Origin of the sequence: Labrys neptuniae (assembly GCF_040797145.1) — a bacterium.
Classification (GTDB): domain Bacteria; phylum Pseudomonadota; class Alphaproteobacteria; order Rhizobiales; family Labraceae; genus Labrys; species Labrys neptuniae.
In genome coordinates this window covers 1-56059 of the sequence record NZ_JBFNQD010000010.1, presented here as the reverse complement: position 1 = coordinate 56059, position 56059 = coordinate 1, and the positions used below count along the sequence as shown (strand labels likewise).

The following is a 56059-nucleotide window of genomic DNA, read 5'->3' as shown; positions in this document are numbered from 1 at the left end:
GCCGCCGGAGCAGATGCTTTCAGGTTGGGACGCGCTTCCTGCCCGAAATCATCTGCTTGAATATTGAGAAAATGCAGTACGTGCTGGCTTCGTCCGAGCGATGAAACCGGAGGTTCTGCAAGGGGAGTCATAACGCTCGGCAGAGGCCAAGCCCGGAGTGGCGACCGCAATCGCTTCACCGGGAAGGGTCAGGCGCGCGACTTTGGTCGTGCGGGTGCCGCAAGAGAGGAAGCGAGACGTGCTGGACGCGTTTTTCAAACTGAAGGAACAGGGCACTTCGGTGCGGACGGAGGTGATCGCCGGCATCACCACCTTCCTCACCATGGCCTACATCATCTTCGTCAATCCGGAGATCCTGTCGACCACCGGCATGGACCGCAATGCGGTCTTCGTCGCGACCTGCCTGGCAGCCGCCCTCGGCTCGCTGATCATGGGCCTGGTCGCCCGGTGGCCGATCGGCATGGCGCCGGGCATGGGCCTGAACGCCTTCTTTGCCTTCACCGTCGTCGCCACCATGGGCTTTACCTGGCAACAGGCCCTCGGCGCGGTGTTCATCTCCGGCTGTATCTTCCTGCTCCTGACCGTCACCGGTGTGCGCAGTTGGCTGATCGCCGGCATTCCGCATTCGATGCGATCGGCCATCGCGGCCGGCATCGGCCTGTTCCTCGGCATCATCGCCCTCAAGAGCTCCGGCATCGTAGTCGCCAGCCCCGCCACGCTGGTGACCCTGGGGTCGCTCAAGGAAACCGGCACGCTGCTGGCCATCCTCGGCTTCTTCATCATCGCAGCCCTCGACGTGCTCAAGGTACGCGGCGCCATCCTGATCGGTATTCTCGTCATCACCGCGCTTTCGATCGCGCTCGGCGTCAGCAAGTTCGGTGGCGTCATTTCCATGCCGCCCTCCATCCTGCCGACCTTCCTGCAGCTCGACCTCGTGGGCGCCATGCATGCGGGCCTGGTGCATGTCATCCTGGTGTTCGTGCTGGTCGAGGTGTTCGATGCGACCGGTACGCTGATCGGTGTCGCCAAGCGCGCCGGCCTGATCCAGCCCGACAAGCCCAACCGGCTCGGCCGCGCTTTGCTGGCCGACAGCTCCGCCATCCTCGCCGGCTCGCTGCTCGGCACCTCCTCGACCACCGCCTATGTCGAAAGCGTGTCCGGCGTGCAGGCCGGCGGGCGCACCGGCCTCACCGCCATCGTCATCGCCATCCTGTTCCTGGCCGCCCTGTTCTTCTCACCGCTCGCCGGGTCCGTGCCGGTCTATGCCACCGCGCCGGCGCTGCTTTATGTCGCCTGCTTGATGATGCGCGAACTGCTCGAGGTGGAGTGGGACGACATCACCGAGGCCGCTCCGGCCGCGCTGACCGCGCTGATGATGCCCTTTACCTACTCCATCGCCAACGGCCTTGCCTTCGGCTTCATCAGCTATTGTGCCCTGAAGACCCTCACCGGCCGCCCGCAGCAGGTGCATCTGGCCACCTGGCTGGTCGCCGTCCTGTTCGTGGTCCGCTTCGCCTTCTTCTCGGGTGGTTGAGATTCCGGTCGTCGGAGAACGGCACAAACAAAAGGGCCGGAGCAGCATCGCTGCCCCGGCTTTTTCGTATAAGCGGCAGGATCAGACGTAGGAGAGAATGCGGCTCGCCAATTGCGAATTGCGGTCCTCGTCGCGGCGCGGGCGCGGCAGCTCGACGGCCAGGTCGAGCGCGACGGCGCCTTCACGCAGCACGATGACCCGGTCGGCCAGCGCGACCGCTTCCGACACGTCGTGGGTGATCAGGATGGCGGTGAAGCCATGCTCGCGCCAGATCCGCGAGAGCAATTGATGCATCTCCACCCGCGTCATGGCATCGAGCGCGCCGAAGGGCTCGTCGAGCAGCAGGATGTCGGGCCGGCTGACCAGGGCGCGCGCTAGGGCAACACGCTGCCTCTGCCCGCCTGACAACACGCTCGGCCATTCATTGGCCCGGTCTCCGAGCCCTACTTCATCGAGCGCGGCCTGGGCCAGGCCGCGCCAATTGGGGCCACGCGCAATGCCGACATTGCCGATCACACGCTGCCAGGGCAGCAGCCGCGCATCCTGGAACATCAGCCTTGCGCCGGCATGGGCTCCCTGAAAGGCCGCTCCGCCCACCGAGACCTCGCCGGCGCTGGGTCGATCGAGACCCGCGATGAGGCGCAGAAGCGTGGATTTGCCGCCGCCCGAGCGCCCGACCACGGCGACGAATTCGCCGGGCTCGATGGTGAGGTTGAGCCTGTCGAGCACCACGCGATGATCGAAGGCCTTGGAAGCCCCCTTCAACTCGATCGCCAGCCCCTTGGGCTTCGGCGCCGGCCGGGCGAAATCGGACGGGGCCAGGCTGTTACGCGTCAGTTCGGGGGCGAAATAACCATCCTCTATAGGGAGCAGAGCATTGGTCATGCCAGTGCCTCCCGGCGGGGCCGCGCATAGGTGGGATGCCATTGCAGGGCAGCCTGTTCGAGCAGCTTCACCAAAGTGTCCGAGAGCTTGCCGAGCACGGCATAGATGATCACGCCGAGCAGGATGACGTCCGTCTGCAGGAATTCACGGGCATTCATGGTCATGTAGCCGATGCCGGAGGAGGCCGAGATGGTCTCCGCCACGATCAGCGTCAGCCACATGATGCCGAGGCCGTAGCGCAATCCCACGAAGACCGATGGCAGGGCGCCCGGCAGGATTACACGCCAGAACCGGGCCACCGGCCCCAGGCCGTAGACGCGTGCCATCTCGGTGAGATGCGGATCGATGGTGCGGATGCCGTGATAGGTATTGATGTAGACGGGAAAGAGCACGCCGAGAACGACCAGGAAGATCTTGGCGCTTTCGCCGATGCCGAACCACAGGATCACCAGCGGAATGATGGCCAGATGCGGCACGTTGCGCAGCATCTGCAAAGTGGAGTCGAGCAGCAATTCGGCCGGACGCCAGACGCCGTTGGCGACGCCGAGCGCGAAGCCGATCAGGCCGCCAATGGCCAAGCCCTGCAGGGCGCGTCCGGCACTGACACCGACATTGTGCAGGAGGGTGCCATCCTGGAGGGTCTGCCAGAAGGCGAGCGCCACTGCGCTCGGCGCCGACAACACTCGCGCCTGCAGCCAGCCGAGATCGGCGGCAAGCTCCCAGCCGGCCAGCAGCAGCACCGGCAGCAACCAGGGCACCAGGCGCCGGGCCAGTCCATTCAAGCGTCGCGAAGCCATCGGCCCCTCCCTTGTCAGAGCGTCACGCCGGGGCGGAGCGCGTCGGCGATCTTGATCGCCTTGGGAATGAGGCCGAGCTTATGGAAGGTATCGGCGATCTGCTGCTGGGCGGCCACCGTCTCGGCCGTGATCGGCTGCACGTTCCAGGATTGCCGGCCGAGCGCCAGCTTGAGCACGGGGGCCGGAATGCCGACGGCGGGGGCCAACTCTTTCGCCGCTTCGTCGACATGGTCCTTCGCCCATTGGTCGATCTCGTTGATGGCGGCGAGGACGGCGTCGATCGCGGCCGGATTGGCTTCGGTGAAGGAGCGCTCGCCCAGATAGAACTGCCGGTTGGCGACCAGGCCCTCGCCATTGGCAAGCTGGCGCGCCTCGACGGCGATCTCCGCCGCCGCCTGGAAGGGATCCCAGATCACCCAGGCATCGATGTCGCCATGCTCGAAGGCGGCCCGCGCATCGGAAGGTGTGAGGAACACCGTCTGGGTGTCGCCATAGGCCAGCCCGGCCTTTTCCAGCGCCTTGACCAGGAGATAGTGGACGTTCGATCCCTTGTTGAGCCCGACCTTCTTGCCCTTGAGTTCCGCCACCGATTGCAGCGGACTGTCCTTGCGCACCAGGATCGCCTCGCTGAGGGGAGCCGCCGGTTCGTTGGCGACATAGACCAGCGGTGCGCCGGCCGCCTGGGCGAAGATCGGCGGGGCCTCGCCGGTGATGCCGAAATCCAGCGCGCCGACATTCAGGGCTTCCAGCAATTGCGGACCGCCGGGAAACTCCGTCCAGGTCACGCCGAAACCCAGGGGCTCGAGCTTGCGTTCAAGATTGCCGCGCGCCTTCAGCAACAGGAAAGTGCCGTATTTCTGGTAGCCGACACGGATCGTCTTCGTCGCGGCGCGCGCGGGTCCGAGGGCGGCGGTCACGGCGAAGGCGGGCGCGGCGGCAAGCAGAGAGCGGCGGGTCCAGAGCGCAGTCATCAGGTCATCCTTGAGGGTATCGGCGCCATAATCCCAATAGTTGATAGATTTAGTCAATAATTAATTTCCTGTCTCGACTGCATGAATTTTGCCCACGATTCAGGTCGCGTTTCCCTCACGGACTGTTCGCGACCTGATTCCGATCCAGCATCTAACTCTTTGCTATGAAAGCTTAATTTCGGCAGGTTGCTTTTATAATTCTATATAGTCTATAAAATCAGTTGACTTATAAATACCGCCATGGTCGATTTCACATAGAGATTCAACCGAACGGTCCAATGCCATGACGACTTCAGCCGAAAGCCTGCCTATCCTCGATTTCCGTTGGTTCGAGGCCGGAGCCGCAGAGCGCGCGGCCTTCCTCCAGAACCTGCGCGAGGCAGCTCGCGGTCCCGGCTTCTTCTACCTGACCGGCCATGGCGTCCCCCAGCAGTTGATCGATGACGTGCTGCGCCTGTCGCGCCGCTTCTTCGACCTGCCCGAACAGGACAAGCTGGCGATCGAAATGATCAACTCGCCGCATTTCCGCGGCTACAACCGGGCCGGCTTCGAGCATACGCGCGGCAAGCCGGACTGGCGCGAGCAGGTGGATATCGGCGCCGAAAAGAGGGCCCGCCCCCTCGATCCCACCGCACCGGCTTGGCATCGCCTGCAGGGGCCCAATCAATGGCCTGAAGCCTTGCCCGAACTGCAGCTCATCACGCTGCGCTATCTCCAGGAGGTCACCCAGCTCGGCATTCGCGTGCTCAGCGCCTTCGCGCTCGCCTTGGGCCAGAAGGCCGATGCCTTCCAGCCGATCTACACGCCCGAACCCAACCAGCTCCTCAAGATCGTGCGCTATCCCGGTCGTGAAGCCGGTGAGGATGACCAGGGCGTCGGCGCTCACAAGGATTCGGGCTTCCTCACGCTGCTGCTGCAGGATGTCCAGGGCGGTCTGCAGGTCGAGGGCGAGCATGGCTGGATCGAGGCTCCCCCTATCCCCGGCACTTTCGTCGTCAATATCGGCGAGATCCTGGAACTGGCCTCGAATGGCTATCTGCGCGCCAACGTCCATCGCGTCGTCTCGCCACCGGCCGGTACCGATCGGCTGTCGGTGCCCTTCTTCCTCGGTGCCAATCTTGAGGCCGAAGTACCGCTGCTGACGCTGGCACCGGAGTTTGCCGCCCAAGCACGCGGCCTGACGCAGGACCCGCTCAATCCGCTCTTCCGAGAGGCTGGGCGCAACTACCTCAAGGCCCGCCTGCGTTCCCATCCCGACGTCGCCCGCCGCCACCATCCCGACCTGATCGACACCAGCAAGCCGGTGCAGGTCGCCTCCGCCTACTGATTTTCGGTTCGATCTTCAAAGCCACGCTTCAGGAGCCATTGGCATGACCACCGATTCCCGACATTTCGAGACCCTTGCTCTGCATGGCGGCAGCTATCGCGCTGACCCGGCCACCGGCGCCGTGGCGGTGCCGATCTACCAGACCACCTCCTACCAGTTCCAGGATACCGGACACGCCGCGCGTCTTTTCGCACTCGAGGAACTCGGCAATATCTATACGCGCGTGCAGAACCCGACGACCGACGCGCTGGAGCAGCGCATTGCCGCCCTCGAAGGTGGCGCGGCCGCGCTGGCCGTCTCATCGGGGCAGACGGCCTCGGCCTATTCGATCCTCAATCTGGCCCAGGCCGGCGACAACGTCGTCTCGTCCACCGACCTCTATGGCGGCACCTGGACCCTGTTCGCCTCGACACTCAAGCAATTCGGCGTCGAAGTCCGCTTCGTCGATCCCTCCGATCCGGAGAATTTCCGCCGGGCAAGCGACGACAAAACCCGTGCCTTCTACGCCGAAACGCTGCCCAATCCCAAGCTGCAGGTACTGCCGATCCGCGAGATCGCCGATATCGGCCGCTCGCTCGGCATTCCGCTCATCGTCGACAACACCGCCGCGCCGCTGATCGCCCGCCCGCTCGAACATGGCGCCGCCGTCGTGGTCTATTCGGCGACCAAATATATCGGCGGCCACGGCACCTCCATCGGCGGCCTGATCGTCGATGGCGGCAATTTCCCCTGGGAGGACCATGCCGACCGCTTTCCGCTGCTGACCCAGCCGGACGAGGCCTATCACGGCGCGATCTGGACCGAGGCCGCCAAGCCTCTCGGGCCGATCGCCTATATCCTGCGCGTGCGGGTGAAGCTGCTGCGCGACGTCGGTGCGGCCCTGTCGCCCTTCAACGCCTTCCAGCTGCTGCAGGGGCTTGAAACCCTGCCGCTGCGCCTGCGCCAGCACAATGAGAACGCCGTCAAGGTGGCGGACTTCCTCGCCAAGCAGGCCACCGTCAGCCACGTCATCTTCCCCGGCCTGCAGTCGGACGAGAATCGCCGTCGCGCCGAGGCCTATCTCAAGGGCGGCTATGGTGCCCTGGTCGGCTTCGAGCTCAAGGGCGGTGTGGAGGCCGGCAAACGCTTCATCGACGCACTCAAGCTGCTCTACCACGTCGCCAATATCGGTGATGCCCGCTCGCTCGCCATCCACCCGGCCTCGACCACCCATCAGCAGCTGACGCCGGAAGACCAGCTCGCCACCGGCGTGACGCCCGGCTATGTGCGCTTGTCCATCGGCATCGAGCACCCGGACGACATCATCGCCGACCTGACCCAGGCCCTGGCCGCTGCCGAAGGTGAGCACGACGCGGCGGAGCGCAAGGCGGCTTGAGACATGGTCCGGGAATAATGAACCACCACCTTTGTCATGCCCGGGCTTGACCCGGGCATCCAGGAGCCTCCGTCTTCGACGTGTGGAAGGGAAACTGGATTGCCGGGTCAAGCCCGGCAATGACAAACGTCGAGCCAATTCGTTTCGTTGATCGATGGATCAGCCCCAAGCAGCCGGCCACGGATGGAACCCATGTCCAGACTTCCCGCTTTCTCGCGCCGCAAGGCCCTCAAACTGGCCGGAGCGGCCGGTGCCCTCGCCTCTCTCTCCGCCGTCGGCGGCCGCATCTTCTCGCCAGCGATCGCAGCGCCGGCGCCGAAGATCCGCCTGGCCTGGACGGAGGTGGCGGCCTGCCATTCCCCGCTCGGCTTCGGCGTGGCCAAGGGCATCTACGCCAAGCACAATCTCGACGTCGAGCTGTTCTACCAGGGTGCCAGCGGCCAGACGCTGATCCAGGCGCTTGCCACCGGCAAGGCCGATGCCGGCGCCGGCCTGATCGGCGACTGGCTCAAGCCCCTGGAGCAGGGCTTCGACGTCAAGCTCTTCGTCGGCTCCCATGGCGGCTGCCAGCGCCTGCTCACGCGCAAGGACTCCGGCATCAAGACGCTGGCCGACGCCAAGGGCAAGACCATCGCCACCTATGGCATCGGTGCCCCGCCCCAGGTCGCCTTCCAGGTCAGCTTCGCCAAGGCCGGTCTCGACCCTGAAACCGACGTGACCTGGAAGGCCGTGCCCTTCGAGCTCGTCGGCGAGACGCTCAACCGGGGCGATGTCGAGCTTGCCGCCCATCTCGATCCCTGGGCCTGGGCCATCGAAAAGCAGTTCGATTTCGTCAAGATCGCCGACACCCAAACCGGCTTCTACGAGGGGCACACCTGCTGCGTCCTCGGTGCCAACGGCCCCTTCCTTGAGGCCAACAAGGATGGCCTGCGGCGCCTGGCCGAAGCCAATATCGAAATCCACGAATACACCGCCAACCATCCCGACGAAGTGGCGCAATGGTATTTCGACACGCTCAAGCCCGCCGGCCTGACGGCGGCCCAGCTCACCGAAATCTTGGGAACGCTAGTCTATCACAACCACCCGATCGGCCAGCCCCTGGTCGACCAGATCCGCCTGGCGGCCGAGGACCTCAAACTGGTCAAGGTGCTCGATTCCACCACCGATCCCAAGGAGTTCGCCGAGCGGGTCACCATCAACCTGCTCGCCTGAGGCCTCGCGATGAGCGATACCCTGCGCGCCCCCAATCCCGGACTCCTCAAGGCGGCGCCCCCGTCACAGGCATCCCTGCGTAGCCTGTGGGGCAGCGTGTGGAAGCATGGGCTCCTGGCCTCGGTGACCCTGGCCGCCACGGCGGCCATCACGATCGGCTTGCCGGACGTGGTGCCGTGGGGCAGTGCCGGTCTGTTCGCCGCCATCACCGGCACGGCAGCGCTGATCTTCCTGGTGGTGGCCTTCACCGTCCATCGCCTCGGCGGGTCGGGACGCACGCTCCAGCATTATGGCCCCTGGTTCGTCGCCATCGGCGTCTGGCTGGCCTTGTGGGAGCTATCGACGGCCAAGACCGGCTGGCTGCCCAAGCCTTTCTTCTCGCCGCCGCACGGCCTGCTCCATGTCTATGTCACCGAGAGCCAGCGCCTTCTCATCTGCATCGCCTATTCCTTGCGCCTGTGGTCCGTCGGCTTCTTCTGCGGCATCGCGGTGGGTTATGGGCTCGGCGTGGCGCTCGGCTGGTCGAAGCGGTTCAGCTATTGGGGCATGCCGGTGCTGAAGCTGATCGGCCCGGTTCCGGCCACGGCCTGGATCCCCTGCACCTTCTATTTCTTCCCCAACACCTTCGATGCCAGCGTCTTCATCGTGGCACTGGCCTCCGGCATTCCCGTCGCGATCCTGACGGCCTCCGGCGTCGCCTCGGTCAACCGGGCCTATTACGACGTCAGCCGCATCTTCGGCGCCGGCAGCTGGTACCTGATCCGCAACATCGCCATTCCCGCCTCCCTGCCGCATGTCTTCGTCGGCCTGTTCATGGGCCTCTATTATTCCTTCGCAGTGCTGGTGGTGGCCGAGATGCTCGGCGCGAAATACGGGCTCGGCTGGTACATCCAGTTCCAGACCGCCTATTCGGGCTATGCCAATGTCTACGCGACGCTGCTGATCATGTCGGTGATCTGCGCGGGCATCGTGAAGCTGCTCTTCGTCATACGCGATCACCTCCTCACCTGGCAGAAGGGCTTTATCTGATGGCTGCCTCGAGCCACAGCATCGGCATCGACGTCCACGGCGTCAGCCATCATTTCGACCTCTCGGGTGCGGAGTTGCCGGTGCTGGATAGCGTCGACCTCAAGGTCGAACCGGGTGAATTCGTTGCCCTGCTGGGCCCTTCGGGTTGCGGCAAGTCGACCTTGCTGCGCCTCATCGCCGGATTGGAGCCGCCCGCTGCCGGCGCCATCCTGGCCGACGGCCAGGCGGTCACGGCCCCCGATCCCGCCCGTATCCTGGTGTTCCAGGACCCGACCTTGTTTCCCTGGCTGACGGTCCGCAAGAACGTCGCGGCGGGGCTGGAGGCGCGCGGCGTGCTCGCCCGCCAGCGCCATCGCATCGGCCAGGCCCTGTCGCTGGTCGGGCTCGAGCGCTTCGCCGACGCTTATCCCCACCAGCTTTCGGGCGGCATGGCGCAGCGCGCCTCGCTGGCGCGGGCGCTGGTGCACGATCCCTCCCTGCTGCTGCTCGACGAGCCGCTGGGCAAGCTCGATTCCCTGACGCGCCTCGCTTTGCAGGACGAATTGGTGTCGCTCTGGCAACGTACGGGCTTCACGGCGTTGCTGGTAACCCACGACGTCGAAGAGGCGCTGCTGCTTGCTTCCCGCGTGATCGTGTTTTCCGACAGGCCCGCACGGATCAAGGCGGAGTTTGCCGTCGACAAGCCCTATCCGCGCCATCGCGACGATACGGAATTGGTCCATCTGCGTCGGGAGATCCTGCAGGCGCTCGGATTGCAGCTTTCATGAGTGCCCTGCCCGCCTTCACCCGCCTTCTGCAGATCTTCGGGGCTGGTATCGTCGCGCTGTCCCTCGCCTGGTGGTGGATTACCTATCAGGATGTGATCGGCTACAATTACCTCTCGCTCCCGGATGCCGGGCTCTGCCTTGTCAGCAACAGCGATATTTGCCAGCTTGCGAGATCGCTGTGCCGCAGCACCCATCCCCTGGCCATCATCGCCTATTGGTCGGCGAGCCTGTGGATCGGTGTCGCCGCCCTGTGCGCCAGCCTCGCGACGGGGACGGCAGGAGACGCCTGAACCAAGACTGCCGGCGCGCGTTCCGGAGTCGGATCAACAAGATGCGGGGCTTCGCTCAACTTCAGAATCTGAATCATCGGCCGCCGGCACAGCCCTTCCAGCTTCCGGCGTCGCTCAAAGGACACCAAGAGGATCACAAGATGCCATTCTCGCTTCCCCTCCGCTCCCTCATCGGCAAGAGGGTGCACCGGCTGACAGCCGCAGCGGCCGCCGCCGCCATGATGGCGACCGCTGGCATGGCCCAGGCCGCCGACGTCACCGTCGCCTCCAAGATCGATACCGAAGGCAATCTGCTCGGAAACCTGATCGTACAGGTCCTGGAAGCCAATGGCCTCAAGGTCAACAACCGCGTGGGCCTGGGCACCACACCAATCGTGCGCAAGGCCCTGGTAGCCGGCGACATCGATCTCTATCCCGAATATACCGGCAATGCCGGCTTCTTCTTCAATAAGGCCGATGACGGCCTGTGGAAGGACGCCGCCAAAGGCTATGCCGAGGCCAAGAAGCTCGATTACGACGCCAACAAGCTGGTGTGGCTCGATCCCGCGCCCGCCAACAACACCTGGGCCATCGCCATCCGCAAGGACGTGGCCGATACCAACAAGCTGAAGTCGCTCGACGATTTCGGCAAGTTCGTCACCGGCGGCGGCAAGGTGAAGCTGATCGCCTCGGCCGAGTTCGTCAACAGCGCCGGCGCCCTGCCCGCCTTCCAGACCACCTATAGCTTCAAGCTCTCCTCCGACCAGCTCGTGGTGCTTTCGGGCGGCGACACCGCAGCCACCATCAAGGCAGCCGCCGAGCAGACGGACGGCGTCAACACAGCCATGGTCTACGGCACGGATGGCGGCATCGCAGCCGGCAATCTCGTGGTGCTCGACGACGACAAGTCGGTGCAGCCCGTCTACGCCCCGGCACCGGTCATTCGGGAATCCGTGCTCAAGGCCCATCCTCAGATCGCCGACTGGCTGAAGCCGGTCTTCGCCAGCCTCGACCTCACCACGCTGCAGGAGCTCAACGGCCGCATCCAGGTCGATGGCGAGGCGGCCAAGGATGTCGCGGCCGATTATCTGAAGAAGAAGGGCCTGGTGAAGTGAGTTCAAGCGCCGGGGATGTTCACGCCGACAAGAGCGCTTTCCCGGCGCCCCCCGCCGTCACGGGCACGGGTGCCCTGACCTCGGGCTTCGACAAGCTCGGCGTCGTGATGGCGCTGATCGCCGCCGCGGCGCTGGCGCTGCCCTTTGCCAATTTCCGGCCGAGTCGCATCGGCCAGGCCCAGGGCATCGGCTTCATCCAGGCACTTCCTGCGGGTCTTGCCTGGGTCAGCCTCGCACTGCTCGTCCTGGGGCTGATCGCGCTCCTCCGCCGGGCCGATCCGCGCCTGCGGCTGGTGGTGGCCGCCAGTGCTTTACTAATCCTTGCCGTGCTGATCGGCCTGGTACCCGGGGTCCTGATTCCCCCCGGCAATATCAGGCCACGGGTGGGGCCCGCCGCCGGCTTCTGGCTTCTCGCCTTCTCCTTTGCCATCCTGCTCACGGACGCGCTGGTCAAGCTGTCGCTGCGGCCAGCCCAGCGGGTGCTCGCGCTCGTGCTGACGCTTGCGGTCTTTCTTGCCTTCCTGTTCTCCGGCCACTGGAACGGGCTGTCGATCATGAAGGAATATGCCACCAACGGTTCGGGCTTTGCCGCGAATGCCGCGGTGCATGTCACCCTCGCCTTGGCCTCGCTTTTCGGCGCCCTGGTCGTCGGCCTGCCGCTCGGCATCGTCTGCCAGCGCCATCGGGGGCTGCGCGGCGTGGTGCTGCCGGCCCTCAACATGATCCAGACGATCCCGTCCCTGGCGCTGTTCGGCCTGATGATCGCCCCTCTGACCTACCTGGCCAAGACCTATCCCCTCATCGAAGCCGTCGGCGTGCATGGCACCGGCTCGTCGCCGGCTCTGATCGCCCTTTTCCTCTATGCCCTGCTGCCGGTGGTCTCCAACACGGCGATCGGCCTCGACTCCGTCTCTCCCAACGTCGTCGACGCCGCCCGCGGCATGGGCATGACCCAGTGGCAGCGCCTGTTCCAGGTCGAGCTGCCCCTCGCCTTCCCCGTCATCCTGACAGGCGTGCGCATCGTGCTGGTGCAGAATATCGGCCTCGCGACCATCGCAGCCTGGATCGGCGGCGGCGGATTCGGCGTCTATGTGCAGAACGGCATGGGCGCCACCGCCATCGATCTCGTCCTGCTCGGCGCCATTCCCACCATCGCCCTCGCCTTTTCGGCAGCCATCATCCTCGATGCACTCGTCGACATACTCAAAGGACGGCACGCATGATCGAAGTCAGGCAAGTCAGCCGTCGTTTCGGCTCCCAGCTGGCCGTCGACAACGTCTCGCTTACCATCGAGCGCGGCACGATCACCGTGCTGGTCGGCACCTCCGGCAGCGGCAAGTCCACATTGCTGCGCATCATCAACCGGCTGATCGAGCCGACCTCAGGCACCGTTTTGATCAACGGCCAGGACACTTCCACCCTGTCGGGCGAGGAACTGCGGCGCGGCATCGGCTACGCCATTCAGGGCCACGGCCTATTCCCGCACTGGACGGTGGCACGCAATATCGGCACCGTGCCGAGCCTGCTCGGCTGGGACCAGGCTCGAACAGCCAGGCGGGTCGACGAACTGCTCCGCCTGTTCGATCTCGACCCGGCCCTCTACGCCGAGAAGCTGCCGCACCAATTGTCCGGCGGCCAGCAGCAGCGTGTCGGCGTCGCCCGCGCGCTGGCGGCCGAACCCGCCGTGCTGCTGATGGACGAACCTTTCGGCGCGCTCGATCCGATCATCCGCGCCAAGGCGCAGGACGATTTGCTCGCCTTGCAGCGCCGCCTCGGCATCACCGTGGTCCTGGTCACCCACGACATGGAAGAGGCCATGCTGCTGGGCAACCGCATCGCCGTGATGGATAACGGCAAGCTCCTGCAATATGCCACGCCGACCGAGATCCTCACCAACCCGGCGCCCGGTTTCGTCGAGCGCCTGATCGGTGGCCCCGACCGTTCGCTGCGCCTGCTCTCTTTGCTCAAAGTCGCCGATTCCGTGCAACCCGGCACTGCCGAGGGCAAGCCCGTGCAGGAAAATGCGACATTGCGCGACGCCCTCTCCGAATTGCTGTGGGCTCGGGCCCAGGCCCTGCCCGTCACGGCGGCCGACGGCACCCCGCGTGGGCGCATCACCCTGCCTGCCATCCTCGACCTGGCCGGAGCCGATGCGCATCGCGCCGAGGATACGCCGGCATGAAGTGGCTCGGCTACGGCGCTCGCGCGCTCGCTCTCGTCCTGCTGCTGCTCCTGCTGTTCGACACGGATCTGTTCGTGCCGATCCTGGCACCGCTCAACGACAATGGGGCGCCGCCGGTCTATCGCCAGGGCAGCCTGCTGTTCCTCTCTTTGAGCCATCTCGGCCTGGTCGCCGTCTCCACCCTCATCGGCGGGACATTGGCCTTGCTCGCCGGCATCTTCGTGACCCGACCGGCCGGCGCCGAATTCCTGCCTTTGTCGCGAACCATCGTGAATATCGGCCAGACCTTTCCGCCGATCGCCGTGCTCGCCATCGCGGTGCCCTCGCTCGGCTTCGGGGCGGAGCCTACCCTGCTCGCCCTCACCCTCTACGGGCTGCTGCCGATCTTCGAAAACACCATGGCCGGCCTCAGGAGCGTTCCCCCTACCGCGCTCGATGCGGCCCGCGGCATGGGCATGACCGGCTGGCAGCGCCTGATCAAGGTCGAGCTGCCGCTCGCCCTCCCCGTGATCCTCACCGGCATAAGGCTCTCCTTCGTGGTCAATCTCGGTACGGCCACCATCGGCTCCACCGTGGGCGCCAAAAGCCTCGGCGAGGTGATCATGGCCGGCATCACCACCACCAACACCGCCTATATCCTGCAAGGCGGCGTCCTCGTCGCGCTCCTGGCCGTGCTCATCTACGATGCGCTCGGCAGCCTCGAGCGCTCTCTCGCCAAGCGTACCGGCACGGCCGGCATACGCTGATCGGAGGGGCCATCATGAATGCCTCGCATCGAAGCAAGCTCTCGCGCCGGACCGGAAGGCCGGGCGCCGTATCCGACCTGATCTGGGAGAGGCTGGTGGACGAGGCGCAGGACGCCATTGCCGCCGAGCCGCAGCTTGCCACGCAATTCTATGCCAGCGTGCTCGATCATGCCTCCTTCGAGGACGCCCTGATCCAGCGCCTGGTCCAGCGTATCGAGCATCCGGACATGCCGGCCTCGGTGCTGCACCATGCCTTCCGCACAGCAATCGCGGCCGATCCCGGCATCTGCCTGGCTATCCGTGCCGACATCCAGGCCGTGCTCGAGCGCGACCCGGCCTGCAAGCGCTATCTGGAGCCCCTGCTCTACTTCAAGGGCTTCCACGCCTTGCAACTGCATCGCCTCGCTCATTGGCTCTGGCAGGAGGACCAGCGCAATTTCGCACTCTATCTGCAAAGCCGTGTCTCGGAGGTGCTGCAGGTCGATATCCACCCCGCCGTTCCGATCGGGCGTGGCATCTTCTTCGACCACGCCACCGGCATCGTCATCGGCGAGACGGCGGTGATCGAGGACGACGTCTCGATCCTGCAATCGGTGACGCTGGGCGGCAGCGGCATCCGCTCGGGCCAGCGTCACCCCAGGATCCGCAAGGGCGTCCTCATCGGCTCAGGCGCCAAGCTGATCGGCAATATCGAGATCGGCGAAGGTGCCCGCATCGGCGCCGGCTCGGTGGTGACGGCGCCGGTGCCCCCGCACAAGACCGTGGCGGGCGTGCCGGCCCGGATCATCGGGGATACGCCGGGTGCCGATCCGGGGCGGACGATGGACCAGATCTTCTTCGATGTCGGCCTCTGAGGCAGGGCACAACACCCAATTTCACGCTGTTTATTAGTTTATAAAACCAGTAGACAGTGTGTAATAAATCATTCTACGATCACATTCTGCTGAATGGATGAAACAGCTGACAGGAATTGGGGCGGTCGCCGCCGATCTTGCCATCGCGGTACAATCGCCCGATCATGCCTCGAAGCAACGACATCCTTCCGAAAACCATCGGCCTCTGCGCATGCCGCCAGGCTGGTAAAACAAGAGAGCAACGGGGCGCCTTGCCGTGGATATCGACCGGCAGGGAATGAAAGGGACTTTCATGCTGAACTCAGTCAAACGCGGCTTCACGCGCAGCGCCGGCATCGCCATCGCGGCGCTCGCAGCCGGCTTCATCGCAGCGGCACCGGCCCAGGCAGGCCCCACGCTCGACAAGATCAAGGAGCGTGGCGTCATCAAGGTCGGCGTCGGCAGCCAGGCCGGGTTCTTTGCGCCTGACGCCAATGGCCGCTGGCAGGGCTTCTTCGTCGATTTCGGCCGGGCTCTCGCCATCACCGTGTTCAACGATCCCGACAAGGTCGAGTTCACCAATTCCTCGCCCCAGCAGCGTCTGCCCGCTCTGCAGGCCGGCCAGTTCGACATCCTGCTCTCGGCGGTGACCCAGACCATCACCCGTGCCTTCAAGCTCAATTTCCACTTCGGCCCGGTGGTGTTCTATGACGGCCAGGGCATCCTGGTGAAGAAGTCGCTGGGCGTGACCAAGGCGGCCGAACTCGACGGCGCCACCATCGGCGTGCAGAGCGGGACCACGGGTGAACAGAACATCGCCGATTTCTTCAAGAAGACCGGCAAGACCTACAAATCCGTGGTGATCGAGGATACGGCGACCTTCACCCAGGCCTTGACCTCCGGCCGTGTCGACGCGCTGACGCAGGACGGCACCGATCTCGGCCTGCGCCGCGCCGCCCTGCCCAATCCGGACGAATATGTGCTGCTGCCCGAGCGCCTGTCCAAGGAACCCCTGGCGCCGGCGGTGCTGGGCGGTGACGATCGCTGGCTGGAGATCGTGAACTGGACGGTCTATGCCACCATCCAGGCCGAGGAATTCGGCATCACCAGCCAGAATGTCGACACTTTCCTGACCAGCGACGACCCGGCCATCAAGCGCTTCCTCGGCGTCGATCCCTCGCTCGGCCAGGCCATCGGGCTCGATCCGAAATTCGCCTACAACATCATCAAGAAGGTCGGCAACTACGGTGAGATCTTCGAGCGCAATCTCGGCAAGAGCACCAAGATCGGCTTCGAGCGTGGCCTCAACAATTTGTGGACCCAGGGCGGCCTGATCTATTCGCCGCCCTTCCGATAATAAAGGGGGGTGGGTCTTCAGACCCGCCTCTCCTTGCCGGCAAGCGAGCCGGTTCCAGGCGGGTCCCGCTCCATCATTTGATGGAGCTGAGAAGACCCGCCCCCATGGGATCTCTTCATGGCCGATACGATCAGCATAGTCTCCCCCGACACGCCCGGCCCCGTCGGCAAGATCCGTCTCTGGTGGGGCGCCCATCCCTATGGCCAGCTCCTGCTGATCGCCGCACTGGCGCTGGTCCTCGGCCTCCTTTGCCACAACATCCTGGCCAGCATGCATCGCCTGGGCATGGCGCCAGGGCTCGACTATCTCTGGCAGCCGGCCAATTTCGACATCACCGAAAGCCTGCTCGTCTACCAGGCCGGCGACAGCTATGCGCGTGCCATCGCGGTCGGCCTGCTCAACACGCTCAAGCTCGCCGTGCTCGGCTGCCTGTTCGCCACCACTCTCGGCACGACTCTCGGCATCGCCCGCCTTTCCGGCAATCTGCTTCTCTCCCGCCTCGTGCAGGCCTATGTCGAGCTGATCCGCAACACGCCCCTGCCCCTGCAACTGTTCTTCTGGATCGCCCTGACCCAGGCCCTGCCACCCACCAGGCAAGCCCTGCAGCCCTTCAGCTCAACCTTCCTGTCGGTGCGCGGCATCTTCCTGCCCTGGGTCGAGATCGGCAATGGCCAAAGCCTGTGGCTGCTGGCCGCCGTGCTGGTGCTGCTCGCTTTCGCTGCCAGGGCCTTCATCCGTCGCCTGCAGCATCCCCTGTCGGCTCTCGGCTTCCTCGGCCTGCTTGCACTCTTTCCGGCCATCGCACTCGCCTGGATCTTCGTCGCCGGTATCACCTTCACGCCGGATCTGCCCGTGCTGCAAGGCTTCAACATCCGCGGCGGCATTACTTTGACGCCGGAATTCGCCGCCATGCTCGTCGGACTGACGATCTACTATTCCGCCAGCATCTCCGAAAGCGTGCGCAGCGGCATCGAATCCGTCAATGTCGGCCAATGGGAAGCCGGCCGGGCGATCGGCCTGCCGCGCGGACGCATCATGCGCCTCATCGTGATGCCGCAGGCGATGCGGGTGATCACGCCCCTGATGACTTCGAGCTATCTCGACCTCACCAAGGACACCACGCTCGGCATCCTCATCGGTTTCACCGAGGTGACTGCCATCATCAAGACCAGCGCCAACAACACCGGCAACGCCGTCGAGACCATCATCGTGCTCGTCGCCGTCTTCCTGGCCGTGAGCATGCCGACCTCCTATCTGATCAATCTCTATAATCGCAGCCTGGCCAAGCGCGGGATCATCGCCAAATGAGTTCGATGTCCCTCCCCGATGCAGCACGGATCCGCTCGAGCCGGCGTTGGCAGACCCTCAAGGCGGGCCTGTTCTCCTCGCCTCTCAACACGACGATCACACTCGTCGTCCTGGCCCTGATCGCTTGGGTCGGCTCGCATCTGGTCGACTGGGCCTTCATCCGAGCGACGTGGTCCGGCACCGCGCAGGATTGCCAGGTCAATGGGGGTGCCTGCTGGGCCTTCGTCGGCGTCAATCTCAAGCTGATGCTGTTCTGGACCTACCCGTCCGACCTCCTCTGGCGCCCGATCCTCGGCCTGGTGCTGATGTTCGGCCTGGCCGGCCTCAGCACCATCCCGCGTTTCTGGGGACGCGGCCTGATCCTTGCCTGGATCGCGGTGCCCCTCCTCACCTGCCTGCTACTGCGCGGATATTTCTCCGGTATCACCGTCTCCACCAATGATTGGGGCGGCCTGCCATTGACCATGCTGATCTGGACGATCGCCTATGCCTCGTCCTTCCTGATCGCCATTCCCCTCGCCCTCGGGCGCCGCTCGAGCATGGGCGGCGTGCGGCTGGTCAGCACCGGCTTCATCGAAATCGTGCGCGGCATGCCGATGCTGGTGGTGCTCTATGTTTCCAGCCTGATCGTGCCGATGGCGCTGCCCTATTTCGACGTGAACCTGTTCTTCAGCGTCGAGGTCGCCCTCACCCTCTTCATCGCCTGCTATCTGGCCGAGGTAATCCGGGCCGGCATGCAGGCCCTGCCGGCCGGGCAGAGCGAGGCGGCACGGGCGCTGGGCCTGAGCTACTGGCAAACCACCGGCCTCGTCATCCTGCCGCAGGCCCTGCGCGCCATCATCCCGCCTTTGGTCAATCTGGGCATCGGCGTCCTCCTCAGCACCCCGCTGATCGGATTCATCGGCATGATCGACTTCCTGACCGCCGTCAGGAACACGGCCGCCACCAATGAACAGATCTGGCCGCACTGCTATCCGGAAGCCTATGCCTTCGCGGCCCTCGTCTATTTCCTGATCTGCTTTCCAGCCTCGCGCTACAGCCTGTGGCTCGAACGGCGCCTGAAGGCATCGACCAGCCACCAGGCGAAGGGCAAGTAAACCGCGGGTTGCGATGACGGCCATCGGTGTGCCGGTCTTCAGACCGGCATCTTTGGACCACAATTGCCGGTCTGAAGACCGGCACACCAATCACACAGCGATCTATTCTTGACAAAATAATACGGTCGTACATATTGGCGCAATGGCACGCGCATCGAACCGTGAAAAGCTCCTCGTCGCCGGGCTCGGCCTGATCCACGAGCATGGCTACAACGCTACCAGTGTGCGTGACGTCGTGCGTGCGGCCGGCGTGCCGCAGGGCTGCTTCACCAATCATTTCACCTCCAAGGAAGCCTTCGGCCTGGAGGTGCTGGGTCTCTATCGCGCCGAAAAGCGGGAGGATGCCCACAAGACGCTGCTGGACGACAACCAGCCGCCGCTGCAGCGCATCCGCGCCTATATCGACGCCAGGACAGAGCGCTTCAAGCAGAACGGCATGCGCTGCGGCTGCATGTTCGGCAATTTCGCGGCCGAATCCAGCAGCGAGAGCGAGGCGATCCGCCTTGAACTGCTCGACATCTTCGCCGAGAGCCGGCGTGCCATGCGCTACTGTCTGGAGGCCGCCGTGAGGGTTGGCGACCTGCCGCAGGCGTTCGACTGCGACGATGCCGCCGCCCTTATCCTCTCCTCGCTCCAGGGAGCCTTCCTGACGGCCAAGACGGAGCGCGGCGCGGCACCGGTCGAACGCTTCAAGAAATTTCTGTTCGCTTCCATCCTGCGTTGATGCCCCGGCTTCACGCATCGTATTTCGCACAAAATAATACGTTCGTACGTATTTTATCCTTTTCAGAACGAGGCTCTGCAATGCCAGACTCGGCACTCTCTCCCTCCGATATCGTTCGACAGGCCGGCCCGGCGCCCGACCCGCGCCGTTGGTCGGCCCTGGCCATCCTGCTGACAGGCGCCTTCCTGGCCCCCCTCGACTTCTTCATCGTCAACGTCGCCATGCCGGCCATCACCACCGGCCTCCACAGCACGGCCGCCGACGTGCAGATGGTGATCTCCGGCTATGCCGTGGTCTATGCCGTCTTTCTGATCACCGGCGGAAGGCTTGGCGACATCTTCGGCCGCAAGGCGATCTTCATGACCGGCCTCGCCGGGTTCGCCGCGGCCTCCGCCCTGTGCGGCCTCGCCTGGTCCCCCACCGTCCTGATCGCCGCGCGGATGCTGCAAGGCCTCGCCGCGGCCGCCATGGCGCCCCAGGCCCTGGCCTCTGTCCATGCGCTCTTTCCGGCCCATGAACGCGGGCGGGCCCTCAGCATCTACGGCATCGTGCTCGGCGTGTCCTCCATCATCGGCCAGTTGCTCGGCGGCGCGCTCGTTGGCGCCGATCTCGACGGCTTCGGCTGGCGGCTGATCTTCCTGATCAACCTGCCCATCGCCCTTGTCGCTTTCCTCGCGGCGATCCCGCTGCTGCGCGAGACGCGCGGCGAGACCAGACCTCGTCTCGACCTCGGCGGCGTGGTGCTTTCGAGCCTGGCACTCAGCAGCCTGGTGGTGCCGCTGGTCGAGGGCCGCGAGCGCGGCTGGCCCTGGTGGTCGATCGTCATGCTGGCGACGACCCCCGTCTTCGTGGAACTCTTCCGCCGTTACGAGCAGCGCCTCGCCAGGGCTGGCGGCGATCCCCTTATCGATCTCGGCATCTTCCGCCTGCCGGGCCTGGTCCGCGGCATCAGCGCCATCCTCGCGCTCTATGCCATGGCGACCTTCTTCCTGACCTATTCGCTCTATTTGCAAGGCTCCCTGGGCTATACCGCGTGGGAAGCCGGGCTTGCCATCCTGCCCTTCTCGGCCGGGTTCCTGGCCGGATCCACTTTCAGCCCCACGATCAGCCGTCTGGTCGGTGGCTCCGCCCCCGCTTTCGGCTTCGCCAGCTCGGCCTTCGGCACAGCCGCAACGGCCCTGCTCGTGCTGGGCTTTCCGGCCGGAACCATGCCGCCGCTCCTGCTGATGGCGCCGGCCATCGGCTTCATCGGGCTGGGCATGGGAACATCGATGCCGACCATGATGCGGGCGATTGTCGAGCGGGTCGGGCCGCATCACGCCGGCCTTGTCGGCGGCATCGTCAACTCGACGCTGCAGGTGAGCGCCGCCATCAGCGTGGCGGTGCTGGGCGGGCTGTTCTATACCCTGGTGGGCACGAGAACCGACGCCGCCAGCATCGGCCATGCCTTCGCCTGGACCTTGCTGGCCATCGCGGCCTGCCACTCCGTCGGCGCCTATCTTGCAGCAGGCCTCGGCCGACGCGAGGCCGTGGGCGCGCAGGCGGTTCCCTCCGCCGCGGATTGAAGAAAGGACAGGTCATGACGAACAAAGTGATGAAGACTCCAGGTCCCGACCATCCCATCAGCGTCGAGCCCAGCGGGGAGCGTATCGTCGTCAGCCTCGGCGGCCGGGTAATCGCCGACAGCCGGCAGGCGCTGCGCTTGCAGGAAGCCACCTATCCCGCCGTCTTCTATATTCCGCGCGATGATGTCGACATGGGCGCACTCGTGCGCAGCGAGCATGCCACCTATTGCCCCTACAAGGGCGACTGCTCCTATTTCAGCCTTCCGGCCGGCGGCGACCGCTCGGTCAATGCCGTCTGGAGCTACGAGGCGCCTTATCCCGCGGTATCGGCCATCAAGGATCATCTCGCCTTCTATCCGGACCGGGTCGACGCCATCGAGCGGCTGCCGATCGGGTGAGGACAAGGCAGCCGGCCGCGCCCCTCACGCCTTGCCGTGCCAGGGCACCAGCAGCTTCTCGGCCAGCCGGACGATCCACTCGAAGCCGATCGCCACCAGGGCGATCACGAAGATGCCGAGGACGACGATATCGGTCTGCAGGAAGTCCGACGCCGTCTTGATCATAATGCCGAGCCCCTGGGAAGCAGCAACCAGTTCGGCAGCGATCAAGGTGGACCAGCCGACGCCGAGCCCGATGCGGACACCGGTCAGGATCGACGGCAGGGCATTGGGCAGGACGACATGCCAGAGCACCTGCCAGCGCCGTGCGCCCAGGGCCCGCGCCGCGTCGACCCGGTCCGGCGGCACGGCAGCGACACCGGCCGCCGTGGTGATCGCCACCGGCGCGAAGACCGCAATCAGGATGATCAGCACCTTGGTGGTCTCGCCGATGCCGCACCAGATCACCATCAGCGGCAGATAAGCGAGCGGCGGCACCGGGCGCAGGAATTCGATGATCGGATCGAGAATGCCGCGGGCGATCGGGCTGAGCCCGATCGCGATGCCGGCAGGCACGGCCGTGACCAGAGCGATCAGCAGAGCGGCGAGGATGCGCCAGAGACTGGCATCGAAATGCTGCAACAGGGTCGCATCGGCATAGCCTTCCGTGGCGACCGTGAAGAGTTGCTCCACCACCGCCCGGGGCGACGGCAGATAGAAGGCCGGCAGCCATTCGAAATAGGTGGCGAGCGACCAGGTGAGCAGCAGCCCGAGAATGGTGAGGATGCGCACCGGCGTCGCCCCGAGTGGGGAAGCGGATTTGCGCGAGCCAACCTTGCCGTTCTGCTCCTCGACATCGTCCAGACTGACGGAATTGGCGAGATCGCTCATGCATCCGCTCCCTTCAGGACGGCGGCGAGCACCTGCTCGCGCAGGGCGATGAAGGCCGGGTCCGACTTGATCGACCGGCTGCTCTCTCCGGCCAGGACCCGGCGTGAGAAATCGGTATGGAATTCGCGCGTGATGCGTCCCGGGCGTGGGGAGAGCACCACGATGCGGGTGGCCAGGAAGATCGCCTCCTCGACACTATGCGTGATCAGGAAGACGCTGCGTCGCGTGCGGTCCCACAGATGGATCAGCAATTCCTGCATTTTCTCGCGTGTCAGCGCATCGAGCGCGCCGAGCGGCTCATCCATCAGCAAGATATCCGGTTCGTTGGCGAGAGCCCGGGCCATGCCGACGCGCTGGCGCATGCCGCCCGACAACTCCCAGATCCGATGATCGGCGAATTCACCAAGCCCGACCAACTCGATGATGCGTCCGCAGCGCTGCCTGCGTTCGGCCCTGTCGAGCCCGGCCAGCCTGGGACCAAACTCGATATTGCCGCGCACCGAAAGCCAGGGAAACAGGGCATCGTCCTGGAAGACGACGCCGCGTTCACCGCCAGGCCCCTTCACCGGCTTGTCGCCGAGCGTGATCGCGCCCGAACTCGGCGGCAGAAACCCGGCGAACAGCTTGAGCAGAGTGGTCTTGCCGCAGCCGGAGGCCCCGACCGCCACGACGAACTCGCCGGATTCGATGGTGAGGGAAACATTGCTGAGGGCGGTGACGGAGCGCCCTCCTCTTCCGGAATAGACGACGTTGACGTCACGGGCGGACAGAGCGGACACGGGAACCTCTTTCAGCCCCTGGAACGTCATTGCGAGCGCAGCCAAGCAATCCACGCCCCTGCGCGAGGCAGGACTGCATTGCTTGGCTGCGCTCGCAATGACGATGCGGGGCACCGTTTTCAATTCATTGAATAAGGCCCGCCCCGGGAGGGAGGAGATCCCGGGGCGGGCGAGCCTGCGAAAATCTATTGGGAAGAGAGTTTCGTCAGGGCCTGTGCGGCGAAAGCCTTGTTCACATAGGCGGAATAGTCCGGCAGCACCGCCGGGATCTTTTTCTGCTCGGCCAGGAAGCCCGCCGTGTCGGCGATCGCCTTGACCGTAGCGCCGCCCAGCAGATCGGGCGAGGATTGCTCGGCCAGGAGCGGCCAGACATTGGCCTTCAGCAGGCCCGGCACATCCTCGGGCTTGGAGCCGGTGAGCCTGGCAATCGCCTTGGCCTGGTCCGAGGCGGCGCTCCAGGCATCGGGATTGTCGCGATAGGTCTTGTAGGCCTCGCCGGTGACCTTGACGAAGGAGGTCACCACGTCGGGATGGGCCTTGGAGAAATCCTTCGAAGCGATCCAGGCATCGAAGGTGGGCGCCCCCCATTTGGCGACGTCGGCCGACGATACCAGCACCTTGCCCTTTTCCTTGAGCTTGCCCAGGGCCGGATCCCAGACATAGCCGCCGTCGATATCACCGCGCTCGAAGGCGGCGGCCAGTTCCGGAGGACGCAGATTGAGGATCTGCACGGATTTCGGTGCGATGTCCCAGTGCTTGAGCGCCGCCAGCAGGCTGTAATGCGAGGTGGAGACGAAAGGCACGCCTATCTTCTTGCCGGCGAGATCCTTGGGATCCTTGATGGTGTCGCGCACCACCAGTTCCTCGGAATCGCCCAGGAGGGCGGCGACGAAAATCGTCTCGATCGGCAATTGGCGGCTGGCGGCCGCGGCGAGCGGGCTCGAGCCGACATAGCCGATCTGCACGTCGCCCGAGGCGATGGCCGCGATCACGTCGGCGCCGGAGTCGAATTTGCGCCAGGCGATCTGCCAGCCGGTCGCCTTTTCATAGGCACCTGCGGCCTGCGCGGCCTTGGCCGGATCGACGCCGGTCTGGAAGCCGATGGTGACCTTGTTATCGGCGGCATGGGCCGTACCGCCAAAAGCGGTGCCGAGCGCCAGGCCAGCGGCCAGGAACAGGCGGCGGTTGAGGAACGTCATATGAGATCCTTGAAGACACGATCCGTCATGCGCTGCGCAGAAGCACCATGAGATGCCCGGCAACGTCGATGCGGTGATGAAGGTTATGGGTGATGCAACGCCGGTCCGGCGTCCGAATGCAAAGGACTCAGCAGCGACAACAACTGGTCATGGCGATCCCCTCCACAGGTTCCGCTTGCGGGGAAATCAGGGCTGCCCGCTCGTCGTGGTGGAAGGGTGCGTCAGCAACATGAACGTGTCAATTATTTTCTATAGAATTAGTAGAAAATTAAAATTCAAAAAAGACGGATCCAATGGACCCGCCTTGAAGGGTGTGTGCCCCCCGGGGGGCAAGGCGCACTCAAACCGAGCGCACCTCGTGGTGCCTATCAGGCCGGCAACCTGTCGATCGGCTCAGCCGACGATCTCGTTGCCCGAGAAGAACTGGCCGATCTCGATCTTGGCATTGTCGAGCGAGTCCGAGCCATGCACCGAGTTCTCGCCGACGGAGAGCGCGAAGAGCTTGCGGACGGTGCCTTCGGCGGCATTGGCCGGGTTGGTGGCGCCCATCACTTCGCGATGCTTGGCAACGGCATTCTCGCCTTCCAGCACCTGCACGACGACGGGAGCCGAGATCATGAACTCGACGAGTTCACCGAAGAAGGGACGCTCCTTGTGCACGCCGTAGAAGGTCTCCGCCTGCTCGCGGGTCATGCGGACGCGCTTCTGGGCGACGATACGCAGGCCAGCCTTCTCGAACACGGCATTGATGGCGCCGGTGAGGTTGCGGTTGGTCGCGTCGGGCTTGATGATCGAAAAGGTGCGCTCGAGAGCCATGGTCGTCCTGGTTTCTTTGGGTTGAGGTGAGCGGCTTATAGCCATGCCCCTGCCCGGCTTCAACCCCCGCCGCGAAGCGCATTCGCGGAGAACGCTTGTTTACTCCGGTTCCCGGCAGTGGCCGCGCCGTCGCCCTTCCTGCCGGCGCCGTCAAATCGGTGGGCGCCATGGCAGCACGAACCTCTGATGCTCTCACACAAAAAAGCGGCGACCGGATGAATCGATCGCCGCTTGCCCCCCTATCCGGGCGTGCCTCAGGCCTGCTCGGGCTCCAGCAGCACCTTCCAGATCAGGCCGCCCACGATGGCGCCGACCAGAGGCGCAACCCAGAACAGCCAGAGCTGGTTCACCGCACCGGTCTGCGCGAAGAAGGCGACAGCCGTCGAACGGGCCGGATTGACCGAGGTGTTGGTGACCGGGATCGAGATCAGATGGATCAGCGTCAGGCCAAGGCCGATGGCAATCGGCGCAAAGCCGGCCGGCGCCACCTTCGAGGTCGAGCCCAGGATGATGACGAGGAAGGCTGCCGTCAGTACGATCTCGGCGATCAGGCAGGCGATCATGCTGTATTTGCCGGGCGAGAGGTCGCCATAGCCGTTGGACGCAAAGCCGCCGACCTCGAAGCCAGGCTTGCCGGTGGCGATGGCATAGAGCACCGCCGCGCCGACGAGGCCGCCCACGACCTGTGCGATCCAGTAGGGAATGAGCTCAGCCCAGCTGAACCGGCCACCAACGGCCAGCCCCAGCGAGACGGCTGGATTGAAGTGGCCGCCGGAGATACCGCCGACCGCGAAAGCCATGGTCAGGACGGTCAGGCCGAAGGCCAGGGCGACGCCCGCGAAACCGATGCCCAGTTCCGGGAAAGCCGCCGAAAGCACGGCGGCACCGCAACCGCCGAAAACCAACCAGAACGTTCCGAAGAACTCTGCCGCGAGTTTTTTAATCATGTCTCATCCATTTGGGCTTGTCTAACGAGAGGTTGCTTGGTTCACGCCGTGAATGACTCATCTTCATGGACCAATTTTTTCTGTCGCCCGGCATATAAAACTGACGTTGGGGAATGCACTAATATTCTACCTCCCCACTCGCCACAGACAGATGAAGTATCATGATTCTGGCGCAACACCATGAATCAAATGCTGGATTCGTGAGTGCAATCCCAGCAATTGGTTAAAAATGGCGATGGCGGACTGCCAGATTCAGCAAGACCAAGTCCCTACCTCACGAAGCGGAAGGTCGGGAAAGTTCTCCTTGCGGACTACTAAAAAGCGAAAGCCCCCTCTCCCATGCCCTATGGCTTCCGCGCCGCGTCCTCACGCCGGCGGCAGAAAGGCCGGATTGAAAACGACCTCCCACAGATGCTCGTCCGGATCCTGGAAATAGCCTGCATATCCGCCCCAGAAGGTCTTCTGGGCTGGCTTGACCAGGCGTGCTCCTGCTGCGATCGCCCGCTGCATCACGGTATCGACCTCGGCCTCGCTGCCGACATTGTGACCGAGGGTGAATTCGGTCGGACTGCGCGCCGACTGCGCGATCCCGGCATCGTGGGCGATGTTGGCGCGCGGAAATAATGCGAGCTTCAGGCCGTTCTGCAGATCGAAGAAAGCCACCGAGCCATGCTTGAATTCGCGACCGATGATGCCTTCGGTCGGCAGGCCGAGGCCGTCACGATAGAAATGCAAGGCGGCTTCCAGATCGTCCACGCCGATGCTCAGGACGCTTACATACGGTTTCATGATGAAAACTCCTCCTCCGTACATGGCTTGCGGGGAATCCGCGATATTCGCTTATGCCAACCGTCTGAAACGCCCGACTCGATCGTCATCGCGAACAGAGCGAAGCAATCCAGGGTCGGAAAACGGCGCACTCATGGCTCCTGGATTGCTTCGCTCCGCTCGCGATGACGGAGAAGAATAAGCCGCAAATCAAATTCCGACCGTCATACTGTGCCATCATTCCGATGCCTGCCTTGAAGATTTCGGCCAAATACGCATGCGGCTCGAGGACAGGGCCATTGCATGATTGCCCTGCCGCCCGGCTCATGCCAAAAGCCCGGCCATGTTGCATGTGAACGGCCTTACTTATCGCCTGGGATCGCGCGTCCTGTTCGACAACGCCACCGTGGCGCTGCCGCCGGATGCGCGCGTCGGCTTCCTCGGACGCAACGGCACCGGCAAAACCACCTTGTTCCGGATGATCATGGGCGAGGTTTCGCCCGATCTCGGCAGCGTCTCGGTGCCGCGCGGCATGCGCATCGGCCGCGTCGCCCAGGAAGCGCCGGGCGGGCCGGAAACCCTGATCAAGGTGGTGCTGGCGGCCGACGAGGAACGCACGGCCCTGCTGGCCGAGGCGGAGACCGCCAGCGATCCCCACCGCATCGCCGAGATCCAGACCCGCCTCGCCGACAAGAATTCCCATGCTGCGCCGGCGCGGGCCGCCACCATTCTGGCGGGCCTGGGCTTCGACCATGCCGCGCAAAGCCGCGCCTGCTCGGAATTCTCCGGCGGCTGGCGCATGCGCGTGGCGCTGGCCGCCCTGCTCTTCACCGAGCCGGACCTGTTGCTTCTGGACGAACCGACCAACTATCTCGACCTCGAAGGCACGCTCTGGCTGCAGGATTATCTCGCCTCCTACCCGCACACCGTGGTGGTGATCAGCCATGACCGCGATCTCCTCAACGCCTCGGTCGACTACATCCTGCACCTGACCGAGGGCCGGCTCGAACTCTATCGCGGCGGCTATGACGGCTTCGAAAAGCAGCGTCGGGAAAAGCAGGCGCTCAGCCTGAAGCTGAGGAAGAAGCAGGAAGACCAGCGCCGCCACATCCAGTCCTTCATCGACCGTTTCAAGGCCAAGGCCACCAAGGCGGCCCAGGCCCAGTCGCGCATGAAGATGCTGGCACGCATGGAGCCGGTGGCGGCGATCGTCGACGAGGAAGTCAGGCCGTTCGACTTTCCGCCGCCCGCCAAGGAATTGTCGCCGCCGATCATCGCTCTGGAAGGCGCCAGTGTCGGCTATGGCGAGCGCACCGTGCTGTCGCGGCTCGACCTGTCCGTCGACAGCGAGGACCGCATCGGCCTGCTCGGGTCCAACGGCAACGGCAAGTCGACCTTCGCCAAGCTGCTGGCCGGGCGCCTCGCGGCGATGGCGGGGCGCATGCGGCGCTCCTCGGCGCTGAAGGTTGCCTATTTCGCCCAGCACCAACTCGACGAACTCAATCCGCAGGCCTCGGCCCGCGACCATGTCGCCGAGATGATGGTCGGCGCCACCGAAGCGCAGATCCGCGCCCGCACCGCCCAGATCGGTTTCGGCGCCGACAAGGCCGATACGCCGGTCGCCAACATTTCCGGCGGCGAGAAGGCCCGCCTGCTGATGGGCCTGGCCACCTTTGGCGGCCCGCATCTGCTCATCCTGGACGAGCCGACCAACCATCTCGACATCGACAGCCGCCAGGCCCTGATCCAGGCGCTCAACGACTATCCCGGCGCGGTGATCCTGATCAGTCATGATCGCTATCTTCTCGAAGCCTGCGTCGACCGGCTCTGGCTGGTGGCGAACGGCACGGTCAAGGGCTTCGACGGCGACATGGAGGATTATCGTCGCCTGGTCCTGGCCAAGCCGGTCGTGGAGAAAAGCGAACGCAACGGCGAGCCGACGCAGCGCCAGGCCAATGCCGCCCGGCGTGCGCAAACCGCAGCCGACCGCGAAAAAGTCCGGCAGATCGAGGCGGCGATGGAGAAGCTGCAGGCCATCATCGTGGATCTCGACGAGAAGCTGTCGCGTCCCGGCCTGTTCGAGCGCTCGCCCGACAAGGCGGCCGAGATGGCCAAGGCACGCGCGACCGCCGAAGAGAGGCTACTCCTGGCGGAGGAAGCCTGGCTCGAAGCCAGCGCCGCTCTGGAGGAAGCGTCTTCATAAGACCTAAGCTGGAGACAGATATGGATGATCGGCGCAGACTAGCGATCCTGGGCGGGCTGGCCCTTGCAGGCGGCGTGAGCCTGTCGGCGCAGGCGCAGGAACCCAACGCCGCCGAGCGCTTCGCGGCCCGACTGAACGCCCACGACATTGACGGTTTCGCCGCCCTGTTCGCGCAGACCTATGTCAACAACCAGGCCAGCGCCGCCGCTCCGACCCGCAAGGACCTCAGCCCCAAGCAGGCGACGGTGGCCTTCTTCCAGGCCCGCCTCACCGCCATGCCCGATTTGCGGGTCGCGATCGAGACGCAGGTGAGCCAGGGCGACAAGGTCGCCGCGAGCTTCGTCTATACCGGTACGCACAAGGGCCCCTATTTCGGCATCGCCCCCACCGGCAAGCACCTGCGCTTCACCTCCTGCGACATCTTCCGCATCGAGGCCGGCCTGATCGCCGAGCACTGGGGCATGGGCGACATCGCCGGCGTCATGGCGCAATTGAAGGGCTAGGTTTGCGACCAGTATTGCGTCTCTAGAAACTGTTGCGCTCGTTATAGGTCCGCAGGAAGGACTGGATGCGCTTGTCGGCCGGGTTGTGGAAGATCGCCGCCGGCGTATCGACGGCGACCAGCTCGCCCGCTTCCATGAAGGCCACCTGATCGCCGACATGGGCGGCAAAGCCCATTTCATGGGTGACCACCACCATCGTCATGCCCTCGGCGGCAAGCTGCTTCATCACATTCAGCACCTCGCCGACCAATTCGGGATCGAGCGCCGAGGTCGGCTCGTCGAACAGCATGAGCTTGGGTTCCATGGCGATGGCGCGGGCGATGGCGACGCGCTGCTGCTGTCCGCCCGAAAGCCGGCCGGGATGGCTGGCCATCTTGTCGGCAAGGCCGACCTTGCGCAGCGCCTCCGCCGCACGTGCCTGGGCCTCGGCTTTGGAGAAACCGCGCACCTGGACCAGCCCTTCGGCGACGTTCTGCAGCGCAGTCATATGCGGCCACAGATTGAACTGCTGGAACACCATGCCGATGCGCCGGCGCATCTCGCGCAATTTGCCCGAGGCCATGCGCTTGCCGCCCGGGGTCTCGTAGCCGATCAGCCGGCCGTCGATGCGGATCTCGCCGGCATCATACTCCTCCAGGAAGTTGATGCAGCGCAGCAGGGTCGACTTGCCCGATCCGGACGGGCCGATCAGGCAGGTGACCTTGCCGGGAGGTATCGAGGCCGAGATCTGCTTCAGTGCCTGGAACGGCCCGTAGAACTTGTCGACCTTGCGGATCTCGACGGAGGAAGCCTGTTCCATCTCAGCGTCTTTCGATCATGTAGTGGGTCACGCGGCCTTCCAGCCAGCGGCCGAGCCGGGAGACCAGTTCCACCAGGCCCCAGAAGAACAAGGCCAGCGCCAAGGTGGCCTCGAAATAGCGGAAGGTCTCGGTGATCATCCGGTCCACCTGGTAGCGCAACTCCGGCACCGTGATGGTGGAGAGCACCACCGTTTCCTTGGTCAGGATGATGGCGAAATTGACCAGCGCCGGCAGGGACGAAACCAGGGCGAGCGGCAAGAGAATGCGCCTGACGATGGCGAACTCGCTCATGCCGATGGTGCGCGCCGCCTCGATCTGCCCCACCGCAACCGCATTGAAGCCCGAGCGGAAGATCTCGGCGAAATAGGGACTGCCATAGATCGACAGCCCGATCAGGCCCGCCGGCAGGGCATCCAGCCGCAAGCCGAAGGCGGGACCGCCATAATAGAGCACGTAGAGCTGGACCAGGAAGGGCGTGCCGCGAATGGCCTCGACATAACCGACCAGCAGCCAGCGCAACGGCGCTGGCCCATAGCGCTGGGCCAGGGCGATGACGAGGCCCAGGACCACCGAACAGGCGGTGCCGACCAGCCAGCACAGCACCGTCATGCCGAAACCACGCAGCAGTGCTGGTCCGTAGTGAACGATCAGCTCCATTACGCCGCCGTCCTTCGTTCCAGGTACCGGCCGAGCGCGGCCAGGCACAGATTGATCACGAGATAGAGGCATCCCGCCGCGACATAGGCTTCGAGCGGACGATAGCTTGCACCGGCCTCCGCCTGGCTGGCACGCGTGATCTCCCAGATGCCGACCAGGGAGACCAGCGAGGAGGCCTTCACGAGCAGGATGAGCTCGTTGACCAGCGCCGGCAGCGACAGCCGGACCGCCTGCGGCAGGATGATCCGTGTCCAGATCGAACGCGGCAGCATGCCGATGGCGACGGCCGCCTCGGCCTGCCCGCGCGGCAGCGCGTTGATGGCCCCACGCCAGATTTCGGCGACATAGGCGCTGGAGCACAAGCCGACGGCCAACACGGCCGCCACCATCGGCGGCACGTTGATGCCGGCAACCGGCAGGAGGTAGAACATCAAGAGCAGCTGTACCATCAGCGGCACGCCGCGAAAGAAGCTGATCCAGACCGCAGCAACCCGCCGCAATACAGGCGAGAGCGACAGGGCGCCGGCACAGATCAATGCGCCGACGAGAAGCCCGATCGCGATGCCCAACAGCGAGACGATCAGGGTACTGGGTACTCCCAGCGCCAGCGCATGGAAGCTTTTGACGAAGGCATTCAGCGAAAACATGCGAACGGGACCAGCGACCGAAGCGCGGCGTCACCAGGATGCCGTGCGTTCCCAAAGCAAGGCGTGATCCTCGCGAATCGCACCTTGCTCCGGCTCTTCATTGCGACGTGCCTTTCCGATCCGACGAGTTCCGTCAAACCGGAAAACACCTCAGGTCACTTGGCCGGCACTTCCAGCGGCAGCTCGGTATATTTGCCGAGCCACTTTTCCTGGATCGCCTTGACGCGGCCATCCTTGGTCATCTTGACGATGGCATCCTTGATGGCGCCGGCAAAGCTGGCGCTGTCGTCGCCCTTGCGGAGCACCCAGGCAAAATAGGTCGGCTTGCCGAAGGTCGACACTTCAGGCAGGGCGAACACATCGCCGCGCTGCTTGACGAGATAGGCAAGATTGGGCGCCGAGCCCGCCACGGCATCGAGGCGGCCGGCGGCCAGATCGGCATAGGCCTCGTCGGTCGTGCCGTATTCCTTGATGGTCACATTGCCGACCTTGGTGCCGAATTCCTGCAACTGCTTGAACTGCGCCGTGCCCTGCTGCACGCCGACGGTCTTGCCGGCGATGTCTTCGGGCTTGTTGATATCCTTGTTGGCGGCGGCCTTGACGATGCCGACGGTCGCATCGGCGATCGGCAGGGTGAAGGTATAGCGCTCGAGCCGTTCGGGCGTGATCGTCACCGGCGCGATGACGATGTCGAATTTCGACACTTCGAGGCCGGGAAGCTGGGAGGTCCAGGGCAGGTCCTGATAGACGGGTTCGACGCCGATCTCCTTGGCGACATTGTCGAACAGGTCCTTGGTCATGCCCTGATAGGTGCCGTCGACGACCATGTCGAACGGCGCATAGTGCATGTCCGTTGCCGTCACGATCTTACCGGCGCTCTTGACGCTGGCCAGCTGATCGGCCGACGCCGCCAGTCCCGAGCCGCCGACAAGGGCAAGCCCGAGCAGCGCACCGCGCAATAAGGTTCCGATTTTCATTATGTTCTCCACCTGGATAGGCTTTGGATTGAACCCGCTTTTTTTGGCATCGTCGAGAGCGGATTTCGCAATCGCCCCGCAACAGTTTCTCAGCAGCAACGGCCCCGCATCGATCTTGGGGAGGTATCACCATCAGGACGTTGGAGCGCAAGGCAAGCTTCGGCAAAACCACATGCTTGTCCCCCTTCGTTGCAGCACGCCTTTGCGATTTGAGATCTCCATCAACTCGCGGAACACTCAGGCGAGCAGCATGCGCGCTATGATGTTGCGCTGTATCTCCGAGGAGCCCTCGTAAATGCGCATGATGCGGACATCGCGCGCCATCCGTTCCAGGGGCAATTCCTGGGAATAGCCATAGCCGCCATGGATCTGCAGGGCGCGGTCGATGATCGCCCCGGCCTTTTCCGAGGCAAATAGCTTGGCCATGGAGGCTTCCTTCGAAAAGCGCTCTCCCCTCTCGCGCAGGGAGGCGGCTCTCAGCCCCATCAGGCGCGCCGCATCGAGTTCGGTCGCCATGTCGGCGAGCATCCATTGCAGCCCCTGGAACTCGCCGATCGGATGGCCGCCGACCCGACGGGTCCTGGCCCATTCCACCGCCATGGCCAGGGCCTCACCGGCCAATCCGGTACACATGGCGGCGACTTCGGTGCGGCCATTGTCGAGCGTTTTCAATGCGGTCCTGAAGCCGCTTCCCTCCGGCCCGAGCATCGCCTCCTCGCCGACGCGGCAGTCGAACTCGACCTCGAACACATGCCCGCCGCGCAGGCCCATCGTCTTTTCGGGGGAACCGATTCTCACACCCCCTTTTGCGGGCTCGACCACGAAGGCGCTGATGCCGCGTGCGCCGGCCGCCGCATCGGTCTTGGCGAAGACGACGATGAAATCGGCATGCGCTGCGTTGGAGATGAAATGCTTGACGCCGCGCAGGTGATACGATGCGCCGTCCCGTATGGCTCGGGTCGTCATGTCGGCCGGATTGGAACCGGCCCCCGGTTCGGTCAGGCCGAAAGCGCCCAATGTCCTGCCGGCCGCCGCATCCGGCAGATAGCGGCCGCGCTGCGCATCGTCGCCGCCGATGAGGATTGCATCGGTCGCCAGGAAATGCGCGGTCATCATCGAGACGGTGGAGCCGCAACCGGCCGCCAAGGCCTCGACGGCGAGATAGAGCACCACCGGCGACAGGCCGGGGCCGCCCCATGCCTCCGGCAGGTTCATGCCCATCGCGCCCAGTTCGGCCAGAGCCGGTATGTGCCGTGACGCGAAGGTCCCGTTTGCATCGATCTCACGGGCATTCGGCTTGAGGACATCTTCCGCGAAGCGGCGGATCTGCTCGACCACCGCGAGGGTGTCGGCATCCGGTTCGAAATTCATTGCTGTTCCTCCTGCGCGGCAAGACGGGCGAGAATGTCGTGCGTGTGCTCGCCGAGCCGCGGGGCTCGCACGGGCCGGCCACGCCGGGAGCCCGAAAAATGGGCGGGCTGCTCCGGCAGGGGAACCGTGCTCCCTTGCCGGAAAAGGCCACGTTCGCGCGCCAGCTCGGAATCGATCGCCTGTGCCACGGTGCTGATCGGCGCCACGGGTATGCCGGCTGCCGCCAGGACCCTCACGACCTCGCCGGTCGGCCTTGCGCCTGTCCATCGCTCCACATAGACGCGCAAGGATGGTTCATTGTCCGAGCGCAGAGAATCGCTGCGATAACGCGGATCGCTCGCCAGTTCGGGCTGCCCGATGGTCGCGGCAAAATCGGCAAATAATTTCTCGTTGAGGACCGCAATCACCGCGTGGCCGTCCATGGTCCGATAGGCCCCGAATGGCGCCGAGAGTGGGTGACGGTTGCCGACACGCATCGGCACGGCCCCCGTCGCCAGATAGCGGCACGCTCCGGTCGGCAGCAGCGACAGCAGGGCATCGAACATGGCGAGATCGATATGGCAGCCGCGCCCGGTGCGCTCGCGCTGCCACAGCGCGGCGGTAACGGCCCAGGCACCATATAGCCCAGCGCCGATGTCGCCGATCGCCTCGCCGACCAGGGTCGGCGGCCCGTCCGGCATGCCCGTCATCGCCATCAGCCCGCTCTCAGCCTGCACGATGATGTCATAGGCTGGCCGATCACGCCCGACGCCGTTCTGTCCGAAACCGGAAATGCTGAGATAGACGAGATCGGGATTCTCGCCGACGAGATCGGCATAGGCGATGCCGAGCCGGGACGCGACGCCCGGCCGGAAATTCTCGACCACGACGTCCGCCTGGGCGGCCAACCGCCGCGCCGTGATACGGTCGGCCTCGGCCTTGAGGTCGAGCACGATGCTGCGCTTACCGCGATTGGCAAACTCGAACATGGCGCTGTCATCCCCGACGAACGGGCCGACATGGCGATAGTCGTCGCCGGCGCTTCCCTCCACCTTGATGATATCGGCGCCGGCGTCGGCGAGAAGGGCGGTGGCGAAGGGGCCCGCAAGCACGCGCGAGAAGTCCAGGACGACGAGGCCCTCGAGCGGCAGGTCAAATCCAGTCATGGCTGTTCCTTGATGCCTGCGCAGGATTTGACAGCCCGTGAATAAAGGCAAATATTCTTATTGCATTAAGAGAATAAGTTTTTCCTATTCATGGTCACCGTCCGCCAACTGAGCTATTTCGTGGCTGCCGCCGAGCATGAGGGCACGGCGCAGGCGGCACGCGCCCTTCATGTCTCCCAGCCGGCGATTTCCGTGGCGATCCGCCAATTGGAGGAAAGGGTCGGTCAACCCCTGTTCATGCGCCGCCACGCTCAGGGCCTCGTCCTCACCCAGGCCGGACGCGACAAGCTTGCCGAAGCCCGTTCCATTCTCTCGCAGATCAATGCCTGGGCCGCCTCCCCCGGCGTTTCGTCCGGGCGCCAGACCTTCGTCGACGTCGGCTGCCTGACCACGCTGGGCCCGCTGTACATGCCGCCGATCATCAGCGCCTTTCGCCACTCCCACCCACATGTCGAGGTGCGGATGCGCGAGGGCGACATCGAGGAATTGCACCGGCTGGTCGACAATGGCCTGATCGAGGTCGCTCTGCTCTACGATCTCGACCTCGGCCGAACCGGCGCGGCCGAGACGGTCGCGGAATTCCAGCCCTACGTGCTCGTTCCGGCCAGTCACCCGCTTGCCGACAAGCGTCGCGTCCGGCTGCAGGACGTCGCCGCGTGGCCCCTGATCCTCATCAACCTGCCGCACAGCCGCGACTATTTCCTGGCGCTGTTCCGCCAGGCGGGTGTGACACCCACGCTGGGCATGGAAGCACGCACGATCGACATGGTACGCGGCCTCGTCGCCAACGGTCTCGGCATCGCGCTGCTGACCACACGCTCCCGGTCCGGTGTCAGCGAGGATGGCCTGCCGCTCGCCATCGTGGAGCTCGAGGATGCGCTCCCCCCGCAGAAGGCAGCGATCATCACACCGCGCCAATTTCCGATCACCTGGATGGCAAGCGCGTTCATCGACCATGTCCGCGCGCATTTCGGGCAGAGCCAGGAAACTTCGTCGGCCGAGGGACAGCAGTGCGCCTAGATCGATTGCCGATCCGGTCGGACCTGGCCTAAGCCTTCTTCTCCCAGCGTCCCTCGTCGCTCTGCTGCCAATAGGTCGCAGCAAAGCCGAGTTCCTTGGCCTGCTTCCACTGATCCCGCGCCCCTTGCACCGCATCGGCGTCATTGCCGTCGAACATCAGCACGATGCGCTCATAGCTCGGGGCATCCGCCGGCAAGGGCGCGCCATCGACGAGGAAGCGGATCGCAGCGCCGTTGGGATTGCCCTCATGCGTCACCAGCACGATCGGCTGGGCGGGACCATCGTCGCTCTCCAGCCCATGCGGCAGAAAGGCTTCGTCATTATAGGTCCAAAGCACGTCGTCGAGTGCACGCAGCCGCTCCTGCGGCCCCTGCACCGCGCAGCGCCAACCCCGCTGCAGGGATTTTTCCAGAAGGCCCGGTAGAACCCGTTCGAGCGGGGCTCTCTGCAGATGATAGAAGAGCAATTCCGTCATCGCCTCGCCTTTCTCAATAGTGGCTCTCCCGGGAGCGTGTCCTCACCATGGCAGGCGCGTTCCGCACGGAATGCCACCATTCTTTCAAAACCGGTACGCGAGCGATCAACTCGCTTCCGGCCGAGACACTGTCGGCAACGGCCAGGACCGGCGCGAGGTAGCACCAAGCCAGGTTGGGAGAAAGTCCCACGCCCCCCTCACCTACCAATTCTTGCAAGGCACGCAATGCCGTCTCGGCTTCCGCCAGCATCTCTTGAGTGGGCATCGTGCCATCACGCCACCACAGCGGCACGTAAATTCCCCAGACGAGCGGTCGATAGGCGTAATGATCGACAACGCGCATGATCTGACGCATGCGTGCCGCGGTGCGTGCATCCGCAGGCACCAACGAAGGATCGGGAAGCAGTGCCTCTATATAATGGGCAATGGCGTCGGTCTCATAGACGACCGTGCCATCGATCTCGATGCTCGGGATACGCCGGAACGGATGGCGCCGTTCATAATCATCCGGTATACCCCTGTCGTCAAAAATGTCAGCCATGACAAAGTCATGACCGACATTCTTCAAATCGAGAACCAGCCGGATGATCCGCGTATAGACGCTGTCAGGCGTGCCGAACAGCGTGATCCTCACCCCTCGTAATGCTCCGCCACCAGCCGGTCGAGCAGGCGCACGCCCCAGCCCGAACCCCAGCTGCGGTTGACGTCGCTGGCGGGCGAACCCATGGCGGTGCCGGCGATATCGAGATGGGCCCAGGGCGTCTCGTTGACGAAACGCTGCAGGAACTGGGCGGCGGTGATCGACCCGCCATTGCGGCCGCCGGTGTTCTTCATGTCAGCGAATTTGGAATCGATCAGCTTGTCGTATTCCGGGCCGAGCGGCATGCGCCAGACCCGCTCGCCCGTCGTCTGCCCGGCCACGAAGAGGCGCCCGGCCAATTCGTCATTGTTGGAGAAGAGGCCGGCATATTCCTGGCCGAGCGCCACCATGATGGCCCCGGTGAGGGTGGCGAGATCGATCATGAATTGCGGCTTGTACTTGTCCTGGATGTACCAGAGCACATCCGCCAGTACGAGCCGGCCCTCGGCATCGGTGTTGATGATCTCGATGGTCTGGCCCGACATCGAGGTGACGATGTCGCCCGGGCGCTGGGCATTGCCGTCCGGCATGTTCTCGACCACGCCGATGGCTCCGATCACATTGGCCTTGGCCTTGCGGGCGGCAAGCGCATGCATCAGCCCGACCACGCAGGCCGCACCGCCCATGTCGCCCTTCATGTCCTCCATGCCGGAAGCCGGCTTGATGGAAATGCCGCCGGTGTCGAAGGTTACGCCCTTACCGATGAAGGCAACCGGCTTGGCCTCGCGATTCTTGGCGCCGTTCCAGCGCATCACCACCAGCCGGCTGTCGTGCTCGGAGCCCTGGCCGACGCCGAGCAGCGCCCCCATGCCGAGCTTCTTCATCGCCTTGACGTCGAGGATCTCGATTTCGACGCCGAGTTCCTCCAGTTCGGCCGCCCGCTTGGCGAAGGCTTCGGGGTAGAGCACGTTCGGGGGCTCGTTGACCAGGTCGCGCGCGAGCCTGACGCCGTCGGCGATCGCCTCGCGCGACTTGCCGGCCTTCTTGGCTGCGCCATCGACGCTGCTGGCGATCGTCAGTTCCAGCACCTTGTTCGCCGCATCGTCCTGCTTGCGCGTCTTGTAGCGTTCGAACTTGTAGGCCCTCAGCCGGGCGCCGAGGGTGAAGTCAGCCACCTGATCGGCGGTGATGGCGGCATCCGGCAGGTCCAGCACCACAGTCGCCGACTTTGCCGAAGCCGGCAGCTTGCCGACCACATTGCCTCCGGCCTTGACCCAATCGGTGCGGGCGCCGTCCTCGGCCTTGCCGAGCGAAACCACGATCACACGATCCACCGTCAGGCCCAAGGGCGCAAGAATGTCGAGGGAGGTCAGCGCCTTCCCCTTGAAATTATCGGCGGAAGCCGCACGTTTGACCAGACTGCCGATACCCGGTAGAGCAGCTTCCGTTTCAGGCGATACCGCCAAATCGATATTTGTGAATATGACGGCAATGCCGTCGGCAATTTTCTCGACTTTTGAAAAAGACAGTTTCAATTCGGAAACCATAATTGATGCCCATTCCAAGCGAAGTTTCTCAATTATCGCCCATTCGTGGACACTATCGAGAAACTTTGCAAGCGGTTGATATTCTGCCGATTCCTTCTCCCCGCGCCAATGGCTCGGGGAGAAGGAATCGGCTTGGAAGCTGCCGCGCGGTTGACGGCTTGTTGGGACTTTTGCATGTCAATCCGTAACCATGTCTACAACAATTCGCTTGCAGCCTCGGTCCTGCCATACAAACGTCTCGCCTCCTGCCTAGCACGAGGCTACAAGCAACGGGTAGGAGACCCGAAAAGGCAATGAACCTCGTCAGCCGATATATTGCCAGACAGTTTGGCTTTGCCTTTCTGGTCTGCCTCGTCGTGCTGACGCTCCTTGCCTGGATGGTCGGAGCCCTGCGCGAATTCAACGTCATGACGGCACAAGGCCAGTCCGTGCTGGTCTTCCTGGCCATCAGCTCGCTCGCTTTGCCGGCGCTGGTGGTGGTGGTCGCACCGCTGGCGGTCTTCCTGGCGGCCGTGTGGCTGCTACAGCGGCTCAATGCCGGCTCTGAACTCGTCGTCCTCAACGCTGCGGGCTATTCCCCCTCCCGGCTGATCACGCCCTTTGCCGGCATTACCGGTCTCGTCGCTGCGGGAATTGCCGCCGTCACCCTCTATATCCAGCCTGCCAGCCAGCATGAGCTGACCGCCTGGCGCGTCGCGGCAGCGGCCGACGTGGTGCAGCACTTCCTCAAGGAAGGCCAGTTCACTGCCCTGCGCGGCTTCACCTTCCATATCCGTGAGCGCCAGCCCGACGGGACGCTGCTCGGCATTTTCGTGCAGGATGCCCGCGACAAGGGCAAGACCAAGACCTACATCGCCGGAACCGGCAAGATCGTCGATACGGCGACGGGGCTGGTGCTGGTCCTCAACAACGGCTCGCTGCAGCAGCAGGAAGGCGGCGCTTCCTCCGACGCCTCCATCGTCACCTTCGAGCAATATCAGTTCGACCTCTCGCAGCTCGCCCGCGACGACAACGACACCATCAACTACAAGCCGCGCGACCGCTACACCAGCGAACTGTGGAATACCCAGCCATCCGAGATGAAGGGACAGGCCGAACGCGGCCGCATTCGCGGCGAACTGGTGGACCGGTTTACCGCTCCCCTCTATCCGATTGCCTTCATGCTGGTCGCCCTTGCCTTCCTGGGCCAGGCGCGCACCACCCGCCAGGGGCGAGCCAGCGCGATCGGCTTTGCCATTCTGAGCGTGCTGGTGGTGCGCATTCTCGGCTTCATCGCCACGCAGAGCCTGAGCGTGCATTCGGCCGGCGGCGTCTATATCGCATTCGGCGTGCCGATCCTGACCTCGCTGATCTGCCTTGCCGTGATCACCGGCCATCTGCGCCTGTCGCTGCCGCGCGGAGTGACGAACTGGTACAATGAGCTGACTGCGCGCCTCGCCAACCGGACGGCGCGCGCATGATCATGACCTCCACCCTCGGCCGTTATCTCAGCAAGCGCTTTCTGATCGCCATTTTCGGCGTGCTTGCCTTCCTGTTCGTCATGATCTTCCTGCTGGATTTTGCCGAGACCAGTCGGCGCGCCAGCGACCTGCCCCGCGTGTCCGTGGGCTCGATCGCGGCCCTCTCTCTGCTGCGAACACCGTCCATCATCGAGCAGACCCTGCCCTTCGTCTTCCTGTTCGGGGCCATCATCTGCTTCGTCAATCTCAGCCTGCGGCTCGAACTGGTGGTGATGCGTGCCGCCGGCCTGTCGGTCTGGCAATTCCTGGCCCCACCGATCATCTGCGCCATCCTCCTGGGCATCCTTGCGGCAATTGCCTTCAATCCGCTCTCGGCTGCGCTGAAGACCAGGAGCGACCTGCTCGACACCCGCGTCTTCGGCGCCCGCCAGATCCGCGACGACGACAAGAGCCGCTGGATCCGCGACGGCCAGGCCGTCATCCATACTTCGGCGGAGAACAGCGACGACGGCACGCTGACGGGCGTTACCATCTATGCCCTCGATGCCGACGGTCGCTTTGTCAGGCGGCTGGAAGCCGATACCGCAAAACTTGACAAGGGCGCCTGGCATCTATCCAACGTCCAGGAATTCATTCCCAACCAACCGGTCAAAACCTCGGAAAGCATTGATTTTCCTAGTAATTTGACCAAGTCCCAGGTTGACCAGAAATTTGCGGTGTCCGCGGACAGCGTGTCTTTCTGGAGACTCCCGTCATCAATCGCACAACAGGGCGCCGCGGGACTTGATGCAAATGACTACCGGTTGCAATATCAGACGCTTCTAGCTCGTCCCCTGCTGCTCGTGGCGATGGTGCTGATCGCCGCGACGGTATCGCTGCGGTTTGCGCGCCTTGGCGGTATTGGTGTGATGATCTTGAGTGGAATCGGGGCGGGTTTCTTGCTGTATGTCGTAACCAAAATGGCCAAGGATCTGGGCATTGCGGGGCTGGTTGCGCCGGCTGTCGCCGCTTGGACTCCGGCTGCCGTTGCGGCCCTGATCGGATTTACCGTGTTGCTTAACCAGGAGGATGGCTGATGCGCGTATCAGCTCGCCACTTCCTTACGACCATGCTGTGCACCACCGTCGCGGTTGCAGCGCTGTCGTTTGCGTTGTTGCCGTCGAAAGCCCATGCCCAGGAGAACCTGCTCGGGCCCTTGGGTGCGCGTTCCGATGGTGCCGGAGGTCAGGGCAGCTCCAACATGGTCCTCAAGGCCAGGGAGATGCAGTATGACCAGGACAACGAGGTCGTAACCGCCATCGGCACGGTGCAGATCTATTACAACGGCCGCGCCCTGCAGGCCGACCGCGTGGTCTATGACCGCAAGGCCAAGCGCGTGCGGGCCAATGGCAATGTCGTCATCACCGAAGCCGACGGCACCAAGACCTATGCCGATAATTTCGACCTGACCGACGATTTCAGGGACGGTTTCGTCAATTCGCTGAAGATGGTGACGGCGGACGAACTCTATATCGCCTCCAACCGGGCCGAGCGCACCGGCGGCAATGTCACCGTGTTCCAGAACGGTGTCTATTCGGCCTGCTCGCCCTGTGCCGACAATCCGCAGAAGCCGCCTTTGTGGCAGATCAAGGCCGTCAAGGTCATCCACAACCAGCAGGAGAAGATGATCTATTTCGAAGATGCTCGCTTCGAGTTCTTCGGACTGCCGATCGCCTACCTGCCCTATATGTCGACCCCCGACCCGTCCGTCACCCGCAAGAGCGGCTTCATCACGCCGCGCTATTTCCACTCCTCGCGGATCGGCTACGGCCTCGAACTGCCCTATTTCATCGACCTCGCACCCAATTACGATCTGACCCTGACGCCCGGCTATGCCAGCAGCCAGGGTCCGACGGGCCAGATCGAATGGCGCCATCGTACGCTCAACGGCGCCTATTCGGTGATGGCGTCGGGCGCCTTCATCAGCGACCCGGACAAGTTCGCCAATGAGGATATCGGCAGGCCGAACTGGCGTGGCTCGATTTCGTCCAAGGGTGAATTCTGGCTGAACGACAAATGGCGTTTCGGCTGGGACGGCTCGCTGCTGAGCGACAAATATTACTGGCGCGACTACCGCCTCGACAATCTGCGGGGCAAGACGGAGGCAACCTCCACCGTCTATCTGACGGGCGTCGGCACCAAATCCTGGTTCGATCTGCGCGCCTACTATTTCCAGGGCCTGACCACGGCCGACGTGCAGAAGCAGCTGCCCGTCGTCGCGCCGGTGCTCGACTATGACTACATCGTCGACCGCCCGGTCTTCGGCGGCGAACTCGGCTGGAACCTCAATCTGACCAGCCTGACCCGCCAGCAGGCCGCCTTCGACAACATCCTGGGCTACAACTGCGACAATCTCACGCCGAAGACGCGGACGAACTGCCTGCAGCGCGGCATCGATGGCACCTATACGCGCGCCTCGATCAATGCCTATTGGAAGAAGACCTTCACCGATACCTATGGGCAGCAGTGGACCCCCTTCGCCTATGTTCGCGGCGATCTTGGCTTCACCCAGCTCGACGGCAATCCGGCCGACCAGTTCGTCAGCAACAAGAAGAACGACACTGCGGCGCGCCTGGTGCCGGCCATCGGCCTCGATTATCGCTACCCCTTCATCTCGCAATCCGATTGGGGCACGCAGATCATCGAACCGATCGCGCAGGTCATCCTGCGCCCCAAGGCGATGCAGAGCGGCGTCTTCCCGAACGAAGACGCCCAGAGCCTGATCTTCGACGACACCAACCTGTTCGATTGGGATAAGTATTCCGGCTATGATCGGGCCGAGGACGGTTCTCGCGTCAATGCCGGCCTGCAATATTCGCTGACTACCAATGGCGGCGGCTACTACAACGCCATGTTCGGCCAGTCCTACTCCTTCGGCGGCACCAATTCCTTCACCAGGGGCGACATGGCCAATACGGGCCTGCAATCGGGCCTGGATCGCAACATTTCCGACTATGTCGCGCGTGTTTATCTGCAGCCGGTAAACAATTTCGCGATCCTGTCGGGTGCCCGCTTCGACCAGAAAAACTGGGACATGCGGCAGTTCGAGGTCGGCGCCCTCGGCACGATCGGGCGCCTGAAGGCCGACATCATCTATGCACGCTACGATGCCCAGCCCCTGCTGGGGCTCGACGATCGCGAAGGCATCAACGGCAAGGCCGCCTTCAAGCTGAGCGAGAACTGGATTGCCAGTGCCGGCGCTCTCTACGACATGAGGACCAAGAAATTCTCGTCGAGCTATGCCGGATTGACCTATGTCGACGCCTGCATTGCACTCGGCATGAGCGTCTCGCGCTCCTATGACACCACTTCGTTGAAATACGACACCACGGTGCAGTTCCAGCTGCAGCTGCGCGGCCTGGGTGTCAGCGGCAGTCCGAAGGAATTCACCGACAAGATCTGGAACAACGACTTCGACAATCTCAATGTCACCAAGCCGAGCAGCTATACCGACCGCTACGGCAATCTGAAGACCTTCTGAGACGAAGCGAGCCGGCCTGCCCCGCCCGGGGCTGGCCCGCTCATGCAAGCGAGCTCATCTGACCTGATCATGCCGACCGAACAGTCCTCGCTGCCAATTGCCTTGACCATGGGGGAACCGGCAGGCATCGGCCCGGAGCTGATCGTGACGGCAGCCTCAGCCCGCCGCGAAGCCGCGCCTTTCTTCGTCTATGGCGATCCCGGCCTGTTGTCGGACCGTGCTCGGCGCATCGGTCTCGATCTGACCATCGTCGAGACCGACGAAGCCGGCGCATTCGCAGCCTTCGCACGTGGCCTTCCTGTGGTTCCCTTGGCCAATCCCGCCCCTGACCAGCCCGGCAGGCCCGATGTCGCCGGTGCCGCCGCGGTCATCGAGTCGATCGAACGCGCCGTGCTGTCTGTTCGCCGCGGGCAGGCCCGGGCCGTGGTCACACCTCCGATCATGAAGGAGGTGCTCTATCGCGCCGGCTTCAGCCATCCCGGCCATACCGAATTCCTGGGTGAATTGGCGCACCGCCATTGGGGCCACGACGGCAAGCCGGTGATGATGATCTGGTCCGAAACGGTGGCCGTGGTGCCGGTGACCATTCACATTCCCTTGGCCGAGGTGCCCGCAGCCCTCAGCGAGGAGCTGATCTTTGAGACCGGGCTGATCGTTGCCCAGGATCTCAAGGCTCGTTTCGCCATCATGGCTCCGCGGCTCGCGGTCGCCGGTCTCAACCCGCATGCCGGCGAGAATGGCACGCTGGGCCGGGAGGACAACGCCGTCGTCGCGCCCGCTATCGCCCGGCTGAGAGCGGCCGGCATCGACGCTCGCGGTCCCCTGCCCGCCGACACCATGTTCCATGCTCGGGCGCGCCAGGGCTTCGACGTCGCCTTGTGCATGTATCACGATCAGGCCCTGGCGCCGGCGAAGGCGCTCGCCTTCGACGAGGCCGTCAACGTCACCTTGGGCCTGCCTTTCATACGCACCTCGCCCGACCATGGCACGGCCTTCGACCTTGCCGGTACCGGCGAGGCCAACCCTTCCAGCTTCCTTGCCAGCCTGGCGCTGGCCGACAGGATGTCCCGCTGACCATGGCCCAGATCGACAACCTTCCTCCGCTGCGCGAGGTCATCCGACAGCACGAGCTGATGGCCAAGAAGTCCCTCGGCCAGAACTTCCTGCTCGACCTCAACCTCACCGCCAAGATCGCGCGGGCGGGCGGCTCGCTGGAGGGGGTGAATGTCGTGGAGGTCGGCCCCGGTCCCGGCGGCCTGACCCGCGCTCTGCTGGCCTGCGGCGCTCGCCATGTGGTCGCCGTCGAACGCGACGAGCGCTGCCTGGCGGCCCTTGCCGAAATCGCGGCCCACTATCCCGGCCGGTTGACGGTCCATGCCGGCGATGCCCTCGAAGCGGATTGGCCGGCGCTGATCGCCGGGCTGGAAGGGCCGGTGCGCATCACCGCCAACCTGCCCTACAACGTGGCGACTCCCCTGCTGATCGGCTGGCTGAAGACCGAGCCCTGGCCGCCCTGGTTCCAGTCGATGACGCTGATGTTCCAGAAGGAAGTTGCCGAGCGCATCGTGGCCACCGAAGCGGACGGGGCCTATGGCCGCCTCGGGGTCCTGGCCGGATGGCGGACGGAAGCGGAAATCGTCTTCGACGTGCCGCCGAGTGCCTTCGTGCCACCGCCCAAGGTCACCTCGTCTGTGGTGCATCTGCGCCCCCGTCCGGCGCCGCTGCCCTGTACTCCGGCGGCCCTGGAGCGGATCACGCAGGCCGCCTTCGGCCAGCGGCGCAAGATGCTGCGCCAGAGCCTCAAAGGGCTTGGCGGCGATCTCGGCGCCGCGCTGGCCGATGCGGGCCTGCGCCCGGAGATGCGCGCCGAGGAAGTCCCGGTCGCCGCCTTCGTCGCGCTGGCGCATGCCTTGAAGTAGCCTCAGCGCCCGCGTGTGAGTGCGTCGAGGTCGGCCTTCAGCGTATCAACCAGTTGGCCGACCTGCGACTTGTCCTGGCGCTTCATGCGTTCGACGTCGAGGATTTCCTTGAGCTTGGCATAGGTCGTCTGCAGGTCGGTGTTGACCAGCACATAGTCATATTTCGTCCAGTGGCTGATCTCGACGCGGGCATTCTGCAGGCGCTGCAGGATGATCTCGGGACTATCCTCGGCCCGCCGCTCCAGCCGCGCCTTGAGTTCGGCCACCGACGGCGGCAGGACGAAGACGGAGACGATATCCGGCCTCATCTTGTTGTAGATCTGCATGGTGCCCTGCCAGTCGATATCGAACAGGACATCACGCCCGGCGGCCAGGGCCTCTTCCACCGGCCCGGCCGGCGTGCCGTAGTAATTACCGTGTACCTTGGCCGATTCCAGCAATTCGCCCTTCTCGCGCATGGTCTCGAAGCTACCGGCGTCGATGAAGCGATAATGCACGCCGTCAATCTCGCTGCCACGGCGCGGCCGCGTCGTTACCGAGATCGACAGATGCATCGACTTGTCTTCGGCCAGAAGAAGGCGTGTCAGCGTGGTCTTGCCGGCACCGGAGGGCGAGGAAACGATCAGCAGGAGGCCCCGGCGCTGGGGAACGGACGCAGTGCTACTCATTCGATATTCTGAACCTGTTCGCGGAATTGCTCGACCACTGCTTTGAGAGAAAGACCGGTCGCGGTCAAGCTGACATCATTCGCCTTGGAGCAAAGGGTGTTGACTTCCCGGTTGAACTCCTGCGCGAGAAAGTCGAGGCGCCGTCCCACCGGGCCGCCCTTGGCCAGCAGATCGCGCGCGGCGGCAACATGCGCATGCAGCCGGTCGAGTTCCTCGCGGATGTCGGCCTTGGCTGCCATCAGGATCGCCTCCTGGTGCAGCCTGTCGGGGTCGAGCGACGACGAGGCGTCGAGCAGGGCGGCAATCTGGGCGGCAAGCCGCTCCCGCACGGCCGCGGGCTGGCGCGCTGGATTGGTGTCCGCCTCACGGGTGAGGGCCTCGATCTCGTCGATACGGCCGAGCAGGACGCGGGCGAGCGCCTGCCCTTCCCGCCGCCTCATCTCGGCGCATTGGGCTACGGCCCTGGCGAACCCCTCCAGCAGGACCTCCTGCAGCGCGGCGCGTCCCGCCTCGTCCTCCTCCTGCTCCTCGACCTCGAGCACGCCCTTGATGGCAAAGAGGCCATCGAGGCGCGGCGCCGCCGCATCGACCTTGTGCGAGGCCTCGGCCATCGCCGAGACGATGGCATCGAGCACCGCCTGGTTGATACGCACCACCGGCGCCACGGCATCGCGCTTCAGCGACAGGCCGATCTGGCACGAGCCGCGAGCAAAGGCGGCGCCCAAGGCGGCGCGTGCCGAAGCCTCCAGCGCCTCGAATCCGGGCGGCAACCGGAAGCGGACGTCGAGGCTCTTGCCATTGACGGTCTTGATTTCCCAGGCCCAGCGGTTCGCGCCGGTCTGTCCTTCCACCCGGGCAAAGCCGGTCATGCTGACAACGGACATCTTCCAACGTTCCATACGGTGATTTCAGCATCCGACCGGACGGATTTCACCGGCAACCGGAACTGAGCGCTCGCTCCCGACGCGCCGCGGGCGCGTCGAATAAGCCTGACGGAAGATAGAGCCCCGCGGCCCCGCGCTCAAGCGGCTCGCACGCAGCCAGCCTATTGCACCGACTGCGGCGAATTCAGATCGAAGGTCTTGTCGAGCAGCGGGTCATGGTTGGTATTGGCGACAGGATCGTCAAAGCCGCCCTTCTTGGGCTTGCCAGCCTGGGCCGGGTCGGCATTGGGTGCGGCCGGCGCCTCTGCAGCCGGGGGCGCCGAAGGAGCAGGCAGCGGGACATCGGCTGCAGGTGCCGGTGACGGAGCGGGTGCTGGTGACGGAGTTGGTACCGGTGGCGGCGTGGGTGCAGACGGCGCCTCGGCCTCCGTCTGCTGCTTGCAGGCCTTGCTGCCTTTCTTGCAAGGCTTTGCCGGTGGCTTGGCTGCGGGGGCCTCGGCCGGGGCTGGCGCCGGCGCCGCTGCGGCATTGTCCGGTGCCGGCGCAGGTGTCGGCTGCGGCGGTGCGACGGTGGCATTGCCGCCCTGCTGCTGGAACTGGCGCCATTTGGCGACATTCTTGTTGTGCTCGTCCAGAGTCGGAGCAAAGGCATGCCCACCCGTGCCATCGGCAACGAAGTAGAGATCCTTGGTCGCCAAGGGGGTCGCCACGGCCTGCATGGCGGCCCTGCCGGGATTGGCGATGGGGGACGGCGGCAGGCCGGCTATGGTGTAGGTATTGAAGCGCGTCGGCTGCGAGAGGTCGGCGCTGGTCAGCGCCCTGTCGAGCTTACCCTTGCCGCCGACCATGCCGTAGATCACGGTCGGATCGGATTGCAGGCGCATGTTCTTCTGCAGCCTGTTGATGAAGACGCTCGCGACATGGGGCCGCTCATCCGCCTGGCCCGTCTCCTTCTCGACGATCGAGGCCAGCGTTACCATCTCCGCCGGGCTCTTCAGCGGCAGATTGGGCGCGCGCTGCTTCCAGATCTGATCGACCAGGGCCTTCTGCTCTTCCTGCATCTTGCGCACCATGGCCGAGCGCGTGGTGCCACGCTCATATTTGTAGGTGTCGGGCAGGAGAGCTCCTTCGGGCGGCACCGGCGGGGCATCGCCGGTGAGCAGGTCGTCCTGGCTCAGACGATCGATGATCATCTGGCTGGTGAGGCCCTCGGGAATGGTGATCGAATGCTGGATCACCTTGCCGTCCACCAGGATGTTCATGACGTCATACATCGAGGCGCCGGGCTTGAAGGCGTATTCGCCCGCCTTGAGATTGCTATGTCCCAGGATCAACGCGCCGGTGGTGAAGACGGTGGCACTGTCGATCACGCCCTGGCGCTCAAGGGAATCGGCGATCTCGTCACGGCCACTGCCCTTGGGCACATAAACGGTCTTGGCTTCGGAGAGCGGCCCGGGCGAGGTGAACTGGCGCAGACCGAAATAGCCGCCGATGGCGATCAGCATCAGCAGGACGAAGATCGCGTTGCCCGCGACCACGAAGGGATTGCGCACGGCGCTCGAACGTGTCGGCGGCTTGGCGACGGCATCGGGCTGGATCATGTTGCGGGATCCGCGCGAGCCGGCAGCACCTTTCCCGAAGGAGCGCGAGCGTTCGTTCGCTAGTCCCGAATCATCCCGATCATCGACCATAGAAACCTCGTACGCCTACATATTTGCCCGCCTCGACCGCGGGCCGCAGAGCCTGGCAACTGGCGGATCTATTGTGCCATGCCCGAGGCGCCCTGTGTTCCCACAGAATCGCCAAGAATCGCAAAAACGCGTCGAAACAAAGAGTTAGAGCAAAACACGGCCTTTGCCAAAATGCGCTTTGCCGCACAAATACCAGTGTGTTTCGGCGAAAATGCATCAAAATACGAACAATAAGGCGACCTCCGATTGCCGAAACCGGAAGCCGTATCACCTCTGCTCCGGCGGGCATGCCCTGCGAATATGGCAGAAATGCCGGCCAGCTCCCCCATGCCTGCCATGCGCCACGCGTTTTGCGATTTCTCGGAAGTACCAGGAACCGCAAGGACGCCCGAGCCGATCCGCTGGATTGGCTCGGAAACAAAGAACCCGAGCAAATCGACGTTCACGCCTGAACGCGCTCTGCTCGGGCAGAGGATCAATCGGCCTTGCGCAGGATCAAGGAGGCGTTGGTGCCGCCGAAGCCAAAGGAATTGGAGAGCACCACATTCACCTCGCGCTTGCGCGCCTGCAACGGCACCAGATCGATCGGCGTCTCCACTTCGGGATTCTCCAGATTGATGGTGGGCGGCACGATCTGGTCGCGAAGGGCCAGGATCGAGAAGATCGCTTCGATCGCACCGGCAGCGCCGAGCAGATGGCCGGTCGCCGATTTGGTCGACGACATCGAGGCCGTCGCGGACGCATTTCCGAGCAGGCGCTGGACGGCGCCGAGCTCGATCGTATCCGCCATGGTGGAGGTGCCGTGGGCGTTGATGTAGTCGATCTCGCCGACGGAGATACCTGCCCGCTTCACTGCCATCTGCATGCTGCGGAAGGCGCCGTCGCCGTCTTCTGACGGCGCAGTGATGTGATAGGCATCGCCGGAGAGGCCATAGCCGATGACTTCGGCGTAGATCTTGGCGCCACGCGCCTTGGCGTGACCATACTCTTCGAGCACCACGCAGCCGGCGCCCTCGCCCATGACGAAACCGTCGCGATCGCGGTCATAGGGGCGCGAGGCACGTGTGGGCTCGTCGTTGAAGCCGGTCGACAACGCACGGCATGCGGCAAAACCCGCAAGGGCGAGACGGCAGACCGGGGATTCGGTGCCGCCGGCCACCATCACCTCGGCATCGCCGAGCGCGATCAGGCGGGCGGCATCGCCAATGGCATGCGCACCGGTCGAGCAGGCCGTGACCACCGCGTGGTTCGGCCCCTTCAGGCCGTGACGAATGGAGACCTGGCCGCCGGCCAGGTTGATCAGGCGGCCGGGAATGAAGAAGGGCGAGATGCGGCCGGGACCGCGATCGCGAAGCGTGATCGCGGCATCCTCAATGCCCTGCAGGCCGCCAATGCCCGAACCGATCAGGACGCCGGTCTCTTCCTGGTCCTTCTGTGAGGCGGGATGCCAGCCGGCATCGTCGAGCGCCTGGGTGGCCGCGGCCATGGCGAAGACGATGAAGTCGTCGACCTTGCGCTGCTCCTTGGGCTCCATCCACTGATCGGCATTGTAGGTGCCGTTGCTGCCATCGCCATGCGGAATGAGGCCGGCAATGCGCGCCTTGAGATCCTCCGTCTCGAAACGGTCGATCTTGACGATGCCGCTCTTGCTCGCAAGGAGATTGGACCACGATGTTTCGACATCGCCACCCATCGGGTTGACCATGCCGAGACCTGTTACGACAACGCGCCTCATAGAACCTCCAAAGGCCGGGGAATCGCCCTCCCCGGCTACTCAAACCCGTTTGATCGCAAAATTGCCTGACGCAAGGCGGGCATTGAAAGGCAGGCGCCCTGAGGGCTGCCCTTCCAATGCCTCGAACGCATTGCCTTTACGCTGAACTGGCAGCCGCTATGCCTGCTGTCACTCCAGGGTTCCCGGCAATGATGCAATCTCGTCCCCCGGCCGGTCGATGGATGGATATCGGGGAGCTTTCGCTCCCCGATCGTCTCAGGCCGTAGCCTTGGTCAGGAACTTGACGGCATCGCCGACGGTCAGAATCGTCTCTGCGGCATCGTCGGGGATTTCGCAGTTGAACTCTTCCTCGAAAGCCATGACCAGCTCAACCGTGTCGAGCGAGTCAGCGCCCAGATCGTCGATGAAGCTCGCATTCTCGGTGACCTTGTCCGGATCGACGCCGAGGTGTTCAACCACGATCTTCTTCACGCGGTCTGCGATATCGCTCATTTTTCGTTCCTTTGATAAACCAAGACTGCCTGCCGGCACTTTATTCCGCCGCCGGTGAGGCGGTCGGTGTTTGGATAGTTCCTTGAGCCGGGGCCAATCCTTCGATTGACCTCCGATTATCCCGGACAATCACATTCGTAGGGGCCATCGGAATGTCCCTCGGCGGTGATTAACACACTTCAAATGCCATTGCCAGCGGGCATCCCGCCAGTGGAAATCACTGTGGAATTGACGCCTAACTCGTTCAAATCATTGCCATTCCGCCGTTAATATTCAAAGTTTGCCCGGTGGTATAGGCAGCCTCTGAAGAGGCAAGGTAAACGGCTGCCGCCGCAATCTCGTCGACATGACCGAGCCGATGCACGGGGATCGCGGCAAGGATCGGTTCCATTTGCTTCTCGTTGAGGGCATCCGTCATCGCCGTTTCGATGAAGCCCGGCGCGATGCAATTGACGGTGATTCCGCGGCTCGCAACCTCATGCGCGAGCGACTTGGACATGCCGACCAGGCCGGCCTTGGAGGCGGCATAGTTGGTCTGGCCGGGATTGCCGATGACACCGGAAAGCGAGGCAATGTTGATGATGCGGCCGGTACGGCGCTTCAGCATTCCCTTCACCGCGGCCCGCGACAGATGGAAGGCAGCAGAGAGGTTGACGGCGATGACGCTGTCCCAGTCCTCATCCTTCATGCGCAGCATCAGATTGTCGCGGGTAAAGCCGGCATTGTTGACCAGGATGTCCAGCTGACCCAGGGCCGCCTCGACACTCGGGACCAGCGCGCCGAGCTGTTCCTTGTCGGTCAGGTCGCAGGCGAAGACGTGGGCACGCTCGCCCAGCTTGGCCGCCAGTTCCTCCAGCACCGCCTTGCGCGTACCGGAAAGCGCCACCGTGGCTCCCTGCCGATGCAGAGATGCGGCAATGGCCGCTCCGATTCCGCCCGTGGCGCCGGTCACCAGGGCTATCTTGCCAGTAAGGTCGAACATCGTCATCCCCAATCGAGTGCTGCCGGCAACTGCGGGCGCACCCTTTATTGTTTATCCTCACCCGAAATGACCACCCGCTGTCGGACGGGTGGCCGTGGGCCCTTTCATCGCAGTGTCGGCGCGAATGCCGCTACGTCGTCCGGTGTACCAATGCTCACCGCTTCTACGCCGGAGGCTATACGCCTGACCAACCCGCTCAGAACCTTTCCAGAGCCGACCTCCACCAGCTTGGTGACACCGGCCCCGGCAAGATATTCGACACTTTCCCGCCAGCGGACGGTTCCCGTCACCTGCTCGACGAGGCGGCGGCGGATCTCGGAAGGATCCGAGATCGGCTGGGCAAGGACATTGGCAACCAGTGGCACGACCGGCGCTGCGATGGCGACCTTTTCAAGCGCCTCGGCCATGGCATCGGCAGCCGGTTGCATCAGAGCGCAATGGAAGGGAGCCGAAACCGGTAGGAGGATGGCGCGCTTGGCGCCCTTGCCCTTGGCGATCTCCACCGCCCGCTCGACCGCTGCCTTGGTGCCGGAAATGACGACCTGGCCCGGCGCATTGTCGTTGGCAGCCTGGCAGACTTCGCCCTGCGCTGCTTCGGCGGCGACGGCGGCCGCCTGCTCGTAGTCGAGACCGAGGAGGGCGGCCATGGCGCCGGTCCCCACGGGCGTCGCGGCCTGCATCGCCCGCCCGCGAATGCGCAGCAGGCGGGCCGTATCGGCGATCGTCAGCGCCCCCGATGCAGCCAGGGCCGAATATTCACCGAGCGAATGGCCGGCGACGAAGCTGGCATGTTTCTTGAGATCGAGGCCAGCCTCGTCCTGCAGCACGCGGAAGGCTGCCAGGGAGACGGCCATCAGCGCCGGCTGGGCGTTCTCCGTGAGCGTGAGGTCGTTGTCCGGGCCATCCCAGATCACGGCCGTCAGCTTCTGGCCAAGCGCTGCGTCGATCTCGTCGAAGACGGCGCGGGCTACGGGAAAGGCATCGGCAAGCGCCTTGCCCATACCCACGCTTTGGCTTCCCTGGCCGGGAAACGTGAAGGCGATACTCATGCAAGAACCCCGTTTGAGACGGCGCGTTGAGACAATAGGCTGCTGCCTGAGTCAAGTCCGAAGGGTGAGAATACCCGTTCATCTTACACAAACTTGGCAAAACTCGGTCTTTGCGGATCTTTCGGCAGAGCTCGCTGGCAATTCCGCCGCCCGGGGCGCATCCGTGTCAACCGACCGCGTGTTTAGAATTGGTCAAATATCCTCCCAACATTCTGCGGAACCGCCTTCCGGCACTCCTCAATTCTTGAGGGATGCCAGCCTCTTCTCGACCTTCGCAAGAAAATAGCAGCGCTGCTTTTCGGTGGTTTCGTCGAGACGGTGCAGTGCCAGCCACATCGTGCGGCAACGCGGAGCGCAAAGACTCTTCAGGCCGCGCAGAAGAATATTGCGTCCAGGCGCCTTCATGAACAAGGTCCACCACCACCAGGGCGATCCCAATGTGGAGATGACGCCCAGCAGGCGGATCTGGGTCAGCACCGGGCCGATCGCCTTGCCGTTTTCGGGCATGGTGAAGGTGGCGTGCGGCACCCAGACCCGCTCGAGCCAGCCCTTGAGCATGGCCGGCGGTCCGTACCACCAGGTGGGATGAATGAAGATGAGCCCCTCGCACCAGCGCAATTGCGCCAGATGCTCGGCCACGGGCGCCTCATTGCTGCCCGGTTCGTGATAGCCGCGCCTTTCCTCTGCACTCATCACCGGATTGAAACCCTGCGCATAAAGGTCGATCAGGCGGACCTCATGCCCCGCCTTGTCGAGCGCGCGCAGGGCGGTATCCCGGATCGAGGCGCCAAAGCTCTCCGAACAAGGATGGCAATAGACGACGAGGAGTTTCATCGCGGGTACTCTGAAGCGAAGTGCGCTTTGATAAGAAACGCACTTTTATACTAAAATCGGCTCGACGCATCGCTGTGATTTGAGTTTATTTATTCAAATCACAAAAGTTTTTAGCCGGAAACTGAGTCCGGAATACTGCATGAGCGGTGGTTGCAGAATGCTGATGCAGCACCGTCAAGACCATGACTCAAGCGGCGATCAATTCGAAGCGATCGACGTCGACCATGCCCTTGTCGGTGATCTTGAGATGGGGAATGACCGGCAAGGGCAGGAAAGCCACCTGCAGGAAGGGTTCGGCCAGGGTGACACCAAGGGATTTGGCGGCTGTGCGCAGCGGAATCAGGTGGTCTCGCACTTCCTCGAAAGTCAGCAAGCTCATCAGGCCTGCCACCGGCAGCGCTAATTCGGCCAGGATGACGCCATCCCGGGCCACCACGAAGCCGCCGCCGATCTCGCCGAGGCGGTTGACCGCCAGCGCCATGTCGGCGTCATCGGCACCGACCACGCAGATATTGTGCGAATCGTGTCCCACCGAGGAAGCGATTGCCCCCTGCTTCAAACTGAAGCCCTTGACGAAGCCGCGACCGATATTGCCGTTGACGCCATGGCGCTCGACCACGGCCACCTTCACCACGTCCTGGTCGAGGTCGATATTCCGATAACCACTCTCATAGGGCAGGCTCAACCTCAGATGCTCGGTGATGATCTTGCCGGGCACCACACCCATCACCGGCCCGGTCGGCCCGCCTGCCTTGACGCGGAAATCGGCCGCCGCAACGCGGGGAGCCTTCATCGAGCCAAGCCCCACCGGTGCAATGCGGGTCCGCCCCTCGAACAAGCCGTCCTCCACCAGCCGGCCGGCGCTGATCACCTGTCGCACGGCACAATGGTCGAGATCCTCGATGAGCACGATATCGGCCCGCTTGCCGGGCGCGATCACGCCACGATCCCTGAGCCCGAAGGCCATGGCCGCCGACAGGGTCGCGGTGCGATAGGCCGCCAGCGGCTCGGCGCCGAGGGCGATGGCGGTGCGGATCATAAAATCCAGATGGCCCTCCTCGGCAATGTCGAGGGGATTGCGATCGTCGGTGCAGAAGGCGAGATAAGGCGAGTTCCTGACCGTGATCAACTCGGCAAGGGCATGCAGATCCTTGGAAACGGAGCCTTCCCGGATCAGCAGCGTCATGCCCTTGGCAAGCTTTTCCCGGCCCTCCCTGGCCGTTGTCGTCTCATGGTCAGTACGAATGCGGGCGGTGAGATAGGCATTCAGATCCGTGCCGATGAGAAGCGGGGCATGGCCGTCGATATGGCCGTCCTGGAACGGCAGAAGCTTGGCGAGGCAGGCAGGATCGGCGTTGATCACGCCCGGGAAATTCATGAACTCGGCAAGGCCGATCACGCGGGGGTGGTTCTTGAAGGGTGCGAGATCCGCAGCCTCGAGCCTCGCACCGGCGGTCTCCAGATGGGTGGAGGGCACGCAGCTCGAAAGCTGGACGCGCAGGTCCAGCGCCGTCTCACCGGCCGCCTCCAGAAAATAGCGGATGCCATCGGCCCCGACCACGTTGGAAATCTCGTGCGGATCGCAAATGGCCGTGGTCACGCCATGCCGGAGCACGCAGCGGTCGAATTCGGGAGGGGTGACGAGCGAGGATTCGACATGCAGATGCGTGTCGATGAAACCGGGCACGGCCACAAGCCCACGCCCGTCGATCTCGCGCCGGCCGCGATAGCTGGCATAGGTGCCGACGATGCGATCTCCGCCGATGGCGATATCGGTCTCGGCGAGGTCGCCGCTGACAAGGTCGAGGAGGCGCACATTCTTGATCACCAGATCCGCCGGCTCGGTGCCCCGCCCCTGGGCGATCAATCGGGCGAGTTCGCTGGCGTCCATCCGGGCGATTCCTTCTGCATGCAAAGGAGCAACTTAGACCTTGGAGCGCGGACTTCCAGTCCGCTCAGACCGCTGACAAACCCCGCCATTTTTGGCGGGGTTATTTTATGTGCCTGCTGCAAAGGTTTGAGTTATCGAC

General features: G+C 64.1%; 54 protein-coding genes. 26 read left to right on the top strand and 28 right to left on the bottom strand.

The genetic code is table 11. The features are described from left to right. The first annotated feature begins 238 nt into the window (after positions 1-238). A complete protein-coding gene (locus tag ABXS05_RS24315; protein ID WP_311933112.1) occupies positions 239-1534 on the top strand; it encodes an NCS2 family permease in 1296 nt (431 codons plus the stop codon). A gap of 81 nt (positions 1535-1615) precedes the next feature. On the opposite strand, the gene ABXS05_RS24310 is transcribed toward ABXS05_RS24315, so the two are convergent. Genes ABXS05_RS24310 through ABXS05_RS24300 form a run of 3 tightly spaced genes read right to left on the bottom strand, consistent with a single transcriptional unit; the run spans position 1616 to position 4187 of the window. Beyond that, complete coding sequence (locus ABXS05_RS24310; protein ID WP_311933114.1) at positions 1616-2419, bottom strand: ATP-binding cassette domain-containing protein; 804 nt, start codon at positions 2417-2419, stop codon at positions 1616-1618. Beyond that, on the bottom strand, positions 2416-3216 hold the full coding sequence (locus tag ABXS05_RS24305) for an ABC transporter permease subunit (RefSeq protein ID WP_311933116.1): 801 nt from the start codon (positions 3214-3216) through the stop codon (positions 2416-2418). The genes ABXS05_RS24310 and ABXS05_RS24305 overlap by 4 nt, the downstream gene beginning before the upstream one ends. Positions 3217-3230: 14 nt before the next feature. After that, positions 3231-4187 (bottom strand): sulfonate ABC transporter substrate-binding protein, encoded by a 957-nt coding sequence (locus tag ABXS05_RS24300; protein WP_311933874.1) that lies wholly within the window; start codon positions 4185-4187, stop codon positions 3231-3233. A 283-nt stretch (positions 4188-4470) separates the two neighbouring features. Between ABXS05_RS24300 and ABXS05_RS24295 the strand changes: the two genes are divergently transcribed. From ABXS05_RS24295 to ABXS05_RS24215, 17 genes are all read left to right on the top strand, one after another. Further along, positions 4471-5514 carry an isopenicillin N synthase family dioxygenase gene (locus ABXS05_RS24295; RefSeq protein WP_367625665.1) on the top strand — a complete coding sequence of 348 codons (1044 nt, stop codon included), beginning with the start codon at positions 4471-4473 and terminating at the stop codon, positions 5512-5514. A 43-nt stretch (positions 5515-5557) separates the two neighbouring features. Continuing rightward, the gene (locus ABXS05_RS24290; RefSeq protein ID WP_367625664.1) at positions 5558-6889 is read left to right on the top strand and encodes an O-acetylhomoserine aminocarboxypropyltransferase/cysteine synthase family protein; all 1332 of its coding nucleotides are present in this window, start codon (positions 5558-5560) and stop codon (positions 6887-6889) included. A 192-nt stretch (positions 6890-7081) separates the two neighbouring features. Next, positions 7082-8101 carry an ABC transporter substrate-binding protein gene (locus ABXS05_RS24285; RefSeq protein WP_367625663.1) on the top strand — a complete coding sequence of 340 codons (1020 nt, stop codon included), beginning with the start codon at positions 7082-7084 and terminating at the stop codon, positions 8099-8101. A 9-nt stretch (positions 8102-8110) separates the two neighbouring features. After that, on the top strand, positions 8111-9130 hold the full coding sequence (locus ABXS05_RS24280) for an ABC transporter permease (RefSeq protein ID WP_311933124.1): 1020 nt from the start codon (positions 8111-8113) through the stop codon (positions 9128-9130). Beyond that, positions 9130-9897 (top strand): ABC transporter ATP-binding protein, encoded by a 768-nt coding sequence (locus ABXS05_RS24275; protein WP_311933126.1) that lies wholly within the window; start codon positions 9130-9132, stop codon positions 9895-9897. Before ABXS05_RS24280 ends, ABXS05_RS24275 begins: the two co-directional genes overlap by 1 nt. Next, positions 9894-10187: a hypothetical protein gene (locus ABXS05_RS24270; protein WP_311933127.1), complete on the top strand. Its 294-nt coding sequence runs from the start codon at positions 9894-9896 to the stop codon at positions 10185-10187. Before ABXS05_RS24275 ends, ABXS05_RS24270 begins: the two co-directional genes overlap by 4 nt. Before the next feature lie 218 nt (positions 10188-10405). Beyond that, a complete protein-coding gene (osmF, locus tag ABXS05_RS24265; protein WP_367625752.1) occupies positions 10406-11281 on the top strand; it encodes a glycine betaine ABC transporter substrate-binding protein OsmF in 876 nt (291 codons plus the stop codon). Beyond that, a complete protein-coding gene (locus ABXS05_RS24260; RefSeq protein ID WP_367625662.1) occupies positions 11278-12504 on the top strand; it encodes an ABC transporter permease in 1227 nt (408 codons plus the stop codon). Before osmF ends, ABXS05_RS24260 begins: the two co-directional genes overlap by 4 nt. Continuing rightward, complete coding sequence (locus tag ABXS05_RS24255; protein ID WP_311933130.1) at positions 12501-13463, top strand: ABC transporter ATP-binding protein; 963 nt, start codon at positions 12501-12503, stop codon at positions 13461-13463. Before ABXS05_RS24260 ends, ABXS05_RS24255 begins: the two co-directional genes overlap by 4 nt. Then, on the top strand, positions 13460-14209 hold the full coding sequence (locus ABXS05_RS24250) for an ABC transporter permease (RefSeq protein ID WP_367625661.1): 750 nt from the start codon (positions 13460-13462) through the stop codon (positions 14207-14209). Before ABXS05_RS24255 ends, ABXS05_RS24250 begins: the two co-directional genes overlap by 4 nt. 14 nt (positions 14210-14223) lie before the next feature. Then, on the top strand, positions 14224-15063 hold the full coding sequence (gene cysE, locus ABXS05_RS24245) for a serine O-acetyltransferase (protein WP_367625660.1): 840 nt from the start codon (positions 14224-14226) through the stop codon (positions 15061-15063). Between the two features lie 292 nt (positions 15064-15355). After that, positions 15356-16399 (top strand): amino acid ABC transporter substrate-binding protein, encoded by a 1044-nt coding sequence (locus ABXS05_RS24240; RefSeq protein WP_068287298.1) that lies wholly within the window; start codon positions 15356-15358, stop codon positions 16397-16399. A gap of 117 nt (positions 16400-16516) precedes the next feature. Beyond that, positions 16517-17707: an amino acid ABC transporter permease gene (locus ABXS05_RS24235; RefSeq protein WP_367625659.1), complete on the top strand. Its 1191-nt coding sequence runs from the start codon at positions 16517-16519 to the stop codon at positions 17705-17707. After that, entirely contained in the window at positions 17704-18804 is a 1101-nt protein-coding gene (locus ABXS05_RS24230) for an amino acid ABC transporter permease (RefSeq protein ID WP_367625658.1), read from the top strand. The genes ABXS05_RS24235 and ABXS05_RS24230 overlap by 4 nt, the downstream gene beginning before the upstream one ends. 142 nt (positions 18805-18946) lie before the next feature. Then, complete coding sequence (locus ABXS05_RS24225; protein WP_311933144.1) at positions 18947-19528, top strand: TetR/AcrR family transcriptional regulator; 582 nt, start codon at positions 18947-18949, stop codon at positions 19526-19528. Positions 19529-19608: 80 nt separating this feature from the next. Further along, positions 19609-21093, top strand: a complete 1485-nt coding sequence (locus tag ABXS05_RS24220; protein WP_367625657.1) for an MFS transporter — start codon at positions 19609-19611, stop codon at positions 21091-21093. A 14-nt stretch (positions 21094-21107) separates the two neighbouring features. Then, positions 21108-21491, top strand: a complete 384-nt coding sequence (locus ABXS05_RS24215) for a DUF427 domain-containing protein (RefSeq protein WP_311933146.1) — start codon at positions 21108-21110, stop codon at positions 21489-21491. Between the two features lie 24 nt (positions 21492-21515). Here the strand turns inward: ABXS05_RS24215 and ABXS05_RS24210 are convergent, their stop codons facing one another. From ABXS05_RS24210 to ABXS05_RS24185, 6 genes are all read right to left on the bottom strand, one after another. Continuing rightward, a complete protein-coding gene (locus ABXS05_RS24210; RefSeq protein WP_367625656.1) occupies positions 21516-22361 on the bottom strand; it encodes an ABC transporter permease subunit in 846 nt (281 codons plus the stop codon). After that, positions 22358-23170: a taurine ABC transporter ATP-binding protein gene (locus tag ABXS05_RS24205; protein ID WP_311933878.1), complete on the bottom strand. Its 813-nt coding sequence runs from the start codon at positions 23168-23170 to the stop codon at positions 22358-22360. The genes ABXS05_RS24210 and ABXS05_RS24205 overlap by 4 nt, the downstream gene beginning before the upstream one ends. Positions 23171-23325: 155 nt before the next feature. Then, positions 23326-24339 (bottom strand): taurine ABC transporter substrate-binding protein, encoded by a 1014-nt coding sequence (tauA, locus tag ABXS05_RS24200; RefSeq protein ID WP_367625655.1) that lies wholly within the window; start codon positions 24337-24339, stop codon positions 23326-23328. Between the two features lie 393 nt (positions 24340-24732). Continuing rightward, on the bottom strand, positions 24733-25155 hold the full coding sequence (gene ndk / locus ABXS05_RS24195) for a nucleoside-diphosphate kinase (protein WP_149254567.1): 423 nt from the start codon (positions 25153-25155) through the stop codon (positions 24733-24735). Between the two features lie 254 nt (positions 25156-25409). Then, the gene (gene aqpZ / locus ABXS05_RS24190) at positions 25410-26102 is read right to left on the bottom strand and encodes an aquaporin Z (RefSeq protein ID WP_367625654.1); all 693 of its coding nucleotides are present in this window, start codon (positions 26100-26102) and stop codon (positions 25410-25412) included. Between the two features lie 366 nt (positions 26103-26468). Further along, positions 26469-26891, bottom strand: a complete 423-nt coding sequence (locus tag ABXS05_RS24185) for a VOC family protein (protein ID WP_311933151.1) — start codon at positions 26889-26891, stop codon at positions 26469-26471. 322 nt (positions 26892-27213) lie between these two features. Between ABXS05_RS24185 and ABXS05_RS24180 the strand changes: the two genes are divergently transcribed. Beyond that, positions 27214-29073 (top strand): ABC-F family ATP-binding cassette domain-containing protein, encoded by a 1860-nt coding sequence (locus ABXS05_RS24180; protein WP_367625653.1) that lies wholly within the window; start codon positions 27214-27216, stop codon positions 29071-29073. Between the two features lie 20 nt (positions 29074-29093). After that, a complete protein-coding gene (locus tag ABXS05_RS24175; protein WP_367625652.1) occupies positions 29094-29576 on the top strand; it encodes an ester cyclase in 483 nt (160 codons plus the stop codon). A gap of 22 nt (positions 29577-29598) precedes the next feature. Here the strand turns inward: ABXS05_RS24175 and ABXS05_RS24170 are convergent, their stop codons facing one another. The 6 genes from ABXS05_RS24170 to ABXS05_RS24145 form a co-directional block, all read right to left on the bottom strand. Further along, positions 29599-30375 (bottom strand): amino acid ABC transporter ATP-binding protein, encoded by a 777-nt coding sequence (locus ABXS05_RS24170; RefSeq protein WP_367625651.1) that lies wholly within the window; start codon positions 30373-30375, stop codon positions 29599-29601. A 1-nt stretch (position 30376) separates the two neighbouring features. Continuing rightward, entirely contained in the window at positions 30377-31033 is a 657-nt protein-coding gene (locus ABXS05_RS24165; protein WP_367625650.1) for an amino acid ABC transporter permease, read from the bottom strand. Next, positions 31033-31680, bottom strand: coding sequence for an amino acid ABC transporter permease (locus ABXS05_RS24160; RefSeq protein ID WP_367625649.1), 648 nt, complete (start codon positions 31678-31680; stop codon positions 31033-31035). Before ABXS05_RS24160 ends, ABXS05_RS24165 begins: the two co-directional genes overlap by 1 nt. 155 nt (positions 31681-31835) lie before the next feature. Beyond that, complete coding sequence (locus tag ABXS05_RS24155; RefSeq protein ID WP_311933159.1) at positions 31836-32657, bottom strand: transporter substrate-binding domain-containing protein; 822 nt, start codon at positions 32655-32657, stop codon at positions 31836-31838. Between the two features lie 237 nt (positions 32658-32894). Beyond that, positions 32895-34028: an acyl-CoA dehydrogenase family protein gene (locus tag ABXS05_RS24150; protein WP_367625648.1), complete on the bottom strand. Its 1134-nt coding sequence runs from the start codon at positions 34026-34028 to the stop codon at positions 32895-32897. Beyond that, positions 34025-35173, bottom strand: a complete 1149-nt coding sequence (locus tag ABXS05_RS24145) for a CaiB/BaiF CoA transferase family protein (RefSeq protein WP_367625647.1) — start codon at positions 35171-35173, stop codon at positions 34025-34027. The genes ABXS05_RS24150 and ABXS05_RS24145 overlap by 4 nt, the downstream gene beginning before the upstream one ends. A gap of 90 nt (positions 35174-35263) precedes the next feature. On the opposite strand from ABXS05_RS24145, the gene ABXS05_RS24140 reads away from it, so the two are divergent. Then, positions 35264-36193 (top strand): LysR family transcriptional regulator, encoded by a 930-nt coding sequence (locus ABXS05_RS24140; RefSeq protein WP_367625646.1) that lies wholly within the window; start codon positions 35264-35266, stop codon positions 36191-36193. A 28-nt stretch (positions 36194-36221) separates the two neighbouring features. On the opposite strand, the gene ABXS05_RS24135 is transcribed toward ABXS05_RS24140, so the two are convergent. Genes ABXS05_RS24135 through ABXS05_RS24125 form a run of 3 tightly spaced genes read right to left on the bottom strand, consistent with a single transcriptional unit; the run spans position 36222 to position 38795 of the window. After that, entirely contained in the window at positions 36222-36668 is a 447-nt protein-coding gene (locus tag ABXS05_RS24135) for a DNA polymerase III subunit chi (RefSeq protein WP_367625645.1), read from the bottom strand. 13 nt (positions 36669-36681) lie between these two features. Further along, positions 36682-37302: a glutathione S-transferase family protein gene (locus ABXS05_RS24130; protein WP_367625644.1), complete on the bottom strand. Its 621-nt coding sequence runs from the start codon at positions 37300-37302 to the stop codon at positions 36682-36684. Further along, entirely contained in the window at positions 37299-38795 is a 1497-nt protein-coding gene (locus tag ABXS05_RS24125) for a leucyl aminopeptidase (protein ID WP_367625643.1), read from the bottom strand. The genes ABXS05_RS24130 and ABXS05_RS24125 overlap by 4 nt, the downstream gene beginning before the upstream one ends. Positions 38796-39088: 293 nt before the next feature. On the opposite strand from ABXS05_RS24125, the gene lptF reads away from it, so the two are divergent. From lptF to rsmA, 5 genes are all read left to right on the top strand, one after another. After that, entirely contained in the window at positions 39089-40255 is a 1167-nt protein-coding gene (gene lptF, locus ABXS05_RS24120; RefSeq protein WP_367625642.1) for an LPS export ABC transporter permease LptF, read from the top strand. After that, positions 40252-41331 carry an LPS export ABC transporter permease LptG gene (gene lptG / locus ABXS05_RS24115; protein WP_311933167.1) on the top strand — a complete coding sequence of 360 codons (1080 nt, stop codon included), beginning with the start codon at positions 40252-40254 and terminating at the stop codon, positions 41329-41331. Before lptF ends, lptG begins: the two co-directional genes overlap by 4 nt. Then, positions 41331-43775: an LPS-assembly protein LptD gene (locus ABXS05_RS24110; protein ID WP_367625641.1), complete on the top strand. Its 2445-nt coding sequence runs from the start codon at positions 41331-41333 to the stop codon at positions 43773-43775. The genes lptG and ABXS05_RS24110 overlap by 1 nt, the downstream gene beginning before the upstream one ends. Positions 43776-43844: 69 nt before the next feature. After that, entirely contained in the window at positions 43845-44849 is a 1005-nt protein-coding gene (gene pdxA / locus ABXS05_RS24105) for a 4-hydroxythreonine-4-phosphate dehydrogenase PdxA (protein ID WP_367625640.1), read from the top strand. Between the two features lie 2 nt (positions 44850-44851). Further along, positions 44852-45694, top strand: a complete 843-nt coding sequence (gene rsmA / locus ABXS05_RS24100; RefSeq protein ID WP_367625639.1) for a 16S rRNA (adenine(1518)-N(6)/adenine(1519)-N(6))-dimethyltransferase RsmA — start codon at positions 44852-44854, stop codon at positions 45692-45694. A gap of 2 nt (positions 45695-45696) precedes the next feature. Here rsmA and gmk read toward each other — a convergent pair whose 3' ends face one another. From gmk to ade, 10 genes are all read right to left on the bottom strand, one after another. Beyond that, positions 45697-46362: a guanylate kinase gene (gmk, locus tag ABXS05_RS24095; protein ID WP_311933171.1), complete on the bottom strand. Its 666-nt coding sequence runs from the start codon at positions 46360-46362 to the stop codon at positions 45697-45699. Then, positions 46359-47246 (bottom strand): YicC/YloC family endoribonuclease, encoded by an 888-nt coding sequence (locus ABXS05_RS24090; RefSeq protein ID WP_367625638.1) that lies wholly within the window; start codon positions 47244-47246, stop codon positions 46359-46361. The genes gmk and ABXS05_RS24090 overlap by 4 nt, the downstream gene beginning before the upstream one ends. 161 nt (positions 47247-47407) lie before the next feature. After that, positions 47408-48847: an endolytic transglycosylase MltG gene (mltG, locus tag ABXS05_RS24085; protein WP_367625637.1), complete on the bottom strand. Its 1440-nt coding sequence runs from the start codon at positions 48845-48847 to the stop codon at positions 47408-47410. 158 nt (positions 48848-49005) lie between these two features. Next, entirely contained in the window at positions 49006-49383 is a 378-nt protein-coding gene (locus ABXS05_RS24080; protein WP_367625636.1) for a hypothetical protein, read from the bottom strand. A 29-nt stretch (positions 49384-49412) separates the two neighbouring features. Then, positions 49413-50672 (bottom strand): beta-ketoacyl-ACP synthase II, encoded by a 1260-nt coding sequence (gene fabF, locus ABXS05_RS24075; RefSeq protein ID WP_311933174.1) that lies wholly within the window; start codon positions 50670-50672, stop codon positions 49413-49415. A 255-nt stretch (positions 50673-50927) separates the two neighbouring features. Continuing rightward, a complete protein-coding gene (locus tag ABXS05_RS24070; protein WP_068287214.1) occupies positions 50928-51164 on the bottom strand; it encodes an acyl carrier protein in 237 nt (78 codons plus the stop codon). A gap of 244 nt (positions 51165-51408) precedes the next feature. Further along, positions 51409-52146, bottom strand: coding sequence for a 3-oxoacyl-[acyl-carrier-protein] reductase (gene fabG, locus ABXS05_RS24065; protein ID WP_311933175.1), 738 nt, complete (start codon positions 52144-52146; stop codon positions 51409-51411). 104 nt (positions 52147-52250) lie between these two features. Then, positions 52251-53195: an ACP S-malonyltransferase gene (gene fabD / locus ABXS05_RS24060; RefSeq protein WP_367625635.1), complete on the bottom strand. Its 945-nt coding sequence runs from the start codon at positions 53193-53195 to the stop codon at positions 52251-52253. Between the two features lie 237 nt (positions 53196-53432). Next, complete coding sequence (locus ABXS05_RS24055; protein ID WP_367625634.1) at positions 53433-54029, bottom strand: NAD(P)H-dependent oxidoreductase; 597 nt, start codon at positions 54027-54029, stop codon at positions 53433-53435. Between the two features lie 187 nt (positions 54030-54216). Further along, positions 54217-55920: an adenine deaminase gene (gene ade, locus ABXS05_RS24050; protein WP_367625633.1), complete on the bottom strand. Its 1704-nt coding sequence runs from the start codon at positions 55918-55920 to the stop codon at positions 54217-54219. Positions 55921-56059: the final 139 nt, after the last annotated feature.

What these genes read in the sequence shown, in the direction of transcription:
- ABXS05_RS24310 (WP_311933114.1), bottom strand. Translation starts at nt 2,419, where the DNA reads ATGACCAATGCTCTGCTCCCTATAGAGGATGGTTATTTCGCCCCCGAA.
- ABXS05_RS24305 (WP_311933116.1), bottom strand. Translation starts at nt 3,216, where the DNA reads ATGGCTTCGCGACGCTTGAATGGACTGGCCCGGCGCCTGGTGCCCTGG.
- ABXS05_RS24300 (WP_311933874.1), bottom strand. Translation starts at nt 4,187, where the DNA reads ATGACTGCGCTCTGGACCCGCCGCTCTCTGCTTGCCGCCGCGCCCGCC.
- ABXS05_RS24295 (WP_367625665.1), top strand. Translation starts at nt 4,471, where the DNA reads ATGACGACTTCAGCCGAAAGCCTGCCTATCCTCGATTTCCGTTGGTTC.
- ABXS05_RS24290 (WP_367625664.1), top strand. Translation starts at nt 5,558, where the DNA reads ATGACCACCGATTCCCGACATTTCGAGACCCTTGCTCTGCATGGCGGC.
- ABXS05_RS24285 (WP_367625663.1), top strand. Translation starts at nt 7,082, where the DNA reads ATGTCCAGACTTCCCGCTTTCTCGCGCCGCAAGGCCCTCAAACTGGCC.
- ABXS05_RS24280 (WP_311933124.1), top strand. Translation starts at nt 8,111, where the DNA reads ATGAGCGATACCCTGCGCGCCCCCAATCCCGGACTCCTCAAGGCGGCG.
- ABXS05_RS24275 (WP_311933126.1), top strand. Translation starts at nt 9,130, where the DNA reads ATGGCTGCCTCGAGCCACAGCATCGGCATCGACGTCCACGGCGTCAGC.
- ABXS05_RS24270 (WP_311933127.1), top strand. Translation starts at nt 9,894, where the DNA reads ATGAGTGCCCTGCCCGCCTTCACCCGCCTTCTGCAGATCTTCGGGGCT.
- osmF (WP_367625752.1), top strand. Translation starts at nt 10,406, where the DNA reads ATGATGGCGACCGCTGGCATGGCCCAGGCCGCCGACGTCACCGTCGCC.
- ABXS05_RS24255 (WP_311933130.1), top strand. Translation starts at nt 12,501, where the DNA reads ATGATCGAAGTCAGGCAAGTCAGCCGTCGTTTCGGCTCCCAGCTGGCC.
- ABXS05_RS24250 (WP_367625661.1), top strand. Translation starts at nt 13,460, where the DNA reads ATGAAGTGGCTCGGCTACGGCGCTCGCGCGCTCGCTCTCGTCCTGCTG.
- cysE (WP_367625660.1), top strand. Translation starts at nt 14,224, where the DNA reads ATGAATGCCTCGCATCGAAGCAAGCTCTCGCGCCGGACCGGAAGGCCG.
- ABXS05_RS24240 (WP_068287298.1), top strand. Translation starts at nt 15,356, where the DNA reads ATGCTGAACTCAGTCAAACGCGGCTTCACGCGCAGCGCCGGCATCGCC.
- ABXS05_RS24235 (WP_367625659.1), top strand. Translation starts at nt 16,517, where the DNA reads ATGGCCGATACGATCAGCATAGTCTCCCCCGACACGCCCGGCCCCGTC.
- ABXS05_RS24230 (WP_367625658.1), top strand. Translation starts at nt 17,704, where the DNA reads ATGAGTTCGATGTCCCTCCCCGATGCAGCACGGATCCGCTCGAGCCGG.
- ABXS05_RS24225 (WP_311933144.1), top strand. Translation starts at nt 18,947, where the DNA reads ATGGCACGCGCATCGAACCGTGAAAAGCTCCTCGTCGCCGGGCTCGGC.
- ABXS05_RS24220 (WP_367625657.1), top strand. Translation starts at nt 19,609, where the DNA reads ATGCCAGACTCGGCACTCTCTCCCTCCGATATCGTTCGACAGGCCGGC.
- ABXS05_RS24215 (WP_311933146.1), top strand. Translation starts at nt 21,108, where the DNA reads ATGACGAACAAAGTGATGAAGACTCCAGGTCCCGACCATCCCATCAGC.
- ABXS05_RS24210 (WP_367625656.1), bottom strand. Translation starts at nt 22,361, where the DNA reads ATGAGCGATCTCGCCAATTCCGTCAGTCTGGACGATGTCGAGGAGCAG.
- ABXS05_RS24205 (WP_311933878.1), bottom strand. Translation starts at nt 23,170, where the DNA reads ATGACGTTCCAGGGGCTGAAAGAGGTTCCCGTGTCCGCTCTGTCCGCC.
- tauA (WP_367625655.1), bottom strand. Translation starts at nt 24,339, where the DNA reads ATGACGTTCCTCAACCGCCGCCTGTTCCTGGCCGCTGGCCTGGCGCTC.
- ndk (WP_149254567.1), bottom strand. Translation starts at nt 25,155, where the DNA reads ATGGCTCTCGAGCGCACCTTTTCGATCATCAAGCCCGACGCGACCAAC.
- aqpZ (WP_367625654.1), bottom strand. Translation starts at nt 26,102, where the DNA reads ATGATTAAAAAACTCGCGGCAGAGTTCTTCGGAACGTTCTGGTTGGTT.
- ABXS05_RS24185 (WP_311933151.1), bottom strand. Translation starts at nt 26,891, where the DNA reads ATGAAACCGTATGTAAGCGTCCTGAGCATCGGCGTGGACGATCTGGAA.
- ABXS05_RS24180 (WP_367625653.1), top strand. Translation starts at nt 27,214, where the DNA reads ATGTTGCATGTGAACGGCCTTACTTATCGCCTGGGATCGCGCGTCCTG.
- ABXS05_RS24175 (WP_367625652.1), top strand. Translation starts at nt 29,094, where the DNA reads ATGGATGATCGGCGCAGACTAGCGATCCTGGGCGGGCTGGCCCTTGCA.
- ABXS05_RS24170 (WP_367625651.1), bottom strand. Translation starts at nt 30,375, where the DNA reads ATGGAACAGGCTTCCTCCGTCGAGATCCGCAAGGTCGACAAGTTCTAC.
- ABXS05_RS24165 (WP_367625650.1), bottom strand. Translation starts at nt 31,033, where the DNA reads ATGGAGCTGATCGTTCACTACGGACCAGCACTGCTGCGTGGTTTCGGC.
- ABXS05_RS24160 (WP_367625649.1), bottom strand. Translation starts at nt 31,680, where the DNA reads ATGTTTTCGCTGAATGCCTTCGTCAAAAGCTTCCATGCGCTGGCGCTG.
- ABXS05_RS24155 (WP_311933159.1), bottom strand. Translation starts at nt 32,657, where the DNA reads ATGAAAATCGGAACCTTATTGCGCGGTGCGCTGCTCGGGCTTGCCCTT.
- ABXS05_RS24150 (WP_367625648.1), bottom strand. Translation starts at nt 34,028, where the DNA reads ATGAATTTCGAACCGGATGCCGACACCCTCGCGGTGGTCGAGCAGATC.
- ABXS05_RS24145 (WP_367625647.1), bottom strand. Translation starts at nt 35,173, where the DNA reads ATGACTGGATTTGACCTGCCGCTCGAGGGCCTCGTCGTCCTGGACTTC.
- ABXS05_RS24140 (WP_367625646.1), top strand. Translation starts at nt 35,264, where the DNA reads ATGGTCACCGTCCGCCAACTGAGCTATTTCGTGGCTGCCGCCGAGCAT.
- ABXS05_RS24135 (WP_367625645.1), bottom strand. Translation starts at nt 36,668, where the DNA reads ATGACGGAATTGCTCTTCTATCATCTGCAGAGAGCCCCGCTCGAACGG.
- ABXS05_RS24125 (WP_367625643.1), bottom strand. Translation starts at nt 38,795, where the DNA reads ATGGTTTCCGAATTGAAACTGTCTTTTTCAAAAGTCGAGAAAATTGCC.
- lptF (WP_367625642.1), top strand. Translation starts at nt 39,089, where the DNA reads ATGAACCTCGTCAGCCGATATATTGCCAGACAGTTTGGCTTTGCCTTT.
- lptG (WP_311933167.1), top strand. Translation starts at nt 40,252, where the DNA reads ATGATCATGACCTCCACCCTCGGCCGTTATCTCAGCAAGCGCTTTCTG.
- ABXS05_RS24110 (WP_367625641.1), top strand. Translation starts at nt 41,331, where the DNA reads ATGCGCGTATCAGCTCGCCACTTCCTTACGACCATGCTGTGCACCACC.
- pdxA (WP_367625640.1), top strand. Translation starts at nt 43,845, where the DNA reads ATGCCGACCGAACAGTCCTCGCTGCCAATTGCCTTGACCATGGGGGAA.
- rsmA (WP_367625639.1), top strand. Translation starts at nt 44,852, where the DNA reads ATGGCCCAGATCGACAACCTTCCTCCGCTGCGCGAGGTCATCCGACAG.
- gmk (WP_311933171.1), bottom strand. Translation starts at nt 46,362, where the DNA reads ATGAGTAGCACTGCGTCCGTTCCCCAGCGCCGGGGCCTCCTGCTGATC.
- ABXS05_RS24090 (WP_367625638.1), bottom strand. Translation starts at nt 47,246, where the DNA reads ATGTCCGTTGTCAGCATGACCGGCTTTGCCCGGGTGGAAGGACAGACC.
- mltG (WP_367625637.1), bottom strand. Translation starts at nt 48,847, where the DNA reads ATGATCCAGCCCGATGCCGTCGCCAAGCCGCCGACACGTTCGAGCGCC.
- fabF (WP_311933174.1), bottom strand. Translation starts at nt 50,672, where the DNA reads ATGAGGCGCGTTGTCGTAACAGGTCTCGGCATGGTCAACCCGATGGGT.
- ABXS05_RS24070 (WP_068287214.1), bottom strand. Translation starts at nt 51,164, where the DNA reads ATGAGCGATATCGCAGACCGCGTGAAGAAGATCGTGGTTGAACACCTC.
- fabG (WP_311933175.1), bottom strand. Translation starts at nt 52,146, where the DNA reads ATGTTCGACCTTACTGGCAAGATAGCCCTGGTGACCGGCGCCACGGGC.
- fabD (WP_367625635.1), bottom strand. Translation starts at nt 53,195, where the DNA reads ATGAGTATCGCCTTCACGTTTCCCGGCCAGGGAAGCCAAAGCGTGGGT.
- ABXS05_RS24055 (WP_367625634.1), bottom strand. Translation starts at nt 54,029, where the DNA reads ATGAAACTCCTCGTCGTCTATTGCCATCCTTGTTCGGAGAGCTTTGGC.
- ade (WP_367625633.1), bottom strand. Translation starts at nt 55,920, where the DNA reads ATGGACGCCAGCGAACTCGCCCGATTGATCGCCCAGGGGCGGGGCACC.